Below are 57,671 nucleotides of genomic sequence, written 5' to 3'. Positions count from 1 at the left end.
TCTATACTTTTATTTTTAAGCTTGCCAAAGCTAATTATATTGAGCTTTTTTATTATCATTAAAGGATCAACTCCTTGTTGCTTAAACATTGTATTCCTGCTTTTAATGCTTCTTTTAGCAGCCTTTTGTCCTCATCTTTTTCTGCTTTTTTTATTTTTTCTAACATCTTTTTAGTATAAAGGCCTTTTAAAGTGAATTCTTTAGAAATAATATTATAATCCAATTTAATCTCTGTAGAATCTTTCAATTTCATATAATAAAAATGTTTTGAAAGCTTTTCTTTTAATACTTCTAAATTTATAGAAAAGTCCTCTTTAACCTCTCCTAAAAGAATTACCTTATATATATCTTTGTGTCTACTATCTTTTGGTATTGAAGATATAATATTATTACTTATGTCTTCATAGGTTAATGCATTCTCTATATTTAAAGATACCTCTTCGTATTTTCTTTTGCATATAGGTATGAAATTTAAATCTACATTGTCTTTAGATATAGATCCTAATACTACACCTTTTTCGCCTTTTTCATCAAAGGCTCTTCCTTCTGGATTTCCACAATAAGAATAACAAGTATTCTTTTCTTTTTTTATACCGGAAAAACTATGTCTATGCCCTAATGCAATATAATCCATGTTACTCTCCCCTATTTCATAAGGTGTAATTGGATTATACTCATTTGTCTTGCCTCTATCGCTTATATCTCCATGCAAAGCCATTATATTTATATGTTTTTCATTAATTTTAAACTTACTGGAAAAGTCCTTAAGAAATGACTTTCTTTCATAATACTCTGAAAACCCTTGTCCATAGACTGTTATATTTTTATCCTCTATGTATACAGCCTCCATATCTGATTTAAATATATGAACATTTAAAGGCCAATCTATCATAGTATAAAATGTCTTTTCATTATATGGATCATGATTACCAGGAGCTATAAATACACTGATTTCTGGTATTTCTTCTAGCTTTCTTCTTATATAATCTAAAGTAGTCCTCATAGCCCTTTGATTGTCAAATAAATCTCCACATATTAAGAGTACATCTACCTTTTCCTTTTTTGCCAGGTTAACTATATTTCCAAAAGTCTCTCTTAAATCCTCACGTCTTTTTTCTGCAAAATCTTTATCTAACTCACTAAAAGGAGTGTCGAAATGTAAATCGCTACAATGCAATATTTTTATATCCTTCAAAATCAAACTCCTCCTATCGAACTTTAGTTCTCTAATAGCTTAATTTTATCAAAATATATGTAATTATTCAACTTAAATATCTACACTTTTATAAATTCTATATTTAAAATTTAAGTTTCTTAAATAACATTTTATTTTATATATAAAAAAGGTTGCCTCAACCTTTCCTTTGAGACAACCTTTTTAACATTATTTTGTGTCTTTAATTTACTTTTTATTATTTTGCTTTTTCAGGAGTATCGGATAATAATCCAACATTCTCCCAACCCCAGTCACTAACTGTCCTTAAATCCCAGCTGTTAACTCTCTTATTTGTTGCTGTTATTCCATATCTAAAGTTAGTAGGTGCAACCGGAACTTCATCATGAATATATTGTTGCCAGTCGTGATAAGCCTTAACTAAATATTCTTGATTAATTCCATCTTTTCCAAATGCATCTTCTGAAGCAATAGCATCTAATAATTTATCATTTTCTTCAGTTGCAAATCTTGTATAATTCATTGCAGCTTGCCTTCCATATAATCCTGATGGATCTGGATTTGATCCTACTCCCCATCCTCCCATATACATATCTATTTCTTCATTATCATTTTCAACCATGTCATAAAAGGCGTTCATATCTACTAATCTACCATTTTGAAGATTTACATCAAGTCCTATATCTCTCCAACCTTGAACGAAAAATTGAGCTAATGGTTCAGCAATTTCTCCACCTGACATTGAAAGAAAATTAATTTTTAGCTTATTTCCCTTTGTATCTTCTCTCATTCCATCATTATCTACATCTTTATAACCAGCATCATCAAGAATCTTCTTTGCTTTTTCTGGATCATAATTATATCCAGGTAACTTTGAATTCCAAAAAGTAGCATGTGCTGGATCCATTACAGAATTAGCAGGTAATCTTAAACCATTGTAGAACACTTCACATACTTCCTTGTTATCCATAGAATAAGCAATAGCCTGTCTTAATTTAACATCAGACATCTTTTTAGTAGTATCAGTTTTTACTTCTTTAGCTTCACCATCCCACTTCCCTAATTTAAATCCTACATATCCATAAGATCTTTGTACTGAAGATAGTAATTCAATATTACTTAAATCTTTGTACTCTTTATAGCTATCTACAGTAATACCATCAACAACATCAAAGGTTCCAGCTTTTAATGCTTCTACTATTGTATCTGGACTTGTTCTTTTATAAACAATTTTATCTACTTTAGGTTTTTCTCCAAACCAATGTGGATTAGGTATATATTCCACAGATTCTCCAGGAACAATATTAGAAACCACAAATGGTCCACAAGACAATGGATTTACTCTAACTTTATCATGACTTTCCATTTCTTCTATAGGAATATCTTTTAAATAATGCTTTGGCTCAGCATTAAAAGTTAATCCTGCACCCCAGAGTATTCCTGGATAATATTTCTTAAAAGATACTTCTAATGTTTTATCGTCGATTTTATTAAGTCCTGATATGGTTTCTGCAGTTCCCTTATTGTATTCTTCAATACCTACAACATTTCTATAATCTGAATCAAATCTTATTCCTGCATAATCTTTATTTGCAACAGATTCATATACAAAGATTAAATCATCTGATGTTACTGGAACTCCATCACTCCAAGTTAAATCTTTATTAATTTTATAAGTTGCCTTTTTAGCTTCCTTGTCAAATTTAACGTCACAATATCCACCATCAACAATTTCAAAGTTTTCTCCAGATTTCATAAATGCCCCAAGCATTGGTGCCATTATGTCAGAGTCTGCCTTATTTGAGTATAAAAAGGTATTAAAAATGCCTTCAAAAGGTGTGTCTGTAACTAATGCAACATTAAGAGTTCCTCCCACTGTTTTCCCCTCTTTTTGAAGCACATCTGGATGAGGAAGCTCTATTTTTAATAATGCATTTTCCTTCTCTCCGCCTGTGGCAGGACCACCTTCATCAGCTGACTTTTTGTTGCAAGCTGCTAATAAAAGTGTTGATGCTAATAGTAATGGGACCATAAACTTTAAACTTTTTTTCATTTTTACTACTCCCCCTTCATTCTATCCTAATCTTTGTTTTGCGTCAGAAGCCCTTCTAAATGCTTGACCGACGTAATTTATACACAACATCATTACTAATATTAATAATGACGCAGGTAACCATAACCATAATTTGTTCGACATAGCACCTGGAGTTCTCGCATAAGATACCAATGTTCCTAGCGAAGGTGTGGATGGAGGTAAACCGAATCCTAAAAATGATAATCCAGTTTCAATTCCAATATTTCCAGCGAAACTCAAAATTAAATCTACAATTATGATGGAACTAATATTAGGTAAAATACCACCATACATAATCTTCAAATTGCTTGTTCCCATTATCTTCGATGCATTTACATAGTCTCTTCTACCTTCTGATAAAGCTTTACTTCTTACCAATCTCGTCATACCAACCCAATAAAATACACTCATTATAAATATAAAATGCCACATGGTATACTTTGGAATCACCACTACAAATGTAATTATAAGTAATGTTGTAGGCAAAACTGAAATGAAATCACATATTCTCATTATTATATTGTCCACTACCCCACCATGGTAACCTACAATTAGCCCAACAATTATACCAATTACAGAGGTTATTACAGTAACTGCAAATCCTATTAAAATAGAATTTCTTCCTCCAATTAATAGTTGACCTGCAATGGACCTCCCGCCTATATCTGTTCCTAAAATAAATTCTGCTCCTGGCGCTTTATATCTATTCCTTAAATTTATTTTCATAATTTCATTTTGATCTATAATTAAAGATCCTATTAACACTGTCGCTATTATTATAGTTAAAATAATGAGACATGTTGTTGCCAATTTATCGACTTTAAATTCCCTTTTAAGTACCTTCCAAAAAGATGGCACTTCACTAACTGATTTTAATTCTTTTTCATCTATTTCTGCAGCAATAGCCTTTAGCTCTATTTCGGAGGCAATGTTTTTTGCATCAATGTCTTGTTTACTCATATTTGATCCCTCCTAATCTATTCTTATTCTAGGGTCAACAATTGTCATGATTATATCAGACAACAAACTACCCATTAATGTTAAAAATCCAAATAATAAAACCAAGGCATTCATAACTGAATAATCTCTACTATTTATTGATGTAATAAATAATTCTCCCATTCCTGAATATCCAAAAATAGTTTCAATAAATACAGATCCACTTAAAAGTCCCATAATAGTAAAGCCAAAAAATGCTGCAATAGGTAATAATGAATTTCTAAATATATGTTGAGAATAAACCTTATTTATAGGTACACCCTTACTCCTAGCTGTTTTTACATAATCTTGACCTTTAGCATCAATTACTTCATTTCTTAAATATTGTATGGTTCCCGTTGTCCTTACTATGGCAGCTGAAACCGCAGGTAAAATCATATAATGTAGCTTACTTTTAAAATATGCAAATGTTCCTTTTTGTAGACCAATCTCTACAGACCCTGTTGTGGGGAACCATCCTAATTTGTATCCAAATATTAGAAGAAACACAAGTCCTATTACAAATGTAGGTATAGCATAACTTATAAAATTATACATTATAACACCTTTATCAAACCTTGAACCTTCATATCTTCCCGCATAAATACCAAGAGGAATTGCTATTAGGTAAGTTAAAATCAAAGTCAATAAAGATAACCACAGTGTATTTTTTGCTCTTTCACCAATAAGAGAAGCGACTGGTACCTTTTGAGTATAAGATCTTCCAAAGTCACCATCTTTAAGCATCTTAACCATCCAGGTTTTATACTGAACAGGTACAGGATCATTTAACCCCGCCTTTTCCTTTAATTCCTCAAGTACCAAAGGATCCGTCTCTGGGCTTATTAAGCCTGTAAAAGGATCTCCAGGCATCATCTTACCAAATCCAAAAACAATTATACTTAATATTAAAAGTTGAGGTATCATTAATAACACTCTACGCAATACGGTTTTCCACATCTTATAGATCCCCCTTTTCTCTTACTGACACATAGTGGGTTTTAGAAATTTGAATTAAGTCAAACGCTCTGCCATTTTCATCATAGAACATTTTTTCTCTTCTGTTATATTCCTCTTCCACCATGATTCTTTCTTGTCTACTCTTTGCTCTATCCTCTACAGAAATTTGTGGTATAGCAGCTATTAATCTTTTTGTATAAATATGCTGAGGATTGTTATATATATCCTCCCTTGTACCAGTCTCTACAAATCTTCCTCTATGCATGATATAAATATAATCACACATATGTTTAACTACGCCTAAATCATGGGATATAAAAAGGTAACTTAAATTAAAATCTCTTTGCACCTCTTTTAAAAAATTTAATACTTGAGCTTGTATTGATAAATCAAGGGCCGATACAGGTTCATCAGCTACAATAAGTTTGGGATTTAAAGATACAGCTCTAGCTACACCTATTCTTTGACGCTGTCCCCCTGAGAATTCATAAGGGTATTTATACAAAGAATCTTGTGGCATTCCTACTATATTTAATAATTTCAATACTTTTTCTAACTCTTCTTTTTTGCTTAACTTTTCGTAATTACGAATAGGTTCTGCTATTATATCTATAATTCTTTTTTTAGGATCAAGACTAGATAAAACATCTTGAAATATCATTTGTACATCTTTATTATACCCAACCTTTTTTCTTAACCTTTTTGTATTTACTGTTTGATTATTATATAATATTTTACCTTCTGTTGGATTTTCTAATCCTACAATAGCTTTCCCTATAGTTGTTTTACCTGACCCTGATTCTCCTATAAGTCCATATGTCTTTCCTTGTTCAAGTGAAAGTGATACACCATCTACAGCACGGGTATAATCTTTTATAGTATTAAGCACTCCTCCACGAATAGGAAAGTGAACTTTTAAATCATCTATTTTTAAAAATTCCATTTTAGCACCCCACTTCATTTTCAAAGTAAAAATTCTTCCAGCATGTACACCTTACAAAGTGACCTTTTGAAACCTCATGAAGGATTGAGTCCTCTTCATGTTCTGAATCTGATATCCATGGAATTCGCTCTTTAAATCTACAACCCTTTCTTGGCAAATTTTCTAAAGACGGTACCATTCCTTTTATTACATGCAATTCTTGTCCAACTAATTCAGCATTAGGTATAGAGTTTAGCAATGATTTTGTATAAGGATGCAGTGGATTATTAAAAAGTTCTTTTGCATCAGCTAGCTCTACAATTTGTCCTGCATACATAACAGCAACTCTATCTGCATTTTGTGCAACTACCCCCAAGTCATGTGTTATAAGTATAATTCCTGCATTAATTTCTTTTTGAAGTTCTGCGAGTAAGTCTAATATCTGAGCTTGTATAGTAACATCTAATGCAGTAGTTGGTTCATCCGCTATTATAATATTAGGTTTGCAAGAAAGTGCAATAGCTATTAGAACTCTTTGTCTCATACCTCCAGATAATTCATGGGGAAACTGCTGAGCAGTTTTTTCAGGATTTACAATGCCTACTTGATTTAATAAATCTAACATTCTTTCTCGCCTTTGTTTTTTATTTAAATCAGTATGATATATAAGAGATTCTTCTATTTGCCTTCCAATTTTATGTAGTGGATTTAAAGATGCTAGTGGATCTTGAAAAATAAAACCGATTTCTTTGCCTCTAATTTTATTAAACTTTTCTTCTGAATAGTTTAATATATTTTCTCCTTTATAAATTATTTCCCCGCTTACCTTAGTAAAGCTACTATTATGTAACCCAACTATAGAGTTAGCAATAGTACTTTTTCCACAACCAGACTCTCCAACTATTGCTAGTAATTCATTTCTGTTTAAAGTTAAAGATACACCATCTACTGCATCAAAGTACTTGTCTTTAAATCGAAATCCCGTATGCAAATCTTTGATTTCTAATATTTTTTCACTTTCCATTCTCTATTTCCTTTCTAACTTATATATTTATTAGCTGATTATACAAATTTAAAAATAAGTTTAAATTTAAATAGTGATTTAAGCCTTGCTTATGTGACCCCCTTTTATAATTATTATTCAAATAATTTCATTAATATTACTTAAATCATTTGTATACGTTAACACCAAGTGATTTTTAACATTAACAGATTGTTTTCTATCCATTAACAGATAATTTGAAATGTTCCATCTTTATTTACATCATATCATTTTATTCATCAACTTTCCAAATATTTCACATGACAAATTATCCTATACTTTTCATCAGTCCTTGTATTTTTTCCATTTTTGCTCATATATTTTGTATATTTTATAATACATTAATATCTCCCTATACCTAAAATGTGTTGTTATACTATAAATATTAAAACTAATAAAAAAAGAAGCTATGTATATACTTATAGCTTCTTTTTCACTGTAATCTTTAATTTCATGAAGTTTTTTGACTTATTATTATTTGTTTTTCTTGCCTTTTTTACTCATAACATATCCAAGTCCGCATAACAAAGTTCCAAAAGACATCATAGAGCTTGTATTAACCATTGATCCTGTTTTTGCAAGTTTAGATTTTGAATTTATCTTTTCTTTAGAATCATTTTTATTTTCTTTAGGAGTATTGTTATCGTTGGTACCTCCTATATCCTTGTCTTTGTCTTTATCTACATCTACATCTACATCTGGTTTAATAATAGTTTTGGAATCCAAGTTTGATAAAAAGTAGTCGCTACAATGTTCTAAGTTTAGTTCTAGATAATCTTCATTATCTTTATTAAATGCTTTTAAGTTTTCTGCATGTAATTCTGCTTTATTTGTAGTTTCATTAAAATAATATGAATATATATTTTTTGTTAGATCCGTTTTTTCTTTATCTATCATTATTGTCACTTTTGTTAAACCAGGCAACCTTCCATTATGCTTAAATGATATAATTTGAGCCTTTTCATCTAGTTTGTATATAGAATCCTTATTAGGGCTAATTTCATTTAAACTTATATCTAAATCTTTGTCTATAGATGTAATATCCTTTGTATCAAATTGCCACTTAATTTTAGCATCTTTAGAGTCCAGTTTAAATATCATTACCTTTTCTCCACCTTTTACAGCTTCAAAGACTTCTTTTGATATTGTGCTTATATCTTTTAGTATAAATTCAACTACATTTCCATCTGAATACTGTAATCTATCTTTAATAACTAAAACTTGGTCATCACCTTTATTAATAATAGTACCTATTTCAAATTTCACGCTGCTCTTAGATATATTTCCTGCTAAATCTTTTGCTTCTATATCTAACTTATGCTCACCATTACTTCTTATTGGCTCTATACCATCATATTCCTTACCATCTAGGATATATTTAATTGTTGCATCTTTATCATCTGATGTTATCTTAGGCATAACAGACATATTGTAAGTTTTACCATCTTCCACACCTTTAACATCTATAACTGGTGCTGTCTTGTCTATAGAAAACTTAATTATAGATTCAACTTCATTTCCTGAATTATCAATAGCTCTCACTATTAATTCATAGTTTCCTTCTTCTGATATTTCTTCATTATTATATTCTTTTCCATTTAGTGTTGATTTTATAGTTCCTTCTTTATTCATTTTTATTTCTGGCTTAATATTTTCATTATAAATCTTTCCATTTTCTACACCTTCTATAGTTACTATAGGCTTTTCTTTATCTATATTAACTTTATATTTAAGAATAGTAGTATGTCCAGATAAGTCCACAGCCTTTAATGTCATTATATCTCCATTTTCCACTTCAACCTTTTTATTAAACTCGTAAGCTGTATATTCATGACCATAGTTAACTTCAGCTTGTACCTGTTTTTCAATTTCTCCGTTAATATAAAACTTATATCCCATCCCACTATCTGAAACTATTCCTTTTAATATAAGTTCTTCTGAATTAATAAATATATTCCCCTTACCATCACTAAAAGGTGATGTTAAATTAATTATTGGATCTTCTGAATCAAAGTATATTTTTGTTGCATAATTGTTTGCTGGTACTGCTGATCCGTCCTCTTGCTTAACCTTAGCTATGTTTCCATCTATTCCTTGTGCATAAACGTGTATATAATTTATTCCTTGTTTAAGTTCCTTGCTATCTTTTAAGAAATTAAATGTTAAGTCTTTATTTACTTCTACATCTTTATCATCAATTTTAAAGGATTTAATTGGATATGATACTTTTCCACTTATTTCTAGCATACCCTCTTTATTCAATGATTTTTCTGATGCATCCATACTTCCCGCTGCAAAGTCTTTATTGTTAAATTCTATTATAGATTCTTCTATCTTCTCTACAACTGCGTTAACAGATGCTAGATTGTAAGCCTTGTCCATAACTACTATAGATACTTGTTTATCTTTAACTTCCTTAGCCTTAAGTTTTACAGAATACAGTTCTTTACCTTCATCAATTATCTTAGCATCTTTTTTAATATCATCACCTATAAATATAGCACTATTTAAAATACCTGCTAAGTTATCTTTTGCATTCCATTTAATTACTAAGTCTTCTCCCTCTATTTCAGATGATATAACTTTAATTTCCGGTGCTGTTATATCCACTTTAATTGGTACTTCAAACTTTTGTGGCTCTTTATTATCTAAATCTACATAGGACTTTATTGATAATTTATATATGCCTTCTTTAACAGCCTCGTTCTCACCTTTAGATTTATTGTACACCATTCCATTCCAAGATAAATCATTTCTAAGTGATGGTGATTTCCCTGAATTATTAGAGTTATTATAAACTTGTTTCCTTACATCATCCATCTCACCTGCTTTTACTACTACATTTCCATTTTCATCTTCAATTTCACTTACAACTTTCTTTGCATTTCTAAGGAAATATAAATATGGTATAACCTCTTCACAGTAATTATCTCCATTAGGGGATATTGCAAAGTCTTCTGGATTATCACCTAATATATTCACTTTATCACCTTTATATGTGGCCATAAGAGCTGTTAGAGAAGCGTCATCTATTTGAGCCATCAAACTATCTGATTCTTCCCAATCTCCGTAATTTATTATTCTCTCCTTAGCCCAATCTCCATAGTATCCCATGTAAGGTACAACCAGTGAAGGTTGATCTGAATCAGTTGATTTTAATTGCAAATATCCTTCTAAAAATCTTTCTGTACTTAGATTATCACCTATATTTATAGTTACATTAACCTTTTCAGTACCTTTTGCTTTAACTGTAACCTCTTTTTTATCAAAGGTTATATCTGCATCATCTTTTGAAAGGATTATATCTCTAGCCATTTCTCCTGAAGCATCCTTATCTTCTTGAGATAAAACTCCCCCTATCTTATCTAAAGAATAAGTAACATCTTTATCACCATGATTATTTAAATCAATAGTGAAACTAATATTTTTACCTTGTATCTCTTTTAATGCTACAGATCCAACCCCATTATAAGTAGCAGTAACTTTATTTTTTATAGCATCTGATATTTGAATTAATCCCGCTCCTTGTCTTCTTGGTGAAAAAGGAACTCCACCCTTATCATTTTTAACTACTGAAGTGTTCATTGCAACATTTTTTGCATAATCTACTAGTTCTCTTCCTTTAAGATCTTTATCGTATTCTTTTATGGATTCTAATATTAATGCCATACCTCCTGATACATGTGGTGCTGACATTGATGTACCACTCATAGTTTCGTATCTATTATTATTAACTGTAGAGAATATATTTCCACCTGGTCCAGCAATTTGAGGTTTAAAATCTAAGTTAGGAGCTGTACCCCAAGATGTGCTATCATCATAGTCTCCTGAATTAGGATTTTCTCCACTTATTGTATCTCCTGTGAATTTAAATTTAACATCTTCTTTATTTTTCAATCTTTTAGTTGCTTCTGCTCCTGCTTTATTTCCAACAAATATGGCAGGTATAGTTATACTTCCTTCAGTAGCCATATTAATTAAAGCCTCTCCACCCGCACTAGTATTAAACATTACGACTCCACATGCTCCTGCCTTTTGAGCATTAATTATCTTTTCTGTAAAGGCTAAATCTCCTCTTTCTATCAGTGCAACTTTATCTTTTAATTCTTTGCCTACAAAGTCTTCAGGTTTTCCAACTCCACAACTTACAAGACTTAATTCTTTATTATCTTCAAATTTAAAAGTATGTTCACTATATGCAGTCTTTAAAAATTCTTTTCCATTTGAATCTAAAAATGATGTAGCATAAGATGTAACATTTTGATTTTGAAAGTTTGCAACCATTAATGCATCTTTTGCTAAAGCTGGTGCCCCAACTGTAGATATATCCTTCATATTTTTATCTCTATATGGTGCTGTAGAGTAGCTAGAGTTTCCAGCTGAAACAACTACCATTACGCCTTTTTCTGTAGCATTTTTTATGGCTCTTTGCTCTGCATCATCATCATCTTGGAATCCAGATACAGACCCTAAACTCATGTTAATTACATCAGCGCCTAATGTGGCTGAGTCTTCTATAGCTGCAACTATATCATCACTAAATGCATATTTACCTCCAGGCCCATTAGAAAAAGCTTTCATAGCAAGTAATTGTGTCTCAGGTGCAACTCCTTGAACTGCTTGTCCAAGTTTTATCTCTTCTTCATTACCATCTGCACCTACAATTCCTGCCACATGCATACCATGACCGCCATCTTCTCTTGTATCTATTACATCATCATTTTTATCTGCGTAATTATATCCAAACGGTATCTTATCACTGAAATACGTATCAGTCCCTTTTTCAGCCTTTAATATATTATTATTTTTTATTTCTTCTGCCTTATCTTTATTTAACTTTAATTTAGAACTATCTTTTGGATTCTTTAAATCTTTGTGCTCGTAATCAATGCCTGTATCAATTATAGATACTAGCATTCCTTCTCCTTTGATGTTATATTTCGTCCATGCATCAAAAGCCTGTGTTAAACCTTTAGCATAATTTATTTGTGGTTCATAACGGTTGGCTTCTTTTACACTCTTTACTCCATCTAATTCTTTTAAATCTTCTATTTCTTTACGTTTAACATTCATACTAAATCCATTAACAAGGTTTCCATAACTATGTCTTATTTCTGCTCCCTCAAGCTTTTCTGCTTCATCTTTAGTTTCTTTTTGAGCCTCTTTTACTTCATTAATAATCTCCGTTGATGCGGCAATACCTTGTGGCATTCTCTCAGCTGCAGGTTTTTCATCTAGTTCTACTATAATTCTTATAACTTCCTCCGGATCTTCTTCATGTAATTCTATCTTCCTTTTATCCTCAGATAAAAGTTCTTTTAGTTGACTTTGCATACTTGCAATCTGTTCCGTACTCAAAGCCATATTTTCTTGAGTCTGTGCCCCTACTTTGCTAGAACTACTAAAGACTAGGGATAATGAAAATGCAATAGTTAAAAACTTTGACATACTCTTTCTAAATTCTTTTTTCACTAAATCGTCCCCCTCCTATAAAATAAATTTTATAATAACTATAAAAAAATATAGTTTTTATCATTATTAGCTCTACAATAAACTTAAAATTCTAATTAAATTAATATTAATTTGTTTAAAGTTGTATTTACTCTTTTAAATTAAAGTCCTATAAATTTAAAGTTCTCTTCCTTTAAATACCTAATTATCTCAGGTAACGCCTCTACAGTTGTTTCTTTGGAGGATGAGTCATGCAAAAGTATTATTACCTTATCTTTATTTGAAACAGTCTCCTTGATTTTTTGAAGCTGGGCTTCTACTGGTACATTGTTATATTCAGAATCACCATTTAGGGCGTTCCAATCTATATATTTAATATTCATATTCTTTAATATATCTTTATATGCATCTTTGTAATCTTCAAAGGATCCCCCTGGAAATCTAAAAAAGTCGCTTTTATAATCTTCTCCTAAGATATCCTTTAAAACTCTCTCTGTACTTTCTACTTCATTTGTAAAGTTCTCTTTTGATGAATAAACTATATTAAAATCATGAGTATAAGAATGATTGCCGATTGAATGTTTTTTTAATCTTATATCTTTAATTATTTCTTTATTACTTTTTGCTCTTTCCCCTGTTATAAAGAATGTAGCATTAATATGATTTTCTTCTAATATATCTAAAATCTTAGGTGTTATATTGCTACTTGGACCATCATCAAAAGTTAAATATGCGATTTTGTCATTTTCTAAAATTATATCCTTTTCATCCTTTGGTTCTTCTTCATAGGCTTCATCCATAAATTTAGCTTCTTTGGATTTAACATTATTATATTCTGATACTACACTATTCTTTTGATCTATCTTTCTTGATCTATAAGAAAATAAATAACTGCCTAATATAGTACTTATGATGTATATTGAAATTAAAAATATAACATACCTCAAATTATGTTTCATATCATTACCTCTTAACAGTGATATCTACAACCCAATACTTACACTTCCATATTGATGTTCAATTCTGAATCTTCAATATTTCTTTAAATTATATCATTATAATTGCTACCTTTGAATATGTTTCGTTTTGCAAATATCTGTATATTTTTTAAAATATATTTATATAATTCTATATATGTCTATACTTTTCCATACTTTTCTCTTATATTATCTAAAACTTTATCTATACTCTCTTTATCCATCATTTTTTTATCATCTTTTAATGAAAGTAAGCTAAGTTGTTCTATATAAGTATCTGTCAAATTACTTAAATTTATACCTAAAAGTCTAATTGGTTCCCCTTTCCAACACTTGTCGAAAAGTTCTGTTGCTATCTTATATATTATTTTTGTTGAATTGGTTGGATTTAATATCTTTTTTTGATGAGAATAGCTTTTGAATTCATTGGTTTTTATATTTATACCTATGGAATAACAATATTTATTATTTTTCCTTAATCTATATGAAACCTTATCCGATAACTCTAAAATTACCCTATGAGCCTTTTCTCTATGCAATAAGTCTGTAGCTAATGTAGTTTCATTACTAATATTTTTAATATCTTCTTCATCATATTCTACTTTGCTAAAATCTATTCCATTTGCATAGTTCCATATAAGTTCTCCCATACTCTTTAATTTATCCTTAATTAAGGCTTTATCACTAGTAGCTAGCTCCCCTATGGTATATATGTACATTAAATTCAAGGTCTTTTTTGCACTTTTACCTACCATAAATAATTCTTCTACAGGAAGATGCCATAACTTCATTTCTATTTCTTCTTTAAATATTGTATTAACCTTATCAGGCTTCTTTAGTTCAGATGCCATCTTTGCTAATAATTTATTTGTAGCTACACCAATACTTACTGTAAAATTAAATTTTTCTTTTATTTTCTTTCTTATTATTTCAGCTAACTTTAAAGCATCCTCCCTTTTATTAAGGCCCATGTCTAAAAAGCATTCATCTATAGAATACTTTTGGATATAAGGAGTATAATTATGTAAAAATTCAAACATATCCTTACTATATTTTTCATAAATTTTAAAGTTGGGAGGAATTACAATTAAATCATTGCACTTTTTTCTAGCCGAATATAAACTTTCACCGGTGATTATTCCGTAATATTTTGCTTTATCTGACTTAGCTAAAACGACTCCTCTTCTACTGTTTTCATCTCCTCCTATTACAGATGGTACAAGCCTTATATCTAATTTTTCTCCATTTTTAAGTCTATCTGCTGCGCTCCAAGATAAATAAGCTGAATTAACATCTATATGAAATATTATCTTTTCCATATCACAACTCCTATATTTATATTAATATTTTTTATTATGATTATATCATTAAAGCTTTTGATATTTAAGAACCTTTGTTTCTTTTGTAATTTCCTGTAGCTAATTAATACTTAATGAAATTAATTAATGTATCCTATAAAAAAACTATTGCATTATCTTTTAATATACGGTATAATTCTAATTGTTGCTTAGGGGTATAGCTCAATTGGTAGAGTAGCGGTCTCCAAAACCGTTGGTCGTAGGTTCGAGCCCTACTACCCCTGCCAGAATAAAAAGCTTATGAACATAAATGTTCATAAGCTTTTTTTATTATTTATTTAGATTAACATTTTTATACCTTTTATTAATATTAATCTATAGTTATGAATACATTACAATTAATTTATATTCTAAGGTAACTAAAAGAAGAATCCAAACCCACACCCACAAAAGAGTAGTAGCAATATAATCCAACTATCAAAATCATCATTACAATTATTTTGACAATTACATTTGTGACATCTATGATTACATCCACTGCCTTTTATTGATATATTTTGATTTATTATTAAGTTTTCTATAAACCGTATTCCTTCAGGATCATTGCAAAGTTGCCTTATTATCTCTTCATTCTTCATACATATATTCTCCCTTTATATATTTCAAGGAATATATAATAATTATGAATCAAATAAATGCACTTATTTATAATTATTATTACTCCTTAAGTACAATTAATGTTTCATATTATATATTATGAATGAAGGTTTCATTTGTTGACAAATTAATCGTTTTATACACAATTAAAAAGCCACCAGAATATTGAGCCGACCCCTAAAAGTTAGACCTAAAAATCTAGCAATTGGAGGTCGGTTTTTTATGGCAAAATATGATTATGAATTCAAGAAAAGAATTGTAAATTCATACATGAATGGTGAAGGGGGAAAAAACTTTTTAGCAAATAAGTATGGTGTAAAATCTTCTCGAGATGTTATGAAATGGATAAATGCTTTTAAATCGTTTGGTGATGAAGGCTTAATGCGTTCTAGAAAAAATAAAACATATACCTTCGAATTCAAATTTCATGTGGTAGAATTATATTTATCAACAGAGGTCTCTTATCAGGAGTTGGCTCTATCAGTTGGCATAAACAATCCACCATTAATTAATAAGTGGGTAAACGATTTTAGAATTGCTGGTCCTGATGCTTTACGACCCAAAAGAAAGGGGCGCCGTTCCAACAAAAACGCTTTGATAGAGAAAATCCAAATGAAGATCTTGAGCAAAGAATCCTTGAAATTAGAAAAGAAAACAAAGATTTTGGTTATCGTCGGATTTATGGAGAATTAAGAAAACAGGGACTCATTGTAAATAAAAAACGTGTTCAAAGAGTTGTTCAAAAGCTTGGGCTACAAGTTTCTTCGTTTACCAGAAAAAGCCGTAAATACAGTTCTTATAAAGGCAAGATGGGCAAGGTTGCTCCGAATAGAATTCACAGGAGATTTGATACTCATATTCAACACCAAAAGATTACAACAGACACCTCTGAATTTAAGTATTATGATATAGATGACAAAGGAAGAATGATCATCAAGAAGCTCTATCTGGATCCATTTATGGATATGTACAATAGAGAAATAATTAGCTATGCTATTTCACAACGACCATCTGCTGAGAATATAATGAATGCTTTAAATGAAGCCATAAAAATTACAAGCGATTGTAAATACAGGCGCACATTTCATTCAGATCAAGGATGGGCTTACCAAATGAAGGCTTATAGTTATAATCTGAATGAAAATAAAATATTCCAAAGTATGTCCCGGAAAGGAAACTGCCATGATAATTCAGTAATGGAAAACTTCTTTGGAATTATGAAACAAGAAATGTATTATGGTGTGGTTTATTATAGCTATGAGGAACTGAAAGAGACAATAGACAAATACATAAAGTATTATAACGAGAAACGAATTAAAGAGAAACTAGGATGGATGAGTCCTGTAGAATACAGACTTAGCCACTTAGCTGCATAAAATTATTGCATAGCAGTTAAAAACTACTACGCAATAAAGTCTAACTTAATGGGGTCACATCATATACTGATGGCTTTTTAATTTATAGTTAGATTATTTTGAAGCCTAAGTCTTTTACCTTTTCTTCTATAAGTTCAAAATTGTCAGTTCTCATTCTCACAACAATTTCCATAACATCTATAACGCTTTTTGGATCTACAACTACAAAGCTTATTATATCTGCATTATTTTCTGCAAGTACATTTGAAAGTTTTGAAATTTGTCCTGGAACATCATAAGCCATAACAGCTAATCTTTGTCCTTTATTTAACCCAAACAATAATGTAAACTGTTCAAATACTGCATGATGGGTTAATATACCCTCGAAATCTCCTTTATCGTTTATAACAGCAACAAAGGATATATTCATTATTTCTAAAAAGTATACTGCTTTTTCCATCTCCTCAACAGGTGATATTGTTGGTATATCTTTTCTCATAACCACTTCTACATTAAAATCTGACAAAAAGCATTGTTTATCTTCGCATTTTTCATAATAAAATTCATAAATCCTATCCTTGGATATTGCTCCATAAAACTTGTCGCCTTCTACTACTGGTAAAGATAAAAACTTATTTTCACTCATAATTTCAAGAGCCTGACCAATTGTAATTTTAGGACTCACTGTAATTAATTTTTCTTTAGACAACATTATGTTTTTTACTAACATTTCCCCATCTCCTTTTAAGTCAATTATCATAAAATTTAAGAATTAGTAATATATAGTTATTATACATTAAAACATTCTATAAATTCAAACTATTTCTTCAAATCATTTATATCTAAAGTATATTCCTTAACATCTTTGATATTTTTAGCGTCTTTAATGATTTTCATATTATCTTTTATTACATTTAGATAATCTTTATCTCCATTGTATTTTTCCATATAAATTATTTGAGAATTATTATCTTTCATTGTAGATTGAATATCTTCATTTGATGAATCACTTTTTTCTAAAATAATTATAGCCTTTTGATCTTTTAGTATACTATCCGAAATATTTTTATCAAACCTTTTTAATCGAACATTAGTTAAATTAAAGGAATTTAATCCATAATCAAATTCATCGCTACTTACAATTATTGAATAAGTATTTAGTTTACCGATTGCTTCTTTCATTTCTTCTTCCACTATAGAAATTTCTTTTAATTTCTTTTCATAATTCTTTTCATAAAATTGTCTATTAACAGGATCCTTTTCTTCTATGGAATTTTTTATATTAGATAATGCTATTTTATATTCCTCTATACCTAGCAAATAATAAGGATTTTCTTTTATTTCTTTATCACCATATTTTCTAGGATTATCAAGTAAATTTAGTTTTACCCCTCTTGAAACATTTACTGTTGATAATTTATCTTTTTTTAGTTTAGCTGTGAATACATCAATCCAAGGTTCTAAATTAGCTCCATTATAAAAAAACAAATCTTTTTTTTCTATATTATTTATTGAGTCTTCGGTATAATTATATTCCAATATGTCTTGTTCAGTTTTAAACATATATTCAACATTATGTTTATCACCGGTTATATCTTTTACAATATAATAAAGAGGCTTGCTTGTAACAACAATATTTAAATACTTTTCACTACTTTCTTTTTCTCCAACAATTGCTGAACTTTTGACTATTCCAAATCTATAAGTAGCAGCAAAGATTACTATTACTATTACATTAATAGTAACTATTCCATATATGAATTTTTTCATCAATTTTTCACCTCAAAAGATATAGTATTTTAAAAATATATAAACAAACTTATATATTTCTTTGTTAGTGTTGTGATTTAAATAATTTTTTATACACACTAATTATACGTTAACTTATTAAATAAAGATACAAAAATCATTTTATCTTCTCATACAATGTGGTAATATATATTTCATATGTTCATATTAAACTTCCTAATATCTATATAATATATTATATAGATATTACGCCTCTTTCTTTTTCATGTCTTTTGATATAAAATATTCATGTGTGTTTAATTTTACTTTTAGGAGGTGATGGTGATTATATCACCATTTTTATGGACTTTATTGTAAATAATGTAGAAGAAACTTTAAATATAGGCGAGCAAATAGGTAATCTTTGTAGCGTTGGAGATATTATATGTGTAGTAGGTGATTTAGGTGTTGGCAAAACCCACCTTTCTAAGGGTATAGCTAAGGGGTTAGGTATTAAAGGTCATATTACTAGTCCTACCTTTACTATTGTAAATGAGTATGATAGCGGAAGATTAAAGCTATATCATTTTGATGTATATAGAGTCAATGATCCTGATGAAATTTATGAGCTAGGTTTTGATGAGTATATATTTGATAACGCAGTAAGTGTTATCGAATGGGCTGACTATATAAAAGCTCTTATACCAAAAGAACATTTAAGAATAGTATTATCTAAACTTAATGACTTAGGTGAAGATGTAAGAAATATTGAAATTATATCTAATGGAGACAGATATAATTATATAAAGGAGATTAAAATATGAAGGTACTTAGCGTAGATTCATCTAGCTCAACGGCTAGTGTTGCAATTTTAGAAGATGATAAATTACTTGGAGAAATAAATTTTAATTATAAAAAACAGCATTCAGTGTTACTACTAACCATGATAGATACTTTATTAAACAGTATTTCATTAGATATATCTGAAATAGATGGATTCGTTATATCAAAAGGTCCAGGCTCTTTTACAGGGCTTAGAATTGGAATGGCAACTATAAAAGGTTTAAGCTTTTCATCAAACAAACCTTTTATTTCAGTATCTTCCTTAGACGCATTAGCTCGTAATATCTACGGCTTCTCTGGTATTATATGTCCAATTATGGATGCACTTAGAGATAACGTTTATACTAGTCTATATACGTATGAAAATGAAAATCTTATTCAAATCATGGATTATGCTTCCCTATCTATAGATGAATTAATAATTCACTTAAAGACTTATAATAAAGAAGTTTGTTTTGTAGGAGATGCTACAAGTTTGCACAAGGATAAATTAATGACTCAACTACCTAAAGTTATATTTGCCCCTTCTGATCTTAATTATATAAGAGCAGCTTCATTAGGTGTTATAGGTGTTACTAAATTAAGCAATGGTGAAAATGATGATATAAACAACTCTGCTCCTGTGTACCTTATAAAATCTCAAGCTGAAAGAGAATATGATGAAAAACAGTTGTTTCTAGGTCATGAGTAATATAAAGATTTCTCCTATGACCTATGAAGATATAGATGATGTTTTAGCTATTAGTTTTTTAAGTTTCCCTATTTCATGGAGCAGAGAGTCATTTTTAACTGAGCTTGAAAATAACTTTTCTTATTATGTGGTAGCAAAATCTGATGACGTTATTGTTGGTTTTGGAGGCACTTGGATCATTATTGACGAATCTCATATAACCAACATAGCAGTACATCCAAGCTTTCGAGGTATTGGAATTGGCGAGTTAATATTAAAGTCTCTTATAGATTTAGGTAAACCTCACTTTATATCTTCTATGACTTTAGAGGTACGTGCCTCAAATGTTGTAGCCATATCATTATATAACAAGTTTGATTTCAAAGAAGAAGGAAGACGAAAAAGGTATTATGAGGATAATGGTGAAGATGCCCTTATATTATGGAAAAGAAACTTTTAGATTATAGTATCTAATTTAAGCATACCCATTAAACCTACAAAACTCTTTATAATTAGTGATTTATTGCACTATAACATAAAAAGGCTAGCATAACGCTGGCCTTTTTATGTTAATTTAAAGTTCATTTATCTCTTATTCATTAAATATTTTCTTTTGAATATTTCTTTTTCTCTAAGATTACCTCTTCTTTATGAACAAGTGAAGATACATTTTTGTATACTCCAAGAGTAACTAGTGATACTAATATCCCCTTTAATAAATTAAACGGTACTACAGACCAAATTATAAAGGTTTTTAAATCTATTATATTTCCATTAAGTTTTGTTCCCATACCTATTAGTGTATCTAAAGGTAATTTAAACACCTTTGCATAGGTTGGTATCAATATAAAGTAATTTATTAATGATGCTACTGTGGTCATTGCTAAAGCTCCACATACTAACCCCACAACAGCTCCCTTTTTATTTTTATTTCTTTTATATATATATCCTGAAATAAACACTAACACTGAGCCTACTATAAAGTTTGCAAATTCTCCTACTAAAGCTGTCTGAGTCCCCTTAAATAACACATGAAGTATGTTTTTTAAAAGTTCTATTACAATTCCTTCTACAGGTCCTAAAGCAAATGCTCCTATTAGAGCTGGTAGATCACTTAAATCTATCTTTAAAAAACCTGGAAACAATGGTAATGGGAAATCAAAATACATCAGTATAAAAGCCATAGCTGCAAGTAATGTAATTTTAATTTGTTTGTTAAGATTAAACTTTTTATTCATGATAATACCTCCTTAAATTAGGTATCCTCAAGGGGCTCATGCTAACTTTATCTGATTAAATGCAAAAATACCCTGACACAAAGCCAGGGCAAAGCAATTATCCTTTTTAGATAGCTTACCTTCTTCCATCCAGACTATACTGTCGGCTTCGGAATTTAACCGAATCATGCCATGTAGGCTTGCGGGCTTTACCGCCGGTGGGGACCTTCGCCCCGCCCTGAAGATAATATATTTTATTTTATAATACTATTATATATCACTGTTATATAAATAACAAGTCTTTTTTTACATTTTCATAGTCAAAGATATTCTACCTCTTTTTTCATCAATTTCAATTACTTTTACATTTATTATATCTCCAACCTTTACAATATCTAAGGGATGTTTTACGAAAGTATCCGCCATTTGACTTTTGTGGACTAGACCATCTTGGTGAACTCCAATATCTACAAATGCACCGAAATCTGATACGTTTCTAACTGTACCTATTAATAACATTCCTATCTTTAATTGTGTTATATCCATAACACCTGTTTTCAACATAGGTTTTGGAAGTTCTTCTCTAGGATCCCTTCCTGGTTTTTTAAGTTCTTTTATTATATCAACTAAAGTTAATTTACCTATGCCTATATTATCTGCCAATTCTTCTAGCGAAAATTTTTCAGCCCTTTGTTCTATATCCTTTAAGCTTCCATTCTTAAAGTCATCCTTATTATATCCTAATATATCCACAAGTTTTTTTGCAGATGCATAGGATTCAGGATGTACAGAAGTATTATCCAGGGGTTCCTTACTTTCCATAACCCTTAAAAATCCTGCACATTGTTCAAACGCTTTTTGACCTAGTCTCTTTACTTTAAGAAGTTCTTTTCTGCTATTAAATTTACCCTTTTCGTCTCTATAACTAACTATATTTTGTGCTACAGTATCATTAATACCTGAAATATATGATAAAAGAGAAGGTGTGGCCATGTTTAAATCCACCCCAACTTTATTCACTACATCCTCTACTGTACCTTTAAGTGATTCATCTAGTTTTTTAGCTGTTACATCATGTTGATATTGACCAACGCCTATAGACTTTGGGTCTATTTTAACTAATTCCGATAGTGGGTCTTGAAGTCTTCTTCCAATAGATATAGCCCCTCTTATAGTTACATCTAAATTAGGATATTCATCCGCTGCAAGCTTTGATGCTGAATATACAGAAGCTCCCGCTTCTGAAACTATAACATAATAAAGCTCTTTTCCCTTTTCTTCTTTTAATTCTTTTATCAAAAGAGCTATAACTTCTTCTGATTCTCTACTAGCCGTTCCATTTCCTAAAGATATCACATCAATATCTTCTTTTAGAACAAGTTCTTTTAATTTACTTATAGTTCCATCTATATCTTTTCTTGGTGCTGTAGGATAAACTGTAGCCTTTTCTAGAAACTTTCCTGTTTTATCTAAAACAGCTACCTTGCATCCAGTTCTAAATCCTGGATCAAATCCCATAACCACCTTATCTTTTATAGGAGGTTGCATAATTAAAGATTTTAGGTTAGTCTTAAATATTTCTATAGCCCTTTCTTCAGCAATTTCTGTAAGCTGTGCTCTTATTTCTCTTTCAATAGATGGATAGATGAGCCTCTTATAAGAGTCCCTTACGCTTTCTTTTATATATTTATCTGTTATATTATTTCCCTTAATACACTTTGCCTCTAAATATTGTATAACTATTTCTACCATGTAATCAAGCTTAACACTTAGAACTTTTTCTTTTTCTCCTCTATTTATAGCAAGTATTCTATATGGAGGAATGTTCCTTATTGGTTCTTTATAATCATAATACATTTCATAGGGTGTAGGTTCCTCTGAACTTCCTTTAGTTACTATTATAGCCTCTCTTTGAATATATGACCTTATCCACTTTCTAAATTCTGCGGTATCAGATATAATTTCACTTATTATATCCATAGCTCCTTTAATAGCTGTTTCCCTGGAATCTATTCCTTTTTCTAAATCAATCATCTTATCCATCTCAACTTCAAAATTGCCTTTAAAGTTTCCATTCCATACTAATTGTGCTAAGGGTCTTAATCCCTTTTCTTCCGCCATAGTAGCTTTTGTTCTCTTTTTCATTTTGAAAGGCCGATATATATCCTCTACTTCTGTTAATGTTTCAGATTTTAAAATACTAAACCTTATTTCTTCTGTAAGCTTTTCCTGCTCTTCGATAAGTCTTATAACATTCTCTTTTTTATCCTCTAGTCCTCTTATATAAATCAGTCTTTCCGATAATTTTCTAAGCACCTCATCATCTAATCCCCCAGTTCGTTCCTTCCTATATCTGGCTATAAAAGGAACGGTATTACCCTCATCTATCATCTCAACAACACTAATTACTTGACTTTCATTTATAGAAAGTTCCTTTGCAAGTTTTTGTTCAATATTACTTGTCATTACTACACCTCATTATTAATATAAGTTTATCTTTATTCTTTAAGTTTCCCATTACTACTTTGTTTTAAATATTCATTTATAAATAAATCAATTTCTCCATCCATAACAGCATCTATATTACCACTTTCCACCAAGGTTCTATGATCCTTTACTAAGTTATAGGGATGAAAAACATAAGATCTTATTTGACTACCCCACCCCATATCTTTTTGTTCTCCAGTTAAATCTTCAATTTTCTCCTTGTGCGCTTGCTCTTTTAATGCTATAAGCTTTGATTTTAAAACCTTTAACGCCACTTCCCTATTATAATGTTGACTTCTTTCATTTTGGCATTGAACAACTATTCCTGTTGGTATATGAGTTATCCGAACCGCAGATTCTGTTTTATTTACATACTGTCCTCCAGCACCACTTGCTCTAAAGGTATCTAGTTTTATATCCTCTGGCTTAATATCAATATCTTGGTCTTCTTTTAATTCTGGAAGTACTTCTACCGATGCAAAAGAAGTCTGTCTTTTACCACTAGAATTATATGGAGATATTCTAACTAGCCTATGTATTCCTTTTTCAGTTTTAAGATATCCATATGCAAACTCTCCAGATACTTTAAGGGTAACACTTTTAATTCCAGCTTCGTCTCCGCTAATATAATCAATTATATCAATGCTAAACCCCTTGTTCTCAATCCACCTCGTATACATTCTAAGAAGCATCTCAGTCCAATCTTGAGCATCATTACCACCAACACCTACATGAAGCGTTAATATAGCATTATTTCTATCATATTCTCCTGAAAGCAAAATTTCTATTCTAAAGTTATCAATATCCTTTTCCAAAAGTTTTATATCACCTATAAATTCTTTTATAATAGGATCTTTCTCCTCGCCAATTAAGTTCCCTAAAACTTCTATATCTTCTAATCGTAGTACCAATGAATTATACTTATCTAACTGATCTTTTAAGGACTTACATTTCTGCGATATCTGTTGGGCTTTTATATTATCATTCCAAAATCCTGGGCTTTGCATTTTATGTTCATATTCTTCAATAACTATCTTTGTTGTTAAGATGTCAAAGTGAAGCCCCCATTTCTTTTAAAGTTTCTTTAAATTGTGGAATTTTAGATAATTGTTCTTCTAATTGTAAAATCATATTTTCATCTCCCTTTAAATAATGCACTCTTAAATGAATATAGATTTGCAACTTTTTAAAAGTTGCAAATCTATACTATAACTAAACTTCTCTACCACAACAATTTTTGTACTTTTTACCGCTTCCACATTTACATGGATCATTTCGTCCAATCTTTTCTTCTTTTTTTATCGGTTCTTTTCTTACTGAGGAATCTTCATAATTAGTTGAAACCTCCTTTACCACTTTTTCTCTTTCAGGTGCTCTTTCAGCTTGAACCTGCAATAAATATCTTACAGTATCATGTTTTATGTTATAAATCATCTCTTCAAACATAGTGCTTCCTTCAAATTGATATGCTTGTGTAGGATCTTGTTGTTTATATGCACGTAATCCTATACCTTGCTTTAAATGATCCATGTTGTCAATATGATCCATCCATTTAGTATCAACTACTCTTAAAAGGATAACTCTTTCTATCTCTCTCATACTTTCATTTCCAAAATCTTTTTCTTTTTCTTCATAAATATTATGAGCTATAGATAAGTATTTTTCTTTTATTTCTTCATTTGATAATAATTCTAATTCTTCAGCTTTTACCAAATGATGTGGAACATATAAATCTTCCATAAAATTAATTAGATTTTTAATATCTTCTTTAAATGTATCTTCTACTCCTGATAGATGAGAATCTACAGCGTTATTAATCACATCTTTTATCATATCTTGAATTTGTTCTTTTAAGGTTTCGCCTTCTAAAACCTGTGTTCTTTGCCTATAAATTATTTCTCTTTGCTGATTCATAACATCATCATATCCTAGAAGAGTCTTTCTAACATCAAAGTTGTTTCCTTCAACCTTTTTTTGAGCATTTTCAATAGCTCTTGTAACCATTTTACTTTCTATTGGATCATCTTCCCCAAGACCAATTTTATCTACTAGTCCTTGTAATTTTTCTGAACCAAAAACTCTCATTAAATCATCTTCTAATGATAGGTAAAATCTAGTAGATCCAGGATCTCCTTGACGACCAGAACGTCCTCTAAGTTGGTTATCTATACGCCTTGATTCATGTCTTTCTGTACCTATTATCTTAAGTCCACCAATTTCAGGTACACCGTCTTCTAGCTTAATATCAGTACCACGACCTGCCATGTTAGTAGCTATAGTAACTAATCCTTTTTCTCCTGCATGAGATACTATGTCAGCTTCTCTCTCATGATATTTAGCATTTAACACTTGATGCGGTACTCCTGTTTTCTTTAAAAAGGCTGATAAAACTTCTGATTTTTCTATACTAGCAGTACCTACTAAAACCGGCTGCCCTGATTTATAAGATTCTTCAATATCTTTTATTATTGCATTATACTTACCTTTTACACTTTTAAATATAGTATCTGGGTAATCTACTCTTTTAATTGGCATGTGAGTAGGTATTGCAATAACATCTAATCCATATATTTCTCTAAATTCTACTTCTTCAGTTTGAGCTGTTCCTGTCATACCAGATAACTTATTATACATCCTAAAATAATTTTGGAATGTTATTGTAGCAAGAGTTTTAGATTCTTTTTCAACTTTAACTCCTTCTTTAGCCTCAATAGCTTGGTGAAGCCCATCACTATATCTTCTACCTTCCATAAGTCTTCCAGTAAATTCATCAACTATTACTACTTCCCCATCTTTAACCATGTAATCTTTATCTCTTCTCATTGCATAGTTTGCTTTTAAAGCCTGGGTAATATGGTGTTGAATCTCCATATTTTGAGCATCTGCATAGTTCTCAAGTCTAAAATACTTTTCAGCTTTTTTAACTCCCTCTTCGCTAAGAATTGTAGAATTTGTCTTCTCATCTACAGTAAAATCTTCTTCTTTTATTAAAGTTTTTGCAAAGTAATCTGCAACTTTATAAAATTCGGTAGATTTTTCTCCTTCGCCAGATATTATAAGGGGTGTTCTTGCTTCATCAATAAGTATAGAATCCACCTCATCTACTATACAAAAGTTTAGTTTTCTTTGAACTTTTTCCTCTTTATATATAACCATATTATCTCTAAGGTAATCAAATCCATACTCATTATTAGTACCATATGTTATATCTGAATTATAAGCTTCCCTTCTTTGCTCAGAGCTTAGACCATGTAGTATTACGCCTACCTTTAGCCCTAAAAATTCAAATATTTGTCCCATCCACTCTTTATCTCTATTTGCAAGATAATCATTTACTGTTATTATGTGGACACCATCACCACTTAAGGCATTTAAGTATGCAGGAAGTGTTGCAACTAAAGTCTTACCTTCACCTGTCTTCATTTCCGAAATTCTACCTTGATGAAGAACTACTCCTCCTATAAGTTGTTCTCTAAAATGTCGCATTCCTAAGGTCCTTACAGACGCTTCTCTTACTACTGCAAATGCTTCTGGAAGTAAATCATTTAGATTTTCACCATTTTTAATTCTTAATTTGAACTCATTAGTTTTTTCTTTAAGTTCTTCATCATTTAAGCTTTTAGTTTGTTCTTCTAACTTTTCTATATCATCTACAATTGGAATGATTCTTTTTACTTCTCTCTCACTATAACTTCCAAATACCTTATCAATTAATCCCATACTTTCATCCTCACAATTCTGTTCTTATAATAACTCATTATTAAATTATATCATTGAATCAGTAAACATTTCAATACTAACCTCTAAAAGTAAAAATATTTAAAATAATAGCAGCTCTTTATAATAAAGAGCTGCCATATAAAAACATTAATCTTTTATTTATAATTTTAAAGTTTTAAAATTCAGGCTCTATTAAACCATAATTTCCATCTTTTCTCTTATAGACTACATTTACTTCCTCTGTGTCTGAATTTTGATATACAAAGAAACTATGAGCTAGAAGCTCCATTTGTAAAACCGCTTCTTCTGTTCCCATTGGTTTTATTGCAAATCGCTTAGTTTTAACTATTCTCGGTTCTTCCTCTTCCTTATCTTCATAAGCTACTATTGATTGAAACCTCAAAGAATCTCCAGTATTTCTTCTTTGTAATTTTGTTTTCTGCTTTCTAATTTGTCTTTCTAATTTATCTACTACTAAATCAATGGAAGCATATAAATCATCTGTCGACTCTTCGCCCCTTAGTATTATTCCATTAAACGGTATTGTTACCTCAATTGTTTGTCTGTTTTTTTGTACGCTTAATGTGGCATGTGCTTCTACATTTGGATTAAAATACTTTTCCAGCTTTGAGAGTTTCTTTTCCACTGTTTCCTTCAATGCTTTTGTAAGTTCTATGTTTTTGGCCATTACTACTATTTTCATAATTCCAGCCCCTCTCTGCTAAGTTGTATTATTTGACTTTTATTAAGATACATTTATTTATGTCCTTGTATTTATTCTATAACCTTTTTTGAAATTTAACAAGGGCTATTGTGTTAATTAACAAAATATTATGTTGATTTATCCTTTTATATCTTTAAAATTCTTGTTATCTCATTATATTCTTTATGATTAAAATCTTATTTCTTTTAATTAGCATCTGCTAAAATATATTTTACATTAATATATAATTCATTTAATTATTTATCAATACATAATTTTAAAAAATAAAGCCTTTAGTCAATTTTTGACTAAAGGCTTTATCTAGCTAGTTGACCTGGTCTTTGACCCCACACCCGCCTGCTGGAGTTTTTGCTACTAGGAATTAACCCCTCACTACTAATTCTCTCATTTTTTTATAAATGGCAGGACTAACCTCTAAGCCGCACCATGATCATTAGACATTTTATCTAACTTACGTGGATCGTTTTGCCTGCGACTGGCATCGACTTTCAACCACAAACCTAGCTTCATAATATATTATAACCTACTTTTTGCAACAGTCAATATATTAATTTCTTTAGCGCCATTATTTTTTAATTCTTTATAACAAAAATATAAGGTAGAGCCTGTGGTTACAACATCATCAATAAGTATTATCTCTTTATCTTTAACTTCTTTTAAATATTTAATATCGAACTTAAAAGCTGTCCTTAAGTTTTCCCACCTATTTTCTACACTTACAGTTTTTTGTTCTTGTGTGTTTGTATTTCTTTTTATACACCTAACTACTTGCTTCCCACTTTGTTCCTTTATTATGCATGCTAATATTTCACTTTGATCATAACCTCTAGCATTTTTACCATCTTTACTTGCTGGGACATAACATATAATATCAAAATTTATTTTATTGTAATCTATTATTTGCATAATATTAGAAACAAAAAACCGTGCAACATTAAAATCTCTTTTATACTTAAATTTCATTAACAATTCTCTGATTTCATGAGAATAATAAGATGTTGAATAATATACTAACTCCATATCTTTAATTTCTATACAAAAAGCTTCTTTATTTAATTTTATTTTATTTTTACATTCATAGCATAAAAAGCACCCTTGCAATCTTTCTTCTTTGCATAGTAAGCAAAATGAGCCTTCTGGAAACACAATAGATAAGCTACAATTAATTAAATACCTTAAGGAAGCAACTAAAACCTTTGTTTTATCCTTCATAAACTTTTTTAGACTATTTTCACTAGTCTTATATGTCTTTAAATTTTCTTTATCTAAATATTTATTAAACCTTTTTCCCATGCTACCTTATTGAAGTTTCTAGTTATAGATTTAGCTTTCTCCATATCTAAAGTAAGGTTATTTGCAAGAAAAATCACTTCGGAGTTGCTAAATCCTTCCTTCATACCTACCTTTCCACATATATAAGTTAATTTTTTATAATCATAACTTTCATCATCTGCAAAATAAACTATTATATCTAAATTATTGACTTCCATATGAAAAGTATTCATATTATCTATTATTATTATTATAGGTTCATCTCTCATCTTTAATCGTTTTTTTATTATATTAATATTTGAATCATTGTATCGTATTATACTTGTTCTTATATCTTCTCTTAAATCTGATATTTGTCTATAAATCTTATCTGCCTTTTGGTTATCTGGTGCATATAATATAACCTTTCGCCTAGATTTTACAAACCATTTCATATAATCATAAATCATATAAGGTATTTCCTTATTTGTATCTATTTTGGTTGTAATTATTCTAGGCTCTATTATAGGAATATCCCTTGTATTCTTTGTAATTTCTATTATATCTCCTTCTTCTAAAACTGGTTCAATAGATGCAACTATATATTTTTCAGATTTAATTTTATAAATTAGGCCTCTTATATCCTTTGCTTGATATTCTGAGTAACAATTAATATCATCATATATAATACAATAAAAGTTATCCTTCATTAAATATGCACTATCGTAATTAGTTATTATTAAAAGCTTATCTTCTAAATTGGTATAATTTCCTCTAAAGTAGCAATAATTTCTAAATGAAGTTATTGTCCTTATTTTCTTTAATAATGAAATATCTTTTATATCTTGATTGGTTATATACAAGATCTTTTTATTTTCTTTAATTAGCTCAAGTATTATTTCTAGAAATGTTAAGGAATTATTGTAAGGAATAGAAACCACATTTAAGTATTTTTTATTTTTCTTTACCCAGTTCATAACATTTTGATCTGCATGTGCATCTTTTATAGATTCATTCTTATTATTAAAAACTTTAAATATGGACATTTATGTCCCTCCAAATCTATTAACATATATTTGCTACTTTATTGTTCATTAAAAATTTCATTAGAAACTGTATCCTTCATCCTCCATTTTAATGAAGAAAATCTCTCAAAGCTTCTGTCATTTTGAACCATGTATTTAAGTGCCTTAACAGAACCTGTTAGTACCACTAAATTTTTAGCCCTTGTTATTGCTGTATATAATAGATTTCTATTCATAAGCAAAGGTGACCCTACAAATATAGGCATAATAACTACTGGGAACTCACTACCTTGACTCTTATGTATAGTTATTGCATAAGCCAAATCTAATTCATCTATATTTATATTTTCATAGATGACTTCTCTTTCCTCATCAAATATAACTGTTAGAGTATTATCTTCTTCGTCAATATTTTGAATAAACCCCATGTCTCCATTAAATACTCCAAGTCCTTCTTTGTCACCATATCCATCTACCCTTATCCACTTTAAAGAATAGTTGTTTTTAGTTTGCATAACTTTATCTCCTACTCTAAAAATTGTGCTTCTATATTCTTTTTCCTTTTTATTTTCCGCCTTAGGATTTAGAACCTCTTGCAATTTAGAATTTAGATTTATAATACCTAAAGGTCCTTTTTTCATAGGTGATAAAATCTGTATGTGCTGTTGTTTATTCCATGAATCATTATATTTGGGTAACCTTGTATTTATTAATTCTACAACTGTATTTAAAATATTCTCTTTATTTTCTTCCTTTATGAAAAAGAAGTCTTTATCCCTATCATTTAATATTGGAATTTCTCCATTATTAATCTTATGAGCATTAACTACTATCATACTTTCTTTTGCTTGCCTAAATATTTCTTTTAATCTTACCACCTTTACACATTCACTTTCTATAAGATCTTTAAGCACATTACCTGCTCCAACAGATGGTAATTGATCTACATCTCCTACTATTATAAGTCTAGTACCTAAAGATAAGGCTTTTAAAAGATTATTCATAAGTAACACATCTATCATGGATGCCTCGTCTATGATTATAACATCACACTCTAAAGGTGATTCTTCCCCTTTAGAGAAAGCCATTTCTTCATCATTTAATCCAAATCCAAGCTCTAATAACCTATGAATAGTTTTAGCTTCTCTTCCGGTTGACTCTGTCATTCTTTTTGCAGCCCTCCCTGTTGGAGCCGCCATAACTACACTCATACCATTTTTATCAAATATATCTATGATACATTTTATTATAGTAGTCTTACCTGTTCCAGGACCCCCAGTAATTATTTCCACACCATTATCTATTACACCTTTTATTGCTTCTTTTTGTGAAATAGCAAAACTCATATTGTTTTCTTGTTCAAATTCTTTTATTTGTTTATCTATATTAACGTCTATAGTATCAAAGCTTGAAAAAACAATGGAAAGCATAGATTTTGTTATACCAAGCTCTGCATAATAATAGGGTAATGTAAATACGCACTCTACACCATCTATTAGTTCTACTCTAACCTTTCCATCAATAACACAATCAAATATGTTTTTAATTATTAACTCTTCTTTTACTGTTAATATTTCAGAAGCACCTTTTATAAGCTCATCTTTTGGCATGTAGGTATTTCCTAAAGCACAAAATTGATTTACTACATGTTTTATTCCACTTTGAACTCTAAACTCTGAATCAATTTCTATACCTAAACTTCTAGATATTTTATCTGCTGATTTAAATCCTATTCCTGAAACTTCCTCAGTTAATATGTATGGATTATTTTTTATAATACTTATAGACTCGGCTCCAAATCTTTTGTATATCTTCATGCATTGATTTGGTGTTACACCATAAGTTTGTAAAAACACCATAATATTTTTCACTTCTCTTTGCTTAAAGTAAGAATCGTATATAAGTTCTATTTTTTTCTCTCCTATACCTTCTATTTCAGAAAGCCTATCTATATCATTTTCTAAAACTTCAAAAGTTTTTTCTCCAAATTTATCTACAATCTTTTTAGCTGTAACAGGTCCAATTCCTAGTATCACCCCTGAAGATAAATATCGTTCAATTCCAATTAAACTATTTGGCAATATTTCCTCAGCCTCATTTACCTTAAATTGCTTACCAAACTGCTTGTGCAAAGTCCATTCACCTTTTAATTTTAAATTTTGTCCTTCTGATATATATGGTATACACCCTACAATGACTGTATCATCACCTTTTTCGTCTACTCTTGCAACCACATATCCATTATCTTCATTTTTAAATATTATATCTTCTACAGTGACTTGTATTTCTTCCATATAATCTCCTCACTCAATTCTTAATTAAAGTAATTATATCACAATTACCCTTAATAAAGATTTTAAAAAAATAGTTATAATGAAAATTATAGTATAATAAAACGTAAATTCAAGTTATCTAATTTATTAATTGTTGTTTATTGTTTTTAACAGCTACATGCTAATTTATATTAACTGGTCATTTTTATCAACATGACCTATAATAAATATATCTAAAATATATGTTATTGAGGTGATTTCATGTTAATTAAAAACTGTAAAATAATATACGAAGATAGAATAGAAGAGGGTTCCGTTTTACTTCATAATGGTAAAATTACATCTATAAATCCTGAAAATACTGATGAAAAGGATGTTATCGATGCTGAAGGGTTGTACTTATCTCCTGGATTTATAGATGTTCATATTCATGGGGCTGGAGGGCGTGATACCATGGATGGAAGTTATGAATCATTAAATATAATTTCAAAAACTATTGCCAAATATGGTACTACCTCCTTTTTGCCAACTACAATGACTTGTTCTATAAGCGACATAAAAAAAGCTCTCGAAACTATAAAGGAAGCTAAACTAAAAGGCACTGATGGCGCCAATATATTAGGAGCCCACTTAGAAGGACCCTTTATAAGTCCAAAAGCTATTGGTGCTCAAAACCCTGACTTTGTAGAAAACCCATTTCTTCAAACATTTCTAGATATAGTAGGTGACAATATTGATACTGTAGTAAGCGTTACTATAGCCCCTGAAATAGAAGGTGCTTGTGAGCTTATAGCATACCTACGAGATAATAATATAACTGCTTCTATGGGACATACTAAAGCCACATATGAAGAGGCTATGACAGGAATACAATGTGGTATTTCCCACTCTACTCATCTTTATAATGCTATGACAGGGCTTCACCATCGTAATCCTGGAACTGTTGGTGCAATATTTGATTCTTCTATAACTACCGAAACAATTTCAGATGGAATTCATATAAGTTATCCTTCTCTAAGAGTTGCCTATAAACAAAAGGGCTTAGATAAGGTACTATTAGTAACTGATGCTATGATGGCTTGTTCAATGCCAGATGGAATTTATTCTTTAGGTGGACAAAAGGTCATTGTTGAAAATGGCGCTGCTAGATTAAAATCTGGTTCTCTTGCTGGTTCTATTTTAACTCTAGATAAGGCTGTTAAAAATGTTTATAACAACACAGATTATCCTTTAAACGAAATTGTTAATATGGCTACTGTGAATCCTGCAAGACTTTGTAAGGTAGCTACTTTTAAAGGCTCTGTTAAAGAAGGATTCGATGCCGATCTATTACTATTTGATGATGGAATAAATATTAAAAAGGTTATAATTAATGGAAAGATAATTCTTTAATATTTCCATATTCGAAAAATTAACCTGGATATTTTAAAATATCCAGGTTAATTTTTATATATACCTTTTTATAACATTCACTTTATTTAACTTTTCCCATGGTAGATCTAGATCACTTCTACCAAAATGTCCATAGGCCGCAACCTGTTTATATATTGGTCTTCTTAGATCTAGTTCTTTAATTATTGATGCTGGTCGTAAGTCAAATACATTGTTAATTATTTCTATTATTTTTTCATCACTTATTTTTCCTGTCCCAAAAGTATCTACATCAATGGATACAGGTCTTGCAACACCTATAGCATAAGCTACTTGAATTTCTATTTTATCAGAAACTCCAGCTGCAACTAAGTTTTTAGCAACCCATCTTGCTGCATAAGCTGCAGATCTATCTACCTTAGTTGGATCTTTTCCTGAAAAAGCACCTCCACCGTGTCTTCCATATCCCCCATAAGTATCAACTATTATTTTTCTTCCTGTTAATCCTGAATCTCCTTGAGGTCCCCCTATTACAAATCTACCTGTTGGGTTTATATAATATTTTGTATCCTTGTCCAATAAGTTAGATTCAACTACTTCTTCAATTACATACTTGCGTAAATCTTTATCTATTTGCTCTAAAGATACCTCAGGGCTATGTTGAGTTGATATTACTATAGTATCGATTCTTTTAGGTTTATTATCCTCATATTCTACTGTTACTTGAGTTTTTCCATCTGGCCTTAGATAAGGAAGAGTTCCATTCTTTCTTACTTCTGATAGTCTTCTTGCTAACTTATGGGCCATAGATATTGGAAGAGGCATATATTCTTCTGTTTCATTACTGGCAAATCCAAACATCATTCCTTGGTCTCCAGCACCAATTCCTCCAAGCTCTTCTTTAGTACCATTTTTAGATTCTAAAGCTTCATCTACTCCCATAGCTATATCAGTTGATTGTTCATCTATAGATGTAAGTACTGAACAAGTTTCAGCATCAAATCCATATTTAGCTCTTACATATCCTATTTCCTCTATGGTTTTTCTAACTACTTTTGAGATATCCACATAACAATCCGTAGATATTTCGCCAGCTACCATTACCATACCTGTTGTTACCATAGTTTCACAAGCTACTCGTCCATTCGGATCCTTTGATAATATTGTATCTAATATGGCATCGGATATCTGGTCACACATTTTGTCAGGATGTCCTTCTGTTACTGATTCTGATGTAAATAGTTTCTTCATAATATTCCTATACTAAATTTTCTTTAGTATAGTTTTCACTCCTTTCTAAAACATAATAAAAAAGCCCCTCAAGAAAGAAGTGACTTTATTTCGCTTCTCTCTTATCTTGCAGTTATACTGCTGGAATTGGCACCGTGGCTTATTCGCCGGTTGCCGGGTTTCATAGGGCCCTTTTCCCTCCACCTCTCTTGATAAGAGCTTATATAATTTTATAACATAATAAATTCTACCATATTACATTTATTACGTCAATATCATCTCAACAAAAAAAAGACACATATGTGTCTTTTGGTGGAGGAAGATGGATTCGAACCATCGAAGTCGTAGACAGCAGATTTACAGTCTGCCCCCTTTAGCCACTCGGGAATTCCTCCATGTGGAGCTGGCAATAGGAATTGAACCTACAACCTGCTGATTACAAGTCAGCTGCTCTACCGTTGAGCCATGCCAGCAAAATATATAGTTTTAATTTTAAAAATGGTGGGCACAACAGGGCTCGAACCTGTGACCCTCTGCTTGTAAGGCAGATGCTCTCCCAGCTGAGCTATGCGCCCTGGGATTGGTGGAGGAAGATGGATTCGAACCATCGAAGTCGTAGACAGCAGATTTACAGTCTGCCCCCTTTAGCCACTCGGGAATTCCTCCATGTGGAGCTGGCAATAGGAATTGAACCTACAACCTGCTGATTACAAGTCAGCTGCTCTACCGTTGAGCCATGCCAGCATATCTACCAATGCTCTATCTTTTTACATACCGCATCGGCTGACAAGGTTTAGTATACCTAGATATAGATATAAATTCAACCTCCATTTTACCTCATTATCCTAAGTCAATTTTTCATTACTTCATTTTACTCTATAATACTATGTTTTTGGATACTATCCATATTTTTTTAATAAATTATACACTAAATATTTAAATAATTTAATATATAAACCCTAATCCTTCTATATAGCCACTTTATATGTAGCGTAATATTATTTTTTATTAAACATATAAATTAATTAGGAGGCGGTTATATTGAAAAAGGATAAGATTCATTACAAGAATGATATGGCTATTTTTGAACTTTCTAAGTTACTTAAAAATTATATAGATAAAAACACCATTTTAATATGTGTAGGTACAGATAGATGTATCGGAGATTCTCTAGGTCCAATTGTAGGTACATTTTTAACATATAAACTTTTCCCCTTGCCTGTTTATGGTAGTATTTCTTCTCCTATCCATGCTTTGAACTTAATTGAAAAGGTTTCACATATCAAATTACTACATCCTACCTCTAATATATTAGCAATAGATGCATGTTTAGGTGATGAGTCTTCCATAGGTGAAATTCAATTTAGGAATCTTCCTTTACATCCAGGTAAAGGGGTAGGTAAAACTCTACCGCATGTTGGTGATACATCAATTATAGGGATAGTTGATTTCAACAATGGAGACAACATCTTTATTAACAACACCATACGTTTAAGCTTTATTGTAGATATGGCAACCGTAATAACAGAATCATTATTTAATTCCTTGCAATTAAATAAATTAAAACTTTAACTAACCTAGGTATTATATTTTATATTATAATAGGGCTACCCTATAAAAAAAGAGTAGTCCTTTAAACGCAATAAAATATATGTAAATTAAATTCAAATCATATTTTAGTCAATTAGCTCAACCTTATTATCATCTAATGTAATATTTAGTTTGTCTATAAAGTCGAGCATCTTTCCTGTTCCAATGGCAACGCTTCCAACAGGATCCTCTGCAATATGTACAGGGACTTTTGAAACATGTTCTATTAGTTTGTCCAAACCATGTAGTAAAGATCCGCCACCTGTCATTACTATTCCTTTTTCTGCTATATCAGATGCTAATTCAGGTGGAGTTTTTTCTAATACAGCATGAGTCATTTCACAAATTACCATGACGGTATCAATTAAAGCTTCTCTCATTTCAAAAGATGTTACAGTTACACTTTTAGGTAACCCTGTTAATAGGTCTCTACCTTTTACATCTTCGCTAATTTCTTCTTCAACAAATACACTACCTACACTAACTTTAAGATTTTCTGCTGTCCTTTCTCCTATCATGAGATTATGCTTTTTCCTTACATATTTAATTATGGCTTCATCAAATTTATCCCCAGCAACCTTAATAGATTCACGTACAACTATTCCACCTAAAGATATTACCGCTATATCTGTAGTCCCACCACCTATATCAATAACCATATTGCCACTAGGTAAAGTTATATCAATTCCTGCGCCTATAGCTGCAGCTAGTGGTTCTTCTATAAGAAAGACCTTTTTTGCACCTGCATTCATTGCAGCCTCTTTCACTGCTCTTTTTTCTACTTCGGTGGATTCACAAGGTATGCAAATCACAACCTTCGGTGTTGAGATCTTTCTTTTCCCACAAGCTTCACTTATAAAATATTTCAACATTTTTTCTGTAGTATCATAATCCGATATAACTCCATCCCTCATAGGCCTTATAGCTACTATATTCCCTGGAGTTCTACCTATCATTTTTCTAGCTTCTTCTCCTACAGCAAGTACCTTATTTGTATTATTATCTATTGCTACAACTGAGGGTTCTTTTAATATTACCCCCTTACCTCTAACATAAACCAATACAGTTGCTGTTCCAAGATCTATGCCCATGTCCATATTTGTTTTCCAAAAGCACATTCTACTTCCACTCCCACTTTCCAATTTTATATTAATTCGGCTATTCCATATAAGAATATCCAGAATCTTCTTTTATATTATACTAAGAATGTGCCTATCCTTCAACATTTTTATATTTTAATTTAGTAGCTTTTCCTCCTCTTATATGACGCTCAGATTTATTTAAATCTAAAATTAGTTTTGCTTCCTTTGCAATTACGGGATTTATTTTAGGTAATCTCTCTGTCATATCTTTGTGTATTGTACTTTTACTAACACCAAACTCTTTTGCTGTTTTTCTTATAGTCGATTTTGAATCAATTATATATTTGGCTACTTCTAGCACTCTCTCTTCTATATAGTCCTTCAAAGTGCTGCCTCCTTAATATCTATATTTATAAATATGCGCTTATTTTTCTTTAAATTACTTTTCATATACTTTCTGCCTAAGAAAGTATATGATAAATTTATTTTGATTAATTTAATCCTTATAATCCTTAAAATATTCTTATGTTTTTCTTAGCTTAGATGAAATTCATCTAAGCTAAGAATTTGTTATTTGTAGCTTACATACTTTTCAGGATCAACCTTAATGTTATCTTTTAAAACTTCAAAGTGTAGATGATCTCCATACTTTTCTTCACTATAGTTACCAGCTGTTTTACCAACCTTTCCTATTTCTTGACCTTTAGATATTTTTTGACCTTCCTTTATTTGAATATCATCTTCTAAATTCGAATATAAAGTTTTTAAGCCATTTTTATGGTCTATAACCATATATCTTCCAAATTCTGTATTGTCATTATCTACTTTTTCTACCACACCATCAGATACTGCTAAAACCTTTTGCCCAAGATCAGCTTTAATATCTACTCCTGATCTAGTTCTCCAAGTACCAAGGGTGTCACAAAATATAGTTTCTTCAGTGAATTGCCTTACTAAGGATCCTTCTACTGGCTTCTCAAATTTAGTATCGACACTTTTAGAAACTGCAGCTGAATCTTTTGATTCTACTGTAGATGATACCTTCTCATTTTTTTCCTCAACTTTTATGGTTTCTTCGGACTTTTTGTTATTATCCTTTACTTGGAGAGCATTGTTTATATCTATTTCTTTTGATTCATGTCCCTCAGATAGTCTTAGATCTTCTTCATGCTGCACGCTAGGTGGTCCATCCATATCAGATTTATTACCTTTTACAGTTACTACAGCTATGGTAGCTACTATACATAAACACACAAATAGTACTACATAAAAACCCTCCCTTTTAAAAAAATTAGTTGTCTTTTTACTTATTTTTTTGTCCATAATGAACACCTCCATATTACTAGTCTGTCCTTTAGAAAATAAAAAATACATAAATTTAGTATTTTTTCTTCTACATTTTTCTAAATATTTCTTCATATTTCTACAATTTACCCAATATATATCATGATTAATATATTTAACTCTCTTTGAATCATTATAATTACATATAACGGCAACTAAATAAAGACACAGAAATATAAATTATCACTGTGTCTTTATTTCAAAAAAATATTTTATTTTTAATTACTTGCTCTAATAAAAACTAACCACCTTTTAGAAATTAAAGGTTTCTTTATCAAAAAGGCTAGGGCTTAAATTTTATTTAACACTCTGTTAAATTAAAGATTGCAACTTACTACTTATTAATGTTTTCTATTTCAATTCCTTTATAATAATGGGATAGTATCTCTTTGTAAGTTTTATTATCCTTCCCCATGACATTAGCCCCCCATTGACTCATACCTACACCATGTCCATATCCAACACATTGAATTTCTATTTTATCCTTTTCAAAATTTATATTGAAATTTGCCGAATTTAAATTAAATAATTTTCTAAATTCTACTCCAGTTAATGTGTGTTCTCCTAATCTTATATTTTTTACAGCACCCCCATCCGTTCTTTCTAAGATTTTAACTTCTTTTAATAAATTTTCGCTATTTAAATAATCATCTTTATAATTTTCATTAACTTTAATTATAAATTCCTTATAAGTAAATATTTCTTTTGATTTATATTTTGGCGCTATCTCTTCTCCAGGACTTTCTACAGACTTTAAATATGATTGAGAAAAAGTAAAAACCTCATCTGAATTTTCTGTTTTACCTGAACTTACTGCAAAATACTGTGGATTAAGGACTAAACTTCCCTCACAAATTAATATTTCACCATTAGTTTTCTCCACTGCCTCCTTTATCTTATTCCAATACTCTTCACCCTTATCTTTACCCCACTTTTTTACTCTTTCATCCTTTCCAACGTATACTTGACAGTGCATGCCATCACAAATATGTCCACCTTTAGCTTCCTTACAATTAAAAAGTATCTTGGATACAGCAAAGGTCCTAGCCGCAACTGCTTGAGCTTTTAAAGCCTCTTCATTAAAATTTGCTGGCATCTCTGATGCTACTACACCGATTATGTATTCTTCTAAATTTATTTCACTTACTTTATTTTTTTCTTTATTATAAACTTTAATATTTTTAAAATCTTTACCATCTAATTGATTTTTATAATAATCAACATTTTCATTTCCCTGGTATCTCTTAATTTCTTTTATACTATTATCTTTAAATCCAATAATTATTAATGGTAACAATACTATAAATAACATGAATAACATAAAGCAAATAATAATTCTTTTCAAATCAAAATTCCTTATAGCTTTGTACATTTTATTCTCCTTATATGTATTGATATTTATATAAACCTCTTATCTTAAGATTAATAGCTCATATAAAATTATATTGTTATTATTATAAATATATAACTTTAAAATAGATTTAAAGTTATATATCTACAATTAAGTTGCAGCTAATTGTGGTAATCCATAATCATTTCCAATAAACATTTAACCTCATGCCCTAATCTTCAACATATTAATACATGAAGCAACCTCCTAGATATTACACTATATGTTTATTCTTTCAATGCACGCTCCTAAGGATTTTAATTTCTTTTCTATATCCACATATCCCCTATCAATATGATAGACATCAGAAATTTGTGTATTACACTCTGCTGCAAGTCCACATAATATAAGTGCTGCTCCTGCCCTTAAATCTGTAGCTCTAACCTCTGCTCCAGTAAGTCCCTTTACTCCTTCTATTACAGCGCTCCTTCCATCTATCTTTATATTTGCCCCCATACGTTTAATTTCTGAGGCATGCATGAATCTATTTTCAAATACAGTCTCAGTTATTATACTTGTTCCATTTGAAAGTGATAATAGGGCCATCATTTGAGCTTGCATATCCGTTGGAAATCCTGGATAGGGCATAGTTTTTATATCTACAGGTTTTATATCTACATCGCCATAAGTTGTTGCAACCCCATCTTTAATGTCAATATTAATTCCACATTCAGATAATTTAGCTAATATAGGCTTAATATGCTCTTCATTTACCCCATTAATTTTTATTTTGCTTTTAGTCATAGCTGCAGCAATCATGTATGTCCCAGCTTCAATCCTATCGTATATAGGCTTGTGTGTAACACCTTTTAGTTCACTTACACCTTTTATCTTTATTCTACCTGTTCCTGCGCCTTCTACTATTGCTCCCATGTCATTTAAATAATCTGCTAAATCTTTTATTTCCGGTTCTTCTGCAGCATTTTCTATAACTGTTTCTCCCTTAGCCAAAACTGCAGCCATCATTATGTTTTCCGTAGCTCCAACAGACGGGAAATCTAAATAAATCTTATTTCCTATAAGTCTATCAGCCTTTCCTTCCACATAACCGTGACCTAAATATATTTGAGCTCCAAGGGAGCTTAATCCTTTTAAATGAAGATCTATAGGTCTACTTCCTATATTACATCCTCCAGGTAAAGACAATTTCACTCGTCCAAATCTTGATAGCATAGGTCCCATTATTAAAAAAGATGCTCTCATTTTTCTAACTAAATCGGCTTTTGGCTCTTCTTTTGAATTTATATCCTTTGTGTTAATAGATATATTATTATTTTCTTTATTAATTTCTATTGATGCACCTAAAGATTCTAGCACATCACAAATAACAAAAACATCTTCTAACATAGGTGCATTTTCAATGACAGAAATATCTCCACTTAGTATACTAGCAGCTATTATTGGCAATACTGAATTCTTAGCTGAACTTATATTAACCTCACCTTTTAGTTTATATCCACCCTTAACTATTATTTTTTCCATATTATCCTCCATCCCATACTTTTTAATATGAACTATAAATTATTGGTGTTCCAACAATTAGGTATACACCAGAGTCATAATTCATTACAGCAAAATTTATATCCTCATAACCTAAAAATCCATTTTTGCTATAAGGTGATCTTGCTAAAGCTGTACCCAACACCCCGGCTTCACTATATACAATATCTATATCTTTACTATTTTCATTTTTTAATGTATTTTTTATATTTAATACATTTTTCTCCAATTCATCTTCAGGTAATTTGGCCTTAGCATATTTATATACTCTTTTACTATCATCTAATTTCACTTCTTTTTTAAGTAATTCATCTATCTTATCTTTTTCCTCTATTGATTTTATATTAAATTTTAATTCTACATAAGAATTTTTGCTTTTATTATTCATAAGACCACTTATTTTTATATCTTCTTCCATTTGAGTTAAAGTCGTTATATTCTTTCCATATTCAATATTAAAATTACTTTTAATCCCTTTAACAGATAATGCTTCTTCGCATATATCTATATAAAAATCTATAAAATCTTTTTCAGACATACCTTCAAGCTCAATTCTAATACCATATTCCTCTATACTTAGATCTAATCCATGTATAAATTTATTAATAAAGTCTTCCTTTATATAAAATTTATCGTTTAAAATGAATGATAAGTTTAAAATGCATATAAGCATTAAGCATGCAACTTTCTTCAACTAACTCCCCCCTCATCCTAATTCTTTCCACTTCTAAGTATAATATTCAAATTATTATTAACTATATATGTGCTTTTAAATTAATAGCATAAATTATATATTTATGCATTTTATGCTATTATGTATATTATCAATATATAGATTTAAAGAAAAAATGTGAGAGGTATAATTTTAATAAAAAAAAGCTTATAGGCTAGAAATAAAATTTCCTAGCCTATAAGCTTTTTTATTAAATGTCTTATTCGTTATTAATCACTACAAAAGCAAATAATAAACTTTTTTATTACCCTACTCTATAAACAAAATTCTTTACTTCAAAGTAATTTTTAGTCCCACTGAAACTTAGAAAATCGTTATCCAAAGAGTATCCGCTATTTACTCCCACTTTTAAGAAAATGGAGTATTATAACGAAATCACCAGGTTAAAATCAAAATAACTATTACTACCTCAACTCTTTTTGTTAGTTCTTATACTATAGACTACTATTACCAAAAGATGTGATATATAGCCAAAAACATAAGCTAAAGTATAATTTTCATAATAAAGTGAAATTGCTACAATAATAACACCTATTATTAAAGTTCTAATAACAAAACTTAACACATTCAAAATTTTCCTTTTATTATTTTTATCCTTTGTAATAATAAAATGAGTTACCATAGTATTAGCAATAAAATTAAGCATAGCAGTAAGTAGCCCTAATACAAAAGCTAGTACATACCCATAACTTAAAAACCAAAGAGATATTGCTGAAAATGCCAAAGACATAAAAAGGGTTAGATAGCTCAATTCTTTTATCATTGTTTTAAGATACGTGTCCAATAAAATACTCCTTTACATAATCTTATTTTAACTAAACTATATTAATGGTGATTTCTCATTTTCTTAAATACTTTTACTTATCTTTTTACAACTATAGCTGTACCCATACCTCCGCCTATGCAAAGGGTTGCAAGTCCAGTTTTTGCATCTCTTTTTTCCATTTCATAAAGTAAAGAAACTAATATTCTAGCCCCAGATGCTCCTATTGGATGACCAAGAGCTATAGCTCCTCCATTAACATTTACTTTATCCATATCAAATTTAAGATCTCTAGCTACAGCTATACTTTGAGCTGCAAAGGCTTCATTAGCTTCTATCAAGTCTAAGTCCTCTACTTTAATAGAAGCTTTTTCTAAAGCTTTATTTGTAGCTGCAAATGGGCCATATCCCATTATAGATGGATCCACACCTCTAGATCCATAAGATATTATTTTTGCTAATGGCTTTATTCCTAATTCTTTAGCTTTTTCAGCACTCATTATTACAAATGCTGCTGCTCCATCATTTATACCCGATGCATTACCAGCAGTAACCGTTCCATCTTTTTTAAAGGAAGGTTTTAATTTTTTAAGAGATTCTGCGCTAGTTCCGAATCTTGGGAACTCATCAATATCAAAAATAATCGGATCACCTTTCCTTTGAGGAATCACTACAGGAAGAATTTCTTCTTTAAATCTTCCTTCTTTTATAGCTCTTTCTGCTTTGTTTTGTGAAGCTGCAGCAAATTTATCTTGATCCTCTCTTGAAATATTCCACTTTTCTGCTATGTTTTCAGCAGTAACTCCCATATGATAGTTATTAAAAGCGTCCCAAAGTCCATCAGTTATCATAACGTCAACCATATTACCATTACCCATTCTTTGTCCCCATCTAGCTGTATTTATCGCATAAGGTGCCCTTGACATATTTTCCATACCACCTGCTACAATAATATCTGCATCTCCAGCTATTATTATTTGGCTTGCAAGGCTTACAGCCCTAAGTCCTGATCCACAAACCTTATTAATTGTCATAGCTGGTACCTCAACAGGTAATCCTGCTTTTATAACTGATTGTCTTGCTGGATTTTGTCCAAGCCCTGCTTGAAGTACATTACCCATTATAACTTCATCAATCATTTCACCTTTAACACCTGCTCTACTAAGTGCCTCTTTTATTACCAAAGCACCAAGCTCTACAGCACCTACATCTTTTAATCCTCCACCGAAAGAACCTATAGCAGTTCTAACTGCACTAGCAATAACTACTTCTCTCATAACAATTACTCCTCCAATTCAAATATATTTAGTCTTAAATAAATTTTAAACGTAAACTATTTATAACTTTCCTAAATAAAAGTTTTAGTAAGATTTATCAAAGAAATTACAAGGTGTTTTTATTTTTTAAATTCTTCTATTTTTTCTTTGTTAAATCCAAAATAATGAAGCATTGAGTTTACTATTCTATAAGATGCTTTTCCATCTCCATAAGGATTAATAGCTTTACTCATTTTAAAATAATAATCTTTATCTAAAAGAAGCTTTTTCACTTCTTTTAATATAACCTCTTTATCTGTACCTACAAGTTTTACCGTTCCAGCCTCAACAGCTTCTGGTCTTTCTGTAACATTCCTAAGGACTAGGACTGGTTTACCAAGATGTGGAGCTTCCTCTTGCAAGCCACCAGAATCACTCATAACCATATAACATTTATTCATAAGGTTATGTGTTTCTTTAGTATCTAGTGGTGATAATAAATGAACTCTATCTAGATTTAATAAATGTTTATCAACCACATCTTTTACTACTGGATTTAAATGAACTAAATAAACTATCTCAACATTCTCATAGGTTTCTACTATTTCTTTTAGAGCTTCGCATATATTTTCTATACCACCTCCCCAATTTTCTCTTCTATGGGCTGTTACCATAATAACCTGCTTATTATAGTCAATATCATTTAATTCTTTTGTTTCAAAAACATAATCTTTAGTCACAGTAAAATTCATAGCATCAATTACTGTATTTCCTGTAACATATATATTTTCTTCCTTTATACCTTCCCTTAAAAGATTATTTTTTGCTGTTATTGTAGGCGCGAAGTGCAAATCTGCTAAGGAACCTGTCAATTTTCTATTCATCTCTTCTGGATATGGGAAGAATTTATCAAATGTCCTAAGACCTGCTTCTACATGACCTACCTTAATTTTTTTATAAAATGCGGCTAAAGCGCCTGCAAATGTTGTTGTAGTATCGCCATGAACAAGTATTATATCTGGCTTTACTTTATCAAACATATCCTCTAATCCTTCCAAAACCTTACTAGTTATACCTGTAAGACTTTGTTTTGATTCCATTATATTAAGATCATAATGTGGTTTAATTTGAAATAAATCTAGTACTTGATCTAACATTTCTCTATGCTGTGCCGTTACACATACTATGGACTCTATTTCTTCTCTTTTTTCTAATTCCTTTACTAAAGGAGCCATTTTAATTGCCTCTGGTCTAGTTCCAAAGATGGTCATAACCTTTATCCTATCCATTATTATCCTCCTGCTGAGTCATCTATTTATTTTGAAAAACCCATGTCTCAAAGCCATAAAAACTGTAATTAAAACTATTATAGTTAAAAGGAAATAAGATCTAGGTGTACTTATATACATGGCTAATATAGCTATAATACCAAGCACAGCGCTAATTGAATACATAACTAAAACTACTTGTTTTTGCGTAAGTCCTAAATTTAAAAGCCTATGATGGAGATGTCCTTTATCTGCTTGCATTATAGGCTTTCCGTTTATCTTCCTCCTAACCATAGCAAACAAAGTATCATATATAGGTAACCCCAAAGCCAAAATAGGTACAACTATAGCAAAAGTTGCTGCAGATTTTATAGCTCCTTGAAGTGAAATTACAGATAATAAAAACCCCAAAAGTTGAGATCCCGTATCTCCCATAAATATAGATGCAGGATTAAAATTATAAGGTAAAAATCCTGCTATAGCCCCTATAAGTACAGAAGTTAAAAGAGCTGTAGATGTTCTCCCACACATAATCGCTATAATCATTATGGTAATAGATGATATAAGAGCTACTCCAGCAGCCAGTCCATCTAATCCATCAATTAAATTCAATGCATTTGTTATTCCAATTATCCATAAAATTGTAAATGGGATAGAAAATCTTCCTATATTAAAAAAAGCTTCTTCTCCAGCAAATGGATTTGTTATATTTTTAATATAAACCCCATGGTAAATAACGCATAAAGAGGCAGCCAATTGAAATAACAGCTTTTGCCAAGGCTTTAATTCTATTATATCATCAAGTACTCCACCTATTATAATTATAGTAGCCCCTATAATTATTCCTTTTTCCCATGATTCTAAAGGTCCAGCTTTAACTACAATACCTATTATAAATGCTATATATATAGAAAGACCTCCTAAAAGCGGTATCGGCTTTTTGTGGATTTTTCTTTCATCTTTAGGTACATCCATAGCATTTATTTTAATTGCCAACTTTTTTATAAATGGTGTTGAGATTATTGATATTATCATGGCAATAAAAATTAATTTTATGTATTCAATCATATTTTTTCTTCCTAACTATACGTTTTAGTATCCAAAATTATTAGTAAGGGAATCATCTTCCTCCACCCATTCGCTTGTATATATTACTTTGTAAGTATCCTTTGTAATTCTTATAATTATTTTTTTAATTCCTGAATTTATTATGAGCCTTTTACACATGTCACAAGAATTTGCTGATTCTACTAATTCTTTATTCTTGCAATCCTTACCAACTAAATATAATGTAGAATCAATCATATCCCGTCTAGAAGCGCTTATAATAGCATTAGCCTCACTATGTATACTTCTACAAAGTTCATAATGTGTTCCTCTTTTTACATTTAGTTGCTCTCTTTTGCAAACACCAATATCTATACAATTTCTTCTTCCCCTAGGAGCACCTGTATATCCTGTGGATATAATTTCATCATGTTTTACAATTATAGAACCATAATTTCTTCTAAGGCAAGTTCCCCTTTCTAGTACAGTTTCTGCTATATCTAAATAATAATTATGTTTATCTCTTCTCCCCATTAATATCTCCTTATAAATAAAATGTTAAAAACATTACTTAAATTATACATTAAATATTATTCAAAGTAAACCAGGCTTCATTGATGACTTATAGTAATATGACCTAATTAAATAATTAAAAAGAAAAGGTGTAAACAAATTTAGTTTACACCTTTTCTACTTAATTAGCTATTATTTAGTTCCAAATAATCTATCCCCAGCATCGCCAAGACCTGGTACTATATAGCCATTTTCATCTAACTTTTCATCTATAAGAGCTACATATATATTAACATCTGGATGAGCCTTTACCACTGCCTCTACTCCCTCAGGAGCCGCTATAAGGCACATTAGACGGATATTTTTAGCTCCCCTCTTTTTTAAGAGTGAAATGGCATCCATTGCGGATCCACCTGTAGCTAGCATTGGGTCTGTTACTATTACATCTCTTTCTTGAATGTCTTGAGGTAGTTTGCAAAAATATTCTACTGGCTGAAGTGTTTCTTCATCTCTATATAGTCCTATATGACCAACCTTAGCTGCTGGTATTATTCTAAGCATACCATCTACCATTCCAAGTCCAGCTCTTAATATAGGTACTATAGCCATCTTTTTGCCTGATAACATCTTGCACTTAGTAACACAGATAGGAGTTTCTATTTCTACTTCTTCCATCTGTACATCTCGTGTAACCTCGTAAGCCATTAACATAGCTACTTCTTCAACCAACTCCCTAAAATCTTTTGCCCCAGTATTCTTGTCTCTTATAAGAGCTAGTTTGTGTAAAATTAATGGATGTGTTATTTGTGTTACTTTTCCCATGTTTTTTCCTCCTAAAATCTATTAAGCATTATTTTATATATTAGGCATCATTTTAATATTTTTAAAATACCTTTATCTACATTAAAAAATATTTTTGATGCTTAATTTAACCTTTATCACTGGTTTAAATTACTTTAGATATTTATCTTCAATATCTGATATTTTATCTATTCTCTTTTGATGTCTTCCACCTTGAAACTCTGCACTTAAAAAAGTATCTACTATATCTAAAGCAAGACCTACCCCAACTACTCTTTCACCTAATGCTAATATATTAGCATTATTATGCTCTCTAGTTGCATGAGCACTAAATGTATCAGAACAAAGTGCTGCTCTTATTCCTACGACCTTATTTGCTGATATGCTAATGCCTATTCCTGTTCCACAAATTAATATTCCAAATTCAAAATTTTTCATAGCAACTTCTTCTGCTACCTTTAATCCAAAGTCAGGATAATCACAAGAATCTTCATTATAAGTACCAAAGTCTACAACTTCTATTTGTTTTTCCTTTAAGTGTTTTATAATTTCTCCCTTTAACTTAAATCCACCATGATCGCTTCCAATAGCTATCTTCATAAATATTACCTCCTTAATTTTAAAATTACTTTTTTGAATATAACAAAAACTCTTTGCATTGCAAAAAAGAAGATGTGGTAACTATACCCTATCTCCTTTTAATTTTTTCTAGTAAAAGCCTTATTGATTTTTCGAGATCAAAAAAAGTTTTTTCATAAAACGCCATTGTGCCACCGTAAGGATCTATAATATCTCCATTTACGCCCACATATTCATTTAAAGTAAATATCTTTTCTTTTTCTTTTGGAAATGCATTTATTAACATATCTTTCATATGCAAAGTCATAGTAAGCACAATATTTGAATTTTCAATATCTTCCTTACTAAATTGAACAGCTTTTCTATTGCTTAAATCTAAACATAATTTAGATTTAATAATCTCAGCTGAATTTAAAGATGTAACACTATCTTTAACAATACTAAGTCCTACTGATTTTGAGCATATGTTTTTATTATCATTAATATAGTTAAATATAGCTTCTGCCATACAGCTTCTACAAGTATTTCCTGTACACACAAAAAGAATATTCATAGTATCACACCTCCTTTAAAATAATATAGGTTCTATAAGTTAAAATGTTGAAACTTATACGTCTAATATATCAAACCCTGCTGATTTTTTTAATCTATTCATTATTGCACTGCCAATTCCAATCTCCTCAAAACTTTCAGATAATATTAAATCTACATTTTTATCATCAATGGCTCTTAAACATTCAAAAAGGTTTTTTGCTACAACATCTAAATCTTTTCTACTTCCTAAGGATAAAACTATGCCTTTATTATAAAGGTTTTTAGTTTCTTCTGTAGCTATAATTCCCACAGTCTTTCCTTCATCTATACAATTTTGCACTATTTCATTAACTTTTGCAATAGTTTTTTTCAAATCTCCTCTTATTATCTTCAAAGGAGCCTTAGGTGCATAATGTCTATATTTCATCCCTGGAGCCTTAGGTTTTAATTCTTTACTAGGCATTTTCATTACTGCAGGGTCTATATAAATATCTTCTTTTACTTCTTTTAGCATTTCTAAAGTTATAGCACCTGGCCTTAGTATACAAGGAGGCTCTACTGTACAATCTAATATTGTGGACTCAAGTCCTATATTGCTTCCTTCTCCTCCTAATATATATTCAACTTTTTCATTTAAATCTTCTATGCATCTTTCTACTTCTGTTGGACTTGGTCTTCCCGAAATATTAGCAGAAGGAGCCGCTATTGGGACACCACTTTTTAATATAAGTTCCCTTGCAATTTTATTAGAAGGCATTCTTATACCTATAGTATTTAATCCAGCGCTAGTAGTTAAAGGTATAATGTCAGACTTATTTAATATAAAAGTTATGGGCCCTGGCCAAAATTTTTCCATAAGCTTAGTTGCTACCATTGGTAAATCTTTTATGTATTTTTTTATATTAAAGTCTGCTACATGTATTATAAGTGGATTATCTTGAGGTCTTCCCTTTGCCTCAAATATTTTTGAAACTGCCTTACCATCTAATGCATTAGCTCCAAGTCCATACACTGTTTCGGTTGGGAACACTACAAGACCTCCAGCTTTTATTGTACTTGCAGCTTCTTCTATAGCATTCATATTCATTTTATCTTCATTCATTTTAACTACCTTAGTATTCATTAGAACTCTCCCTTTTATTAACCTTGCACTTTTAAAAAAATATCTAATATATTTTATTTCTTATATTGCAATTGCACATCAAAAATATTAAAGAATAATTCCTATGAAAAATCCCATGAAAATTCCAGCTAGTATGCTTAATATAGATACCTTACCATGGCCTAGTTTGTTAGACTCTGGAATCAATTCTAAAAAAACTACATACATCATAACTCCTGAAGCAAAAGCTAATGCTCTCCCTAAAAAGGTTTCTGAAATTCCCCCTAAATATATCCCAAATATAGCCCCTAATGCTGTGGGCATTGCTGTTATAAATGCATATATCAAAATTTTAGTATTTTTTTCTCCAGCTGCTACAAGTGGGGATACTACAGCTAACCCTTCAGGTATATCGTGCAAAGCTATTATAATACTCATCTTAATACCCAAATATTCTCCTGCTACAAATCCGCATCCCATTATTATCCCCTCAGGTATATTATGAATCATAAGTCCTATTGAAGTTATTACTGCCATTTTCATATAAGTATTGTTTTTTACAATTTTGCTTATAAATAATTCCAGAAATACAGTTACAAGTATACCAATAAGACAAAATATAAATACATATTTTATACTTATTTTCGTTAAAGCACTAGGAATTAAATCAAATACAATAACCGAAAACATAAGCCCTCCTGAAAAACCCATAATAGAACTTATAACGTTTTTAGTAGGATTCTTTATGAACATAGCAAGGGTAGCTCCTATAATTGTACCTATCATAGATACTAATGAGCATAAAAATATTATAATAATAGTTTTATTCAATTTAAAATCACCCCTTATTTATACAATCTTATTAGTAAAAATAAGGGATTATAACTTAATCTATAAATTCCTTTTGTCCTCTAGCTATCTTTATATTTTCAATAGTTTCATCTGTATAAACTGCTTTAACACTATTTTTATATATAATATCTAGTAAGTTATATTTATAAAATCCACCTTTTTTAATGATTAAAAAATAATAATTTTTTTCAGGATTTTCTTTTTTTTCATTCTCATATTTTTTGGCTAACATAGGATACCTTTTGTAAAAGCTTTCATTTATAGGCTTTGCTCTTTTATTTTTAATCTTAGTATTGCTTATTATTATTATTTCTATGTCTTCTTTGCTCTTAGACGTATGTACGATAGATATTTTATCACAAAATATTAGTGTGGTTTGACCTAATATACCTACCTTTAATTTCAACTTATTATTAGAACAGTTAAATTTAATTTTTTGAGAGTTGTATTTGCTTATAGTAGCGAAAGCAATCATAAACTCAATAAAAATCATGTAACTTAATAAAAACCAATTAATATTTCCATATAAAAATAATGCCAAAGGTAAAATTAAAGACATAGATATCATTAGCATCATAAATTTTTTTAAATTTCTGTTTTGATTTTTGATAGCTTTTTCAATATGCAATTAATCACCTCTAAGCATATGTCTTTGAAAATATTATAACCTTTCCGTATTCCCCATAGACTTCATTTTATTTGCTTGATCTTCTGTTATAAGAGAGTCTATAATTTCATCTATATCACCTTCTAAGAATGATTCAAGTCTATAAAGAGTTAATCCAATTCTGTGATCGGTAACCCTTCCTTGAGGATAGTTATAAGTCCTTATTCTTTCACTCCTATCTCCTGTTCCTACTTGGCTTTTTCTATCTTCTGCAATAGATGCTGATCTTTCTGACTCAGCTATTTCAAATAACCTAGATCTTAAAACTTTCATAGCCTTTTCTTTATTTTTAAGTTGAGACTTTTCATCTTGGCAAGAAACTACAATTCCTGATGGAATATGGGTTATTCTTATAGCAGAATCTGTAGTATTTACAGACTGCCCACCATTACCTGATGATCTGAATACATCTATCCTTAAATCATTTTGATTTATCTCAATATCTACATCATCTACCTCTGGTAATACCGCTACAGTAGCAGTAGATGTATGAATTCTTCCACTTGACTCCGTATCTGGGACCCTTTGCACTCTATGAACTCCGCTTTCATACTTAAGTCTACTATAAGCACCTTTTCCTTTTATCATAAAAACAACTTCTTTAAATCCACCTATATCTGTTTCATTAGAGTTTATCATTTCTATTTTCCAGTGCTTATTTTCAGAATATCTTGTATACATTCTAAATAAATTAGCAGCAAATAAAGCTGCTTCATCTCCACCTGCACCACCTCTAATTTCTACAAACACATTTTTATCATCATTAGGATCTTTAGGTAAAAGTAAAACTCTAAGATCTTCTGCTAATTTATCTTTTTTTACTGTAAGATCTTTTAACTCTTCTTGAGCCATTTCTTTTAGTTCTTTGTCGTTTTCCTCATTTAATATTTCTTTGTTAAATACTATCTCCTCATCTACTTGTTTATATTGTCTAAACTTCATAACTAAATCTTCAATATCTGAATGTTCTTTACATAATCTTTGCCATTCTTTTTGATTAGCTATTATTGATGGGTCACTAATCTTAACAGACAATTCTTCATATTTATTTTCAATAAAATTAAGCCTTTCTAACATGTTTATCACTCCGTATCATATTTTCATAGTTTATTATTATAACATATAATAGTAAATAATATTACTCTTTCTTAATATTATACTATTAAATACTGTTTTTTCCTATAACCACTCTATCAAATCCTGATAGATCCTTAATTATCTTTATATTCTTATATCCGAAAGAATCAAGAATTTCACTAACCTCCATACCTTGATCTTTACCAATTTCAAAAGCTATAAGGCCTGATGCACTTAGTATTTCTTTAGACTCTCTTGTAATTGTTTTGTAAAATACAAGTCCATCTTCCCCTCCATCTAAAGCTAGATGTGGTTCAAAGGCCTTTACATCCTCCATTAGAGTATCTATATCTCCACTCTTTATATAAGGTGGATTGGATACTAAAACATCGTATTTATACCCTTTCTTAATTGGTATTTCTAAAAGATCGCTTTTTATAAAACTTACCCTGCCATTAAGTCTAAACTTATTAATATTTTCTAAAACCACTTCATTTGAAATAGGGCTAATATCTATACAATGAACATTTATGCTATCTTTATGATATGCTAAAGAAATACCTATAGCACCGCTTCCAGTACATAAGTCACATACATTTTCATAGTTTTCTTTTTCTATATATTCTAAAACTATTTCAACCAGGTTTTCTGTATCTGGCCTTGGTATTAATACACCTTCTTTAACATTTAAATCTATTCCCATAAATTCCGTATTACCTAATATATATTTAATAGGCATACTACCCTTTCTAAGGTTCACAAATTCCATAAATTCCTTTTCCTTTAAAGAATTAACTTTTAAGTTTCTATTAGTTATAACATAAAGTTTATCTACCTCTAATGTCTTAGCAAGTAAAAGTTGAGTATCTAGTATGTAGCTAGGTATGGATGCATCTTTTAACATTTCATTTCCCATATTTAAAAGTTCGCCTATGGTTTTATCAGGTTCTTTAATGCCTTCAGCAGCCCTTAGTGATGCTATAGCCACTTCTATTTGAGATTCATCAGGTTCTCTTGTTGTTAGCATTTGTAATTTAAGACCTGGATATGCTAATATCTTTGAAAGCTTGCTATTACTTTTTGAAAGCCACTTTATTATTTCAAAACTAAAACCAGACACTATTGGTAGTAATAATATTCTATATAGTACCCTTTCTCCTAAACTACTCCACCCAGTTATTGAAAGTAATATTATACTAACAATCATCACAAGAAATAAAAAATTAGTACCACATCTTGGGTGAAGCCTTTTATATTTCATTACATTTTCTACAGTTAGCTCCTCTTTAGCTTCATAACAAAATATAGTCTTATGTTCTGCTCCATGGTACTGTAAGAGCCTATATATGTCTTCCATCTTAGAAATTGCTACTATGTATATCATGAATATGCTAACCCTAAAAACGCCTTCTATTATGTTTAACCCTACATTATTGACACCTAGTTTTTTAAATAGATTTGCAATTACTGTAGGTATAAGTATAAATATAATTCCAGAAATAATAAAGGACACACCTAAAATAATCCCCATTAATATATTATCACTTTTATCTTTAAATAACTTATTTAGAAACCTTTCTATACTAGATTCACTTTCTTCTTCCTCAAAAAAGCTAGAAGAATAATTTAATGTCTCTATCCCTGTAACCAAAGACTCAATTAATGCTATAAATCCCCTTATAATAGGTATCCTTAATATCTTATTTTTATCTCTTATACATGAAGCATTTTTAATTTCTACCTTTATAGTTCCATCTGGAATTCTTATGGCAGTCGCAACTCCTTTATTTCCCCTCATCATTACACCTTCAATTATGGCTTGACCACCAACGGCATAATCTTTTTTCATATATAATATCAACTCTCTTTTTAAAATTCTTTTTATTTTTTTAAATCCTTTAATTGTTTCTTAAACAATATATTATATTTTGTTCATTTCAAATTCAACCTATACTAAATTATATTTCGTTTAGTTCAAATTCAGCCTTATATTTAAAATAACATTTTGGACACAATGATTCATACTCCACTTCATCTTCATTATCTATAGCTATCTGATTTCCCACAAAAACATATCTGCCATTAATCTTTCTTCCATTAAGTAGGGCCTTTTTTCCACAAGTACATATGGTTTTCATTTCTTCAATGCTATGAGCTAGAAGAAGCAATCTTTTACTACCCTCAAATCCTTCCATTTGAAAATCTGTACGAAGTCCATAGCAAATAACCGGTATATCCATAATTACAGACACTTTAAAAAGTTCATCTATATGATGTGATTTTAAAAATTGGACTTCATCTACTAATATACAATTAATACTCCCCTTATTTTTTATATAACCCTCTATATTTAAATAAGCATTTTCACTAGGGTCTAATAACATATCTACATTTCTTGCAACTCCAAGCCTTGAAGTTATTTTATTTCCGCCTTTAGTATCTGTCCTTGGTTTTATAATTATAACCTTCATACCTCTTTCTTCATAATTATAAGCTACCTGCATAAGACTAGTAGACTTACCCGAATTCATAGCTCCATATCTAAAGTATAATTTAGCCAATTAAAACTCGTCCCTTCTTGATAATTATAAGCAGCATCTCTAAAATAAATGATTCTAAAAATCTACTTTATGATTATAACATTTAATTATAATATAAAAAAGATATGTTATCACACTTTTTACTCTTTAAAATATAAGTATGTATCTTGACTATTAATAAAACTTCGTGATATAATCTAGTAGTTATAAGCGGTAATCCGCAATTTGAAAGAGGTGAAACATATGAGAGAAGGCATACACCCAAATTACAATCATGAGGCTGTAGTTAAATGTGCATGTGGAAATACTTTCACTACTGGTTCAGTTAAAGATGAACTAAAAGTGGAAATTTGTTCAAAATGCCATCCTTTCTTCACTGGGCGTCAAAAGATCGTTGACGTTGGAGGAAGAGTTGAAAGGTTCAATAAGAAGTTCAACTTAAAAAGCGAAGAATAAAGCTATATGAGGAAGATCTATTGATCTTCCTCAACTGCTTTTTTTTTTACTTTTTTTTATTAATTCCATTATTAAAGTATATATTATTTTCTTTAAATTTCTACATATCTTATTTTGTCATTAAATCTTATTTAGAAATATCTATTTTTTTTATCATTTGTAACAATTCTTTATTATTCTTTGTTCTAGATAATAAACTTATTAAGTTCCCTGTTATTGTTTCAATGTTTCCTTCTCTATACATAACTTTTCTTATATTGTATGCTACATCTTTTTCATCTTCTGTAAGCAATAAATCTTCTTTTCTAGTTCCCGATTTATAAATATCAATAGCTGGAAAGATTCTTCTTTCTTGAAGCTTTCTGTCTAAATGAACTTCCATATTTCCAGTTCCTTTAAATTCTTCAAATATCATATCATCCATTCTGCTTCCTGTTTCAACCAATGCAGTTGCAAGTATAGTAAGGCTTCCACCTTCTTCAATATTTCTTGCAGCTCCAAAGAATTTCTTTGGCATTATTAAAGCCCCTGGATCAAGACCTCCTGATAAAGTTCTTCCTGAAGGGTTAACAGTAAGGTTATATGCCCTAGCAAGCCTTGTAATACTATCTAATAATATTACAACGTCTTGGCCTTGTTCTACCATACGTTTAGCTCTTTCAAGTACCATTTGAGCAACCTTTGTATGATGATCTGGTTCCTCATCAAATGTAGAATATATTACCTCTCCATTTATAGATCTTTGCATATCTGTAACTTCTTCTGGTCTTTCATCTATTAAAACAACTATAAGTTTTATTTCAGGATAATTATAAGAAATGTTTTGTGCTATCTTTTTAAGCAAAGTAGTTTTTCCTGCTTTAGGTGGAGCTACAATCATGCCTCTTTGTCCTTTTCCAATAGGACTTATTATATCCATAAGTCTTGAAGATAGGTTATTGTCATGATGAGTTTCAAGTCTTAATCTTTGATCTGGGTATACAGGTACAAGTCTTTCAAATGATTTTCTTCCCACAGCCTTTTCAGGATTTTCACCATTTACTCTTTCAACATACAAAAGAGCTTTAAACTTTTCACCATCTTTAGGTATTCTTACCTTTCCTTCTACCTCATCACCAGTTCTTAAATTAAACCTTCTTATTTGAGATGG

Annotated in this window: 49 protein-coding genes, 6 tRNA genes, 1 pseudogene and 2 riboswitches (2 of these 58 running past the window's edge); of the genes and pseudogenes, 8 read left to right on the top strand and 48 right to left on the bottom strand. The window is 30.2% G+C overall.

The genetic code is table 11. The annotated features are described in order from the left end of the window. The 10 genes from BV55_RS0110385 to BV55_RS0110340 form a co-directional block, all read right to left on the bottom strand. Positions 1-89, bottom strand: partial view of an ATP-binding protein gene (locus BV55_RS0110385; RefSeq protein WP_029452757.1) — the 5' portion only. Its footprint begins 2,716 nt before the window's first position; 89 of the gene's 2,805 nt are visible here — the first part of the coding sequence; its start codon is at positions 87-89; the stop codon falls past the left edge of the window. Further along, a complete protein-coding gene (locus tag BV55_RS0110380; protein WP_029452756.1) occupies positions 59-1,195 on the bottom strand; it encodes a metallophosphoesterase family protein in 1,137 nt (378 codons plus the stop codon). The genes BV55_RS0110385 and BV55_RS0110380 overlap by 31 nt, the downstream gene beginning before the upstream one ends. Before the next feature lie 217 nt (positions 1,196-1,412). Continuing rightward, positions 1,413-3,227 (bottom strand): oligopeptide ABC transporter substrate-binding protein, encoded by a 1,815-nt coding sequence (locus tag BV55_RS0110375; RefSeq protein ID WP_029452755.1) that lies wholly within the window; start codon positions 3,225-3,227, stop codon positions 1,413-1,415. Positions 3,228-3,248: 21 nt separating this feature from the next. Next, complete coding sequence (locus BV55_RS0110370) at positions 3,249-4,208, bottom strand: ABC transporter permease (protein WP_084170540.1); 960 nt, start codon at positions 4,206-4,208, stop codon at positions 3,249-3,251. Positions 4,209-4,220: 12 nt separating this feature from the next. Next, positions 4,221-5,186 (bottom strand): oligopeptide ABC transporter permease, encoded by a 966-nt coding sequence (opp4B, locus tag BV55_RS0110365; protein ID WP_029452753.1) that lies wholly within the window; start codon positions 5,184-5,186, stop codon positions 4,221-4,223. 1 nt (position 5,187) lies between these two features. Further along, the gene (locus tag BV55_RS0110360; protein ID WP_029452752.1) at positions 5,188-6,129 is read right to left on the bottom strand and encodes an ATP-binding cassette domain-containing protein; all 942 of its coding nucleotides are present in this window, start codon (positions 6,127-6,129) and stop codon (positions 5,188-5,190) included. A 1-nt stretch (position 6,130) separates the two neighbouring features. After that, on the bottom strand, positions 6,131-7,132 hold the full coding sequence (locus tag BV55_RS0110355) for an ABC transporter ATP-binding protein (RefSeq protein WP_029452751.1): 1,002 nt from the start codon (positions 7,130-7,132) through the stop codon (positions 6,131-6,133). A gap of 492 nt (positions 7,133-7,624) precedes the next feature. Next, entirely contained in the window at positions 7,625-12,622 is a 4,998-nt protein-coding gene (locus BV55_RS0110350) for a S8 family serine peptidase (RefSeq protein WP_051652484.1), read from the bottom strand. A gap of 140 nt (positions 12,623-12,762) precedes the next feature. Further along, positions 12,763-13,560 (bottom strand): polysaccharide deacetylase family protein, encoded by a 798-nt coding sequence (locus tag BV55_RS0110345; protein ID WP_029452749.1) that lies wholly within the window; start codon positions 13,558-13,560, stop codon positions 12,763-12,765. Between the two features lie 179 nt (positions 13,561-13,739). Then, positions 13,740-14,897 carry a Y-family DNA polymerase gene (locus BV55_RS0110340; RefSeq protein WP_051652483.1) on the bottom strand — a complete coding sequence of 386 codons (1,158 nt, stop codon included), beginning with the start codon at positions 14,895-14,897 and terminating at the stop codon, positions 13,740-13,742. 190 nt (positions 14,898-15,087) lie between these two features. Between BV55_RS0110340 and BV55_RS0110335 the strand changes: the two genes are divergently transcribed. Then, a tRNA-Trp gene (locus tag BV55_RS0110335) sits at positions 15,088-15,163 on the top strand. 132 nt (positions 15,164-15,295) lie between these two features. Here BV55_RS0110335 and BV55_RS0110330 read toward each other — a convergent pair. Beyond that, positions 15,296-15,514 carry a hypothetical protein gene (locus BV55_RS0110330; RefSeq protein WP_029452747.1) on the bottom strand — a complete coding sequence of 73 codons (219 nt, stop codon included), beginning with the start codon at positions 15,512-15,514 and terminating at the stop codon, positions 15,296-15,298. A gap of 241 nt (positions 15,515-15,755) precedes the next feature. On the opposite strand from BV55_RS0110330, the pseudogene BV55_RS15375 reads away from it, so the two are divergent. Further along, positions 15,756-16,909 (top strand): annotated as a pseudogene (locus tag BV55_RS15375) (IS3 family transposase). 88 nt (positions 16,910-16,997) lie between these two features. Here BV55_RS15375 and BV55_RS0110315 read toward each other — a convergent pair. Together BV55_RS0110315 and BV55_RS0110310 are read right to left on the bottom strand one after the other, a co-directional pair. Further along, positions 16,998-17,618 carry a CBS domain-containing protein gene (locus tag BV55_RS0110315; protein WP_029452744.1) on the bottom strand — a complete coding sequence of 207 codons (621 nt, stop codon included), beginning with the start codon at positions 17,616-17,618 and terminating at the stop codon, positions 16,998-17,000. 89 nt (positions 17,619-17,707) lie between these two features. Then, positions 17,708-18,658, bottom strand: coding sequence for a metal ABC transporter substrate-binding protein (locus tag BV55_RS0110310; RefSeq protein ID WP_051652481.1), 951 nt, complete (start codon positions 18,656-18,658; stop codon positions 17,708-17,710). Between the two features lie 320 nt (positions 18,659-18,978). Between BV55_RS0110310 and tsaE the strand changes: the two genes are divergently transcribed. From tsaE to rimI, 3 genes are read left to right on the top strand one after another with little or no spacing between them, the layout of a single operon-like run. Beyond that, positions 18,979-19,440, top strand: coding sequence for a tRNA (adenosine(37)-N6)-threonylcarbamoyltransferase complex ATPase subunit type 1 TsaE (tsaE, locus tag BV55_RS0110305; RefSeq protein ID WP_029452742.1), 462 nt, complete (start codon positions 18,979-18,981; stop codon positions 19,438-19,440). Continuing rightward, positions 19,437-20,150 carry a tRNA (adenosine(37)-N6)-threonylcarbamoyltransferase complex dimerization subunit type 1 TsaB gene (gene tsaB / locus BV55_RS0110300; protein ID WP_029452741.1) on the top strand — a complete coding sequence of 238 codons (714 nt, stop codon included), beginning with the start codon at positions 19,437-19,439 and terminating at the stop codon, positions 20,148-20,150. Before tsaE ends, tsaB begins: the two co-directional genes overlap by 4 nt. After that, entirely contained in the window at positions 20,143-20,589 is a 447-nt protein-coding gene (rimI, locus tag BV55_RS0110295; RefSeq protein WP_029452740.1) for a ribosomal protein S18-alanine N-acetyltransferase, read from the top strand. Before tsaB ends, rimI begins: the two co-directional genes overlap by 8 nt. A gap of 139 nt (positions 20,590-20,728) precedes the next feature. On the opposite strand, the gene BV55_RS0110290 is transcribed toward rimI, so the two are convergent. From BV55_RS0110290 to recD2, 8 genes are all read right to left on the bottom strand, one after another. Next, a complete protein-coding gene (locus BV55_RS0110290; RefSeq protein WP_029452739.1) occupies positions 20,729-21,367 on the bottom strand; it encodes an ECF transporter S component in 639 nt (212 codons plus the stop codon). A gap of 113 nt (positions 21,368-21,480) precedes the next feature. Further along, positions 21,481-21,596, bottom strand: a riboswitch (FMN riboswitch). A 56-nt stretch (positions 21,597-21,652) separates the two neighbouring features. Then, a complete protein-coding gene (locus tag BV55_RS0110285; RefSeq protein ID WP_029452738.1) occupies positions 21,653-23,812 on the bottom strand; it encodes a Tex family protein in 2,160 nt (719 codons plus the stop codon). 32 nt (positions 23,813-23,844) lie between these two features. Further along, positions 23,845-24,964, bottom strand: a protein-coding gene (gene prfB / locus BV55_RS0110280; protein WP_157469646.1) for a peptide chain release factor 2 whose coding sequence is annotated in 2 segments (ribosomal slippage) — positions 23,845-24,885 and positions 24,887-24,964 — 1,119 coding nt in all. Because the reading frame shifts where the segments join, the coding sequence is not laid out codon by codon here. Positions 24,965-25,045: 81 nt separating this feature from the next. Next, positions 25,046-27,553 carry a preprotein translocase subunit SecA gene (secA, locus tag BV55_RS0110270; protein WP_029452736.1) on the bottom strand — a complete coding sequence of 836 codons (2,508 nt, stop codon included), beginning with the start codon at positions 27,551-27,553 and terminating at the stop codon, positions 25,046-25,048. A gap of 175 nt (positions 27,554-27,728) precedes the next feature. Beyond that, positions 27,729-28,256 carry a ribosome hibernation-promoting factor, HPF/YfiA family gene (gene hpf, locus BV55_RS0110265; RefSeq protein WP_029452735.1) on the bottom strand — a complete coding sequence of 176 codons (528 nt, stop codon included), beginning with the start codon at positions 28,254-28,256 and terminating at the stop codon, positions 27,729-27,731. A gap of 537 nt (positions 28,257-28,793) precedes the next feature. Then, on the bottom strand, positions 28,794-29,570 hold the full coding sequence (locus tag BV55_RS0110260; RefSeq protein ID WP_029452734.1) for a ComF family protein: 777 nt from the start codon (positions 29,568-29,570) through the stop codon (positions 28,794-28,796). Further along, positions 29,543-30,574: a hypothetical protein gene (locus BV55_RS0110255; RefSeq protein ID WP_029452733.1), complete on the bottom strand. Its 1,032-nt coding sequence runs from the start codon at positions 30,572-30,574 to the stop codon at positions 29,543-29,545. Before BV55_RS0110255 ends, BV55_RS0110260 begins: the two co-directional genes overlap by 28 nt. A gap of 38 nt (positions 30,575-30,612) precedes the next feature. Next, positions 30,613-32,847, bottom strand: coding sequence for an SF1B family DNA helicase RecD2 (gene recD2 / locus BV55_RS0110250; protein WP_029452732.1), 2,235 nt, complete (start codon positions 32,845-32,847; stop codon positions 30,613-30,615). Positions 32,848-33,087: 240 nt separating this feature from the next. Between recD2 and nagA the strand changes: the two genes are divergently transcribed. After that, positions 33,088-34,218, top strand: a complete 1,131-nt coding sequence (nagA, locus tag BV55_RS0110245; protein WP_029452731.1) for an N-acetylglucosamine-6-phosphate deacetylase — start codon at positions 33,088-33,090, stop codon at positions 34,216-34,218. A gap of 54 nt (positions 34,219-34,272) precedes the next feature. Here the strand turns inward: nagA and metK are convergent, their stop codons facing one another. The 6 genes from metK to BV55_RS0110215 form a co-directional block, all read right to left on the bottom strand. After that, positions 34,273-35,448, bottom strand: coding sequence for a methionine adenosyltransferase (gene metK / locus BV55_RS0110240; RefSeq protein ID WP_029452730.1), 1,176 nt, complete (start codon positions 35,446-35,448; stop codon positions 34,273-34,275). Between the two features lie 98 nt (positions 35,449-35,546). Beyond that, positions 35,547-35,646, bottom strand: a riboswitch (SAM riboswitch). 91 nt (positions 35,647-35,737) lie between these two features. Next, a tRNA-Tyr gene (locus BV55_RS0110235) sits at positions 35,738-35,822 on the bottom strand. A gap of 3 nt (positions 35,823-35,825) precedes the next feature. Further along, positions 35,826-35,900 (bottom strand) — tRNA-Thr (locus tag BV55_RS0110230). Between the two features lie 26 nt (positions 35,901-35,926). Beyond that, positions 35,927-36,002 (bottom strand) — tRNA-Val (locus BV55_RS0110225). A 6-nt stretch (positions 36,003-36,008) separates the two neighbouring features. Further along, a tRNA-Tyr gene (locus BV55_RS0110220) sits at positions 36,009-36,093 on the bottom strand. A 3-nt stretch (positions 36,094-36,096) separates the two neighbouring features. Further along, positions 36,097-36,171, bottom strand: a tRNA-Thr gene (locus BV55_RS0110215). Between the two features lie 297 nt (positions 36,172-36,468). Between BV55_RS0110215 and yyaC the strand changes: the two genes are divergently transcribed. Continuing rightward, entirely contained in the window at positions 36,469-36,999 is a 531-nt protein-coding gene (gene yyaC / locus BV55_RS0110210; protein ID WP_029452729.1) for a spore protease YyaC, read from the top strand. A 104-nt stretch (positions 37,000-37,103) separates the two neighbouring features. On the opposite strand, the gene mreB is transcribed toward yyaC, so the two are convergent. From mreB to BV55_RS0110110, 20 genes are all read right to left on the bottom strand, one after another. Next, the gene (mreB, locus tag BV55_RS0110205; RefSeq protein ID WP_029452728.1) at positions 37,104-38,135 is read right to left on the bottom strand and encodes a rod shape-determining protein; all 1,032 of its coding nucleotides are present in this window, start codon (positions 38,133-38,135) and stop codon (positions 37,104-37,106) included. Between the two features lie 94 nt (positions 38,136-38,229). Beyond that, positions 38,230-38,484 carry a sporulation transcriptional regulator SpoIIID gene (gene spoIIID, locus BV55_RS0110200; protein WP_029452727.1) on the bottom strand — a complete coding sequence of 85 codons (255 nt, stop codon included), beginning with the start codon at positions 38,482-38,484 and terminating at the stop codon, positions 38,230-38,232. A gap of 185 nt (positions 38,485-38,669) precedes the next feature. Beyond that, positions 38,670-39,422, bottom strand: coding sequence for a M23 family metallopeptidase (locus BV55_RS0110195; protein ID WP_029452726.1), 753 nt, complete (start codon positions 39,420-39,422; stop codon positions 38,670-38,672). Between the two features lie 355 nt (positions 39,423-39,777). Beyond that, positions 39,778-40,815: a stage II sporulation protein D gene (spoIID, locus tag BV55_RS0110190; RefSeq protein ID WP_029452725.1), complete on the bottom strand. Its 1,038-nt coding sequence runs from the start codon at positions 40,813-40,815 to the stop codon at positions 39,778-39,780. Between the two features lie 237 nt (positions 40,816-41,052). Then, entirely contained in the window at positions 41,053-42,315 is a 1,263-nt protein-coding gene (murA, locus tag BV55_RS0110185) for a UDP-N-acetylglucosamine 1-carboxyvinyltransferase (RefSeq protein ID WP_029452724.1), read from the bottom strand. Positions 42,316-42,337: 22 nt separating this feature from the next. Continuing rightward, entirely contained in the window at positions 42,338-43,027 is a 690-nt protein-coding gene (locus BV55_RS0110180; protein ID WP_029452723.1) for a hypothetical protein, read from the bottom strand. Between the two features lie 448 nt (positions 43,028-43,475). After that, positions 43,476-43,829 carry an ATP synthase subunit I gene (locus BV55_RS0110175; RefSeq protein WP_198023214.1) on the bottom strand — a complete coding sequence of 118 codons (354 nt, stop codon included), beginning with the start codon at positions 43,827-43,829 and terminating at the stop codon, positions 43,476-43,478. Positions 43,830-43,927: 98 nt separating this feature from the next. After that, positions 43,928-45,106: an acetyl-CoA C-acetyltransferase gene (locus BV55_RS0110170; protein WP_029452721.1), complete on the bottom strand. Its 1,179-nt coding sequence runs from the start codon at positions 45,104-45,106 to the stop codon at positions 43,928-43,930. Between the two features lie 119 nt (positions 45,107-45,225). After that, entirely contained in the window at positions 45,226-46,374 is a 1,149-nt protein-coding gene (gene wecB / locus BV55_RS0110165) for a non-hydrolyzing UDP-N-acetylglucosamine 2-epimerase (RefSeq protein ID WP_029452720.1), read from the bottom strand. A gap of 18 nt (positions 46,375-46,392) precedes the next feature. Then, a complete protein-coding gene (locus tag BV55_RS0110160) occupies positions 46,393-47,421 on the bottom strand; it encodes an MraY family glycosyltransferase (protein WP_029452719.1) in 1,029 nt (342 codons plus the stop codon). 24 nt (positions 47,422-47,445) lie between these two features. Beyond that, the gene (locus BV55_RS0110155; protein WP_029452718.1) at positions 47,446-47,934 is read right to left on the bottom strand and encodes a deaminase; all 489 of its coding nucleotides are present in this window, start codon (positions 47,932-47,934) and stop codon (positions 47,446-47,448) included. A 171-nt stretch (positions 47,935-48,105) separates the two neighbouring features. Beyond that, positions 48,106-48,735 (bottom strand): uracil phosphoribosyltransferase, encoded by a 630-nt coding sequence (upp, locus tag BV55_RS0110150; protein ID WP_029452717.1) that lies wholly within the window; start codon positions 48,733-48,735, stop codon positions 48,106-48,108. A 129-nt stretch (positions 48,736-48,864) separates the two neighbouring features. Next, the gene (gene rpiB, locus BV55_RS0110145; protein WP_029452716.1) at positions 48,865-49,314 is read right to left on the bottom strand and encodes a ribose 5-phosphate isomerase B; all 450 of its coding nucleotides are present in this window, start codon (positions 49,312-49,314) and stop codon (positions 48,865-48,867) included. An 88-nt stretch (positions 49,315-49,402) separates the two neighbouring features. Next, on the bottom strand, positions 49,403-49,846 hold the full coding sequence (locus BV55_RS0110140; protein WP_029452715.1) for a low molecular weight protein arginine phosphatase: 444 nt from the start codon (positions 49,844-49,846) through the stop codon (positions 49,403-49,405). Between the two features lie 54 nt (positions 49,847-49,900). After that, positions 49,901-50,950 carry an L-threonylcarbamoyladenylate synthase gene (locus BV55_RS0110135; RefSeq protein WP_029452714.1) on the bottom strand — a complete coding sequence of 350 codons (1,050 nt, stop codon included), beginning with the start codon at positions 50,948-50,950 and terminating at the stop codon, positions 49,901-49,903. 87 nt (positions 50,951-51,037) lie between these two features. After that, positions 51,038-51,760, bottom strand: coding sequence for a ZIP family metal transporter (locus tag BV55_RS0110130; RefSeq protein ID WP_029452713.1), 723 nt, complete (start codon positions 51,758-51,760; stop codon positions 51,038-51,040). 55 nt (positions 51,761-51,815) lie between these two features. Then, on the bottom strand, positions 51,816-52,409 hold the full coding sequence (locus BV55_RS0110125) for a hypothetical protein (protein WP_029452712.1): 594 nt from the start codon (positions 52,407-52,409) through the stop codon (positions 51,816-51,818). A gap of 33 nt (positions 52,410-52,442) precedes the next feature. Next, the gene (prfA, locus tag BV55_RS0110120) at positions 52,443-53,525 is read right to left on the bottom strand and encodes a peptide chain release factor 1 (RefSeq protein ID WP_029452711.1); all 1,083 of its coding nucleotides are present in this window, start codon (positions 53,523-53,525) and stop codon (positions 52,443-52,445) included. Between the two features lie 85 nt (positions 53,526-53,610). Continuing rightward, positions 53,611-55,374, bottom strand: a complete 1,764-nt coding sequence (prmC, locus tag BV55_RS0110115) for a peptide chain release factor N(5)-glutamine methyltransferase (protein ID WP_029452710.1) — start codon at positions 55,372-55,374, stop codon at positions 53,611-53,613. A 109-nt stretch (positions 55,375-55,483) separates the two neighbouring features. Next, positions 55,484-56,086: a thymidine kinase gene (locus tag BV55_RS0110110; protein WP_029452709.1), complete on the bottom strand. Its 603-nt coding sequence runs from the start codon at positions 56,084-56,086 to the stop codon at positions 55,484-55,486. Between the two features lie 222 nt (positions 56,087-56,308). Here BV55_RS0110110 and rpmE point away from each other — a divergent pair, with 222 nt between their 5' ends. Further along, complete coding sequence (gene rpmE, locus BV55_RS0110105; protein ID WP_029452708.1) at positions 56,309-56,521, top strand: 50S ribosomal protein L31; 213 nt, start codon at positions 56,309-56,311, stop codon at positions 56,519-56,521. A gap of 127 nt (positions 56,522-56,648) precedes the next feature. On the opposite strand, the gene rho is transcribed toward rpmE, so the two are convergent. After that, positions 56,649-57,671: the 3' portion of a transcription termination factor Rho gene (gene rho, locus BV55_RS0110100; RefSeq protein ID WP_029452707.1), read on the bottom strand. 447 nt of this gene lie beyond the right edge of the window; the window shows 1,023 of its 1,470 coding nt (coding positions 448-1,470); its start codon lies off the right edge, out of view — the gene reads right to left on this strand; its stop codon occupies positions 56,649-56,651.

This window comes from Clostridium algidicarnis (assembly GCF_000703125.1).
GTDB classification, from domain to species: domain Bacteria; phylum Bacillota; class Clostridia; order Clostridiales; family Clostridiaceae; genus Clostridium_L; species Clostridium_L algidicarnis.
This window is presented reverse-complemented; position numbering and strand designations above follow the sequence as displayed.

Excerpts from the sequence above, each read along its gene's own strand:
- BV55_RS0110260 (WP_029452734.1), bottom strand. The coding sequence starts at position 29,570 with ATGGGAAAAAGGTTTAATAAATATTTAGATAAAGAAAATTTAAAGACA.
- BV55_RS0110290 (WP_029452739.1), bottom strand. The coding sequence starts at position 21,367 with ATGAATAAAAAGTTTAATCTTAACAAACAAATTAAAATTACATTACTT.
- BV55_RS0110345 (WP_029452749.1), bottom strand. The coding sequence starts at position 13,560 with ATGAAACATAATTTGAGGTATGTTATATTTTTAATTTCAATATACATC.
- rpiB (WP_029452716.1), bottom strand. The coding sequence starts at position 49,314 with ATGAAGATAGCTATTGGAAGCGATCATGGTGGATTTAAGTTAAAGGGA.
- wecB (WP_029452720.1), bottom strand. The coding sequence starts at position 46,374 with ATGGATAGGATAAAGGTTATGACCATCTTTGGAACTAGACCAGAGGCA.
- secA (WP_029452736.1), bottom strand. The coding sequence starts at position 27,553 with ATGGGATTAATTGATAAGGTATTTGGAAGTTATAGTGAGAGAGAAGTA.
- BV55_RS0110340 (WP_051652483.1), bottom strand. The coding sequence starts at position 14,897 with ATGGAAAAGATAATATTTCATATAGATGTTAATTCAGCTTATTTATCT.
- mreB (WP_029452728.1), bottom strand. The coding sequence starts at position 38,135 with ATGTGCTTTTGGAAAACAAATATGGACATGGGCATAGATCTTGGAACA.
- BV55_RS0110285 (WP_029452738.1), bottom strand. The coding sequence starts at position 23,812 with ATGACAAGTAATATTGAACAAAAACTTGCAAAGGAACTTTCTATAAAT.
- BV55_RS0110135 (WP_029452714.1), bottom strand. The coding sequence starts at position 50,950 with ATGAATACTAAGGTAGTTAAAATGAATGAAGATAAAATGAATATGAAT.
- nagA (WP_029452731.1), top strand. The coding sequence starts at position 33,088 with ATGTTAATTAAAAACTGTAAAATAATATACGAAGATAGAATAGAAGAG.
- upp (WP_029452717.1), bottom strand. The coding sequence starts at position 48,735 with ATGGGAAAAGTAACACAAATAACACATCCATTAATTTTACACAAACTA.
- BV55_RS0110360 (WP_029452752.1), bottom strand. The coding sequence starts at position 6,129 with ATGGAATTTTTAAAAATAGATGATTTAAAAGTTCACTTTCCTATTCGT.
- prfA (WP_029452711.1), bottom strand. The coding sequence starts at position 53,525 with ATGTTAGAAAGGCTTAATTTTATTGAAAATAAATATGAAGAATTGTCT.
- BV55_RS0110175 (WP_198023214.1), bottom strand. The coding sequence starts at position 43,829 with ATGATAAAAGAATTGAGCTATCTAACCCTTTTTATGTCTTTGGCATTT.
- tsaE (WP_029452742.1), top strand. The coding sequence starts at position 18,979 with ATGGACTTTATTGTAAATAATGTAGAAGAAACTTTAAATATAGGCGAG.
- BV55_RS0110310 (WP_051652481.1), bottom strand. The coding sequence starts at position 18,658 with ATGAAAAAATTCATATATGGAATAGTTACTATTAATGTAATAGTAATA.
- BV55_RS0110155 (WP_029452718.1), bottom strand. The coding sequence starts at position 47,934 with ATGGGGAGAAGAGATAAACATAATTATTATTTAGATATAGCAGAAACT.
- BV55_RS0110370 (WP_084170540.1), bottom strand. The coding sequence starts at position 4,208 with ATGAGTAAACAAGACATTGATGCAAAAAACATTGCCTCCGAAATAGAG.
- BV55_RS0110255 (WP_029452733.1), bottom strand. The coding sequence starts at position 30,574 with ATGTCCATATTTAAAGTTTTTAATAATAAGAATGAATCTATAAAAGAT.
- prmC (WP_029452710.1), bottom strand. The coding sequence starts at position 55,374 with ATGAAAAAAGATTATGCCGTTGGTGGTCAAGCCATAATTGAAGGTGTA.
- hpf (WP_029452735.1), bottom strand. The coding sequence starts at position 28,256 with ATGAAAATAGTAGTAATGGCCAAAAACATAGAACTTACAAAAGCATTG.
- BV55_RS0110140 (WP_029452715.1), bottom strand. The coding sequence starts at position 49,846 with ATGAATATTCTTTTTGTGTGTACAGGAAATACTTGTAGAAGCTGTATG.
- rpmE (WP_029452708.1), top strand. The coding sequence starts at position 56,309 with ATGAGAGAAGGCATACACCCAAATTACAATCATGAGGCTGTAGTTAAA.
- BV55_RS0110355 (WP_029452751.1), bottom strand. The coding sequence starts at position 7,132 with ATGGAAAGTGAAAAAATATTAGAAATCAAAGATTTGCATACGGGATTT.
- rimI (WP_029452740.1), top strand. The coding sequence starts at position 20,143 with ATGAGTAATATAAAGATTTCTCCTATGACCTATGAAGATATAGATGAT.
- BV55_RS0110160 (WP_029452719.1), bottom strand. The coding sequence starts at position 47,421 with ATGATTGAATACATAAAATTAATTTTTATTGCCATGATAATATCAATA.
- BV55_RS0110375 (WP_029452755.1), bottom strand. The coding sequence starts at position 3,227 with ATGAAAAAAAGTTTAAAGTTTATGGTCCCATTACTATTAGCATCAACA.
- recD2 (WP_029452732.1), bottom strand. The coding sequence starts at position 32,847 with ATGGAAGAAATACAAGTCACTGTAGAAGATATAATATTTAAAAATGAA.
- spoIID (WP_029452725.1), bottom strand. The coding sequence starts at position 40,815 with ATGTACAAAGCTATAAGGAATTTTGATTTGAAAAGAATTATTATTTGC.
- tsaB (WP_029452741.1), top strand. The coding sequence starts at position 19,437 with ATGAAGGTACTTAGCGTAGATTCATCTAGCTCAACGGCTAGTGTTGCA.
- murA (WP_029452724.1), bottom strand. The coding sequence starts at position 42,315 with ATGGAAAAAATAATAGTTAAGGGTGGATATAAACTAAAAGGTGAGGTT.
- metK (WP_029452730.1), bottom strand. The coding sequence starts at position 35,448 with ATGAAGAAACTATTTACATCAGAATCAGTAACAGAAGGACATCCTGAC.
- BV55_RS0110330 (WP_029452747.1), bottom strand. The coding sequence starts at position 15,514 with ATGAAGAATGAAGAGATAATAAGGCAACTTTGCAATGATCCTGAAGGA.
- BV55_RS0110195 (WP_029452726.1), bottom strand. The coding sequence starts at position 39,422 with ATGGACAAAAAAATAAGTAAAAAGACAACTAATTTTTTTAAAAGGGAG.
- BV55_RS0110170 (WP_029452721.1), bottom strand. The coding sequence starts at position 45,106 with ATGAGAGAAGTAGTTATTGCTAGTGCAGTTAGAACTGCTATAGGTTCT.
- opp4B (WP_029452753.1), bottom strand. The coding sequence starts at position 5,186 with ATGTGGAAAACCGTATTGCGTAGAGTGTTATTAATGATACCTCAACTT.
- BV55_RS0110315 (WP_029452744.1), bottom strand. The coding sequence starts at position 17,618 with ATGTTAGTAAAAAACATAATGTTGTCTAAAGAAAAATTAATTACAGTG.